Genomic DNA, 57,671 nt, shown 5'->3' on the forward strand with positions numbered 1-57,671 from the left:
GTGAAGGTCTTTTTCTTTTTTACTATTAACATTTCCAGGTAAATCAATAAGAATAACCATCAAAAAATAGGGCTTTCAGCCTTTGGCAAACTTTGCAAATACCTGTGTTCCAGAAAACCATCCGAACAAATTATCAGGGATTACTATAGTCCTGCTTGCTTTCGCTATTCATAAATTACTTTACTTTGTATATAGCTAGAAAATATCTCAACCTTTTTTTAGCTCCTATCCACCTGATCCTGTAAAACGCCAGTGCTATTAATTAAGCACAACTCTAACCTATTCCTTGGATTACCAACCTGATTTCAGGACTGTTATCTATTATACTAACCTACAGCACTCCAAGGAAAATGAAACATGTGGCTATTGATACGGTAACCCTTTACGCGGGACACGGAGGCAGTGGTGGTGGCATCTGGACCTACACCAAACAATTGCTGCTGAATCTGAACCAACACGCTGCGGAGCAAACTTCCATCAAGTTTTACTGTTTTGTCAACGAAGCTTTTGACCTGCTCTTAAATAATATGGAGGTAATAAAGGTAGACTGCGACACCCGCAAGTTGCCTAACAGAATGAAATACCTCCATTTTACACTTCCCAACCTTTGTAAAAAGTGGCGTATTGACCTGCTCCATCGCCTGACCCCGGAAATTCCATTCGCTTCTAAAACACCTGTTGTTTGCACGCTCCACGATTTCATGGCAGAATTTTATGAGCGGACTGGCCGGAATCAGGGTGCTGGTTTTATGGACAGGTTGCGGAATAAATATTTTTTTAAAACCAAAAGCTATGCACTCCAACATAGCAAGGCTGTACTAACCCCAAGCCAAGCCATCAGGAACGAAGCTATATCGCAATTTGCCGGTGAACCAAACAGGGTTTTTGTTACTGAGTTGGCAACGATGCCTGCGAAAGTGAACACGGAACCTGAAAAGATATCCACTAAACCTGTCCAGTTCTTTACCATTGCAGCCTTCCATCCCCACAAAGGACACGAACGGACAATAGCAGTTTTCGAGTCGCTGCGATCGGCAACCCAGATGGATGCTTATTTGAATCTCAGGGGCAATATTCAGGATGCCGATACCTACAACAATATTCAAAAACGAATAGCAGCTTCACCTGAAAGAGATCGAATAAAGATCATTGGTTTTGATCCATCCAGCACCCTGGCTGATATATACAAAAAAGCAGACTTTGTACTGCTATTATCCGAATACGAAGGATTTGGACTGCCTGTTTTGGAGGCACAAGCGTTTGGCATACCAGTGATTTGTTCGGCAATTGAAACCTTTCGGGAAGTTGCAGGCGAAGCAGCATTATTCATCAGCGCGAAGGATCCAGAACTTATTGCAAAAGATATCCATGCTTTGGTAACGGACCATAACAAACAGCAACAACTGGTACAGGATGGTATTGCAAACTGCAGAAAATATAACTGGTTTGAAACAGCTGCTAAAACAATAGCGGTTTACAATTCTTGCTTGAACACCGGGTATGAGTTTTGCAAAACAAAAATTGAGAAAAAATTACCTGTTATAGCAGCAGGAGAAAAAGAGTGACCTACCGTAATGCCCTTTTGCTTCTTCGAATTTTTTTTGGTTATAAGTCATTGGCAAGCTTAAAATGATTTGTCGCTTTCAATCAAAAAAGCAGCGATTGTAGCCTCAGGAAATGCAGGAAAAATCAGCTTTATTTTTTATTGAATTGTTTTCCAATTCCGGTAAATGCTTTACTGGCTTCTTTTTTGATGGAAGAGGAAACAAATTAATTTTTGAACATAAGCGGAAATGCGCAGAAACAATTCAGGACCAGATAAAGCGATTTTCTCCTAAGTAGTTCAGGTCTAGCTTTTTCTCCACTTTCTCAAAAGTAATTTTTATCTTAATAGTAGGAATTATTTCCATGTAAGACTAATTGGATCAACAGACAGATAACAGCTACCCAATATTCTCCAGAAACTCCTCCCCTTTTGCTGCAAGTGCAGATCCAATATTCCTAAGAAATGAACTGGCCGGTCCTGATTCGGGTAAGATGTACCATCATCACCATGACAGATTTGAGCAAAGAAAGCAATCCAACATCCACCGAGATCCCACTCAAACCAATAGTTAATCATAATAACACCCCTTGACTATGTTTTCGTCAAAATTCTCCTTGCCTATTTTTTCAACCATTAAAAATAGAGCGGGGATTATAACCAAAACTTCTTTTCTGCAATCACTGCTGGTCATTACCATAAGCCTCATTGGCAACATGCAAGGCTGGAGCCAGACGCCCGCCTTCGATATGGTAAGATGGAACACTATTGCGGCACAGCCTTTTTCGGTGAACGAAGCACAGGCTAAAGTAGTAAATGGAAGACTTTTTTCCTTTGGCGGCTTCGATAGCCGTAAGTCTACTTTTACGCCAACAAAGCGGGCATATGTATTTGATGCCCGGCTGAATACCTGGACGCCGATCGCTGATCTGCCATTCACACCCAACGGAACTGATTTCGGGGGTGTGACCCATGCAGGCATTACTACCGATGGTACCAATATTTTCATTGCAGGTGGTTATACTTCCAATGCTGCCGGCACCGGCCAGACCTTTGGCACCAACCAGGTATACCGCTATAATGTGGCATCCAACACCTATACACAGCTACCTTCTTTACCGTTTAACCTGGCTGCCGGTCAAATGGAATACGTTGATGGCAAGCTCCATTATATTGGGGGCACCAATGCTGCCCGCACGGAAGACCTCGGAAGCCATTATGTATTGAACCTAGCCAACCAGGAAACGGAGTGGAAGGAATTGGCACCCCTGCCCAACCCCAGGCACCATGGCGGGTCCGCAGTTGTGAATGGCCTGATTTATTACATTGGCGGCCAGCATGAACATGACGCACAATTGGTGGCGCAAAAGGATGTACATCGGTATAACCCTAATACGGATACATGGGAAAAAATGGCCGACCTGCCAGTGCCAGCTGGTGCTACAGGACGGGGCCATATCACATCTTCCGTGGTGGTGGTAAACAATAAAATCATTGTATTGGGCGGTGAAACCGTGCATAATTCTGGAGTAACCAATATGGTCTCCATGTATGACCCGGCTACCAACACCTGGACTAATTTGAATCCAATGCCAGCTGCCCGTTTCTCTGGTGTTGCTGGATTTATTGGCAGGAGCCTGTACTATTCTGGTGGTTCTTTTACCTCCACTACTTACCAGGGCGACCTGGCAGTTGAAAACAATCTCGATACGGTAGCACCGATTGCAGATGCCTACGTTCGTGATGGAACCGCCGCCAACAACAACTATGGGTTGGACACAACGCTATTTGCCAAAACAAATACTTCTACTGCTGCAGGTTATACCCGCAGGTCTTATCTCAAGTTTGCGCCGCTTAACAACCCAAATATTGTAAGGGCCAAGTTGAGGATTTATGGTAAGAACCAGGATAATACCGGGAACACACGTGTCAATGTTAAAGGTATAACCAACGACACCTGGGAGGAAAACAAGATCACCTGGAATAACGCCCCTGTTATTCCATCAAGTACAGAAAATACAGCCGTTATTACCAACACAAGTAATTACTATGAACTTGATGTAACTGAATTTGTAAAACAACGCGCTGCAGGCGGCAATATGATTTCGCTCCTTTTGCTGGATACTGCACGCCAGAATAAAATGCTGGCCTTCCATAGCAGGGAACGTGGCACCAATCCGCCCCAATTATTGATTGAAACTGATGGCAGCATTTCTACTACCAATGGTTCCATATTGTTTCAGCAAGCTTCGCAAGTAGCTGAATTGGAACAGAATAAATCCTCTGCCATTCTGGAATACATTGCCACTACCGATAATAAGCCGGTAAGTGTACAATTGAATGCAGTGGATGACAAGGGCCAGACACCTACCTGGCTTAAGGTAAATGGAAGTGTGCTGAACAACCTCGATTATACAGCAGGTTCGGAAATCTCCTTCGATATCAACACCAACAATCTATCGGTAGGTGCATACAAGGCAACCCTCACCGCCACTGCTACAGGATACCATCCTGGTACCGTAGTTATTTTCCTTAATGTAAGGGCAAGGGCTGGAGAAGATATGGCTACCCTGCTTGTTAACTTCCAGGATTCTGCAACCCGTACACCCCGAGGATGGCTCTCTGACTTTGGACAGGCATATGGCCCAAGAACCCTTGCCAACCAGGGCAGCGGCTTTACTTATGGCTGGATCAAAATGAGTGACAAGACTCCAGTAAGCCTGGTAGGAAATGGCCGGGTACGGAAAAGTCAAGCGGATACCACCCTGGCTACTTTTATGCATATGCAGGCAAACCAGATTACAACCTCTTTCACCGGGGTTAAAATCGAGGGTATATGGGAAGCCAAACTGGCAAACGGCACCTATGATGTTACCGTTTCGGTAGGCGACAATGATTTTACCGACAGCCGCCACAGCATAAGGGTAGAAGGCATTCCTGCAATTACAGAATTTGTTCCGACAGCATCCCAAAAGTTTGCGTCCGCTACCTTAACGGTATCGGTGTCGGATGGAAAAATTACCATGGACGCAAGTGGTGGAAAAAACACGAAAGTGAATTTTATCACCATCAAACCCTCCATGGTTGCAAGGCCTTGGGTTGTGCGGGTGAACCCGGAAAGCGGGGCTTCCTTCATCAGCGAAACATCTTCAATTTCCACCAGCATATTGCGACTGCCCAATGGTGGTATCGATAATAAAACCATTACACCTGATAATGTTTATTTACGGGAACTACCGTCGGGTGCAATCGTACAGGCCAATGTAAATGGTACCGGTGGCGGAGATGCCATTACGCTTGTTCCAACTGTTGCGCTGAAACTCAATACCCAATATGAGTTTACCATAACCAGTAATGTAAAGGACCTTACCGGTGCATCTTTCGTTCCGTACAGCAGCAATTTCACCACTACCAATGTACCGACCGGTGAAATCAGCAATGTGAGCTTTACCCAGGTAAAGATGCCTGAAATAGTAGGCAAACATTCCAGCCTCCAGAAAGGCCCTGATGGTAAACTTTATGCAACCACCATTGATGGCCTGATCAAACGCTTTACCATCAACCCTGATGGCACATTGGGCAACCAGGAAATAATTTATTCCCTGCAGGATCCTGATAGCACAGGTCCTGTTGCACCGCAATCCCGTCTTTTGATTGGATTTACCTTTGATCCTAAAGCCACCGCATCCAACCTTATAGCTTATGTGACGCACAGCAGCTATACGTTTTTGAATGCTCCCAACTGGGATGGCCAGATCAGCCGGCTCAGTGGGCCTAAGCTGGAAAACGTGGAACCTTTGATTAAGGGCTTACCCCGTTCCTCTAAAGATCACCTGACAAACAGTCTTGCGTTTGGCCCCGATGGCGCGCTTTATATTACACAGGGAAGCCTTAGCGCCATGGGCAGGGCTGATAGAACATGGAACGACCGGAATGAGGCTTACTTCTCGGGTGCAGTTCTTCGCTTAGACCTTTCTAAGCTTTCTACCAACCTGCCCCTTGATGTTCGCACCATCCGCGACACAGGTTCATACGACCCCAATGCAGTTGATGCTCCGCTTACCCTTTATGCGTCCGGTCTCCGCAATGCCTACGACTTGGTATGGCATTCAAATGGGGAACTGTATGTACCAACCAATGGATCGGCAGCGGGTGGCAATACGCCTGCATCGGTAGCCGGAACCATTCGCCCCAACGGCGCACCTTACAGCGGGCCGGCTATTCCGGAGCTTACCAATGTGCAACAAAGCCAGAACGATTACCTGTTCCGGGTGAAAAAAGGTGGTTATTATGGCCACCCCAATCCTAAGCGGGGAGAGTATGTATTGAATGGCGGCAATCCTACCAATGGTATCGATGCCGCCCAGGTAGACGATTACCCCGAAGGAACCTTACCCGACGCCAACTACCAGGGTTTTGCATTTGACTTTAGCACCAATAAATCGCCCAATGGTGCCATAGAATATAAAAGCAGCCGATTTAACGGAGCGCTGAAAGGCAAATTGCTGGTGGTTCGGTACAGTCAAAAAGATGACATCATCGCACTGACCCCCGGCACTTCCAACTTTGATATTGTTGGATTTACCGAAGGTGCCAATATTGGCGGCTTTACCGGGTTTATTGATCCGCTGGATATAACAGAAGATACCGTTTCGGGTAATATCTATGTTTCTGAGTATGGCGGCGATGGCACCATTACCCTCTTGCGTGCCGGAACGCTGGATACTGCAGTTCCGCCCGGTCCCGGTGGTGTTATTACCGTAAACCCTGCGCGTATTCTGGATAATGATGTATCCGGCGGCTCAATGGGAACATTGCGCAATGTGACCATCAAAAACACAGGTACTGCCCCCGTAAGGCTTGCAAGCATTGGTGTGGAAGGCACCCATTCAGATCAGTATGTTCTGAATGGTTTGCCGGTGTTTCCTGTTGACATCAAACAGGGCGACTCACTGGTGGTAAAAGTGGCATTCAACCCGACCTCGACAGGATTGAAAACAGGTCAAATCCGCATCCGTACTGTTGACTCGGCCGGGGTGGCTGCCGCAGTAAACCTCCGGTCAATTGGCACTTCGGGATTGGGTGGCACCAATGAGCCTTCGCTCCAAGCCATCCTCGACTTGTACCAAATTCCTATACTTGCCGGTGATGACGCGCCAGCAACCAATGTTATCAACAGTGTGACCTCGCTACAGTCGGCACCCTTGCTGGGTGAAGAAGTAGCTGTTCCCCTGTTTGAAAAAGCAGGCGAAGGCAGTGTTACCATACAGCCGCTGGCAGTATTTGGTCCTACCACCACAAATCCTGTATTAGGAATGGGTTGGTATAAAGAAAATGACAGTACCAGCCGTACAGAGCTGGTTACCGTTTCAAACAGCCCCACCAACAATGGTCAGACAGTAAACCCGGTAATTGCAGGCAGCAGGACCTTTGATCCGGCAAATAACATTTTCGGCTTTTACACCCGTTGGCCAGCCTTTGCCAACCGGCATGTGTATAGCCAGGATGTACTTAATACTTTTTCGGGTGCCATTCCACACCATGTGCGGGTGTACCCTTATAAAGAAAACAAGGAGGTTGTACCTAATAAATACCTGGTGACTTTCGAAGAGCACATTTCCGGATTCGACTTCCAGGACTTTATGTTCATTGTAAGCAATGTGCGCCCGGCAGCCAATGTAAACAGGGGTATTGTTACCCTTGAACCAGAGGCCGATGCTTTCGTACGCAATGGTACCTCTTCCAATATCAACTATGGGAAGGACACCTCTTTGGTAGTAAAGACTTCCACGTCTACCTCTTCCACAGGGTTCAGCAGGAATGCTTATTTGCGTTTCCAACTTGGCAGCGCCAGCACTGTTACCTCGGCCAAGCTCCGCATCTATGGCAGGGTTACGGAAGGCACAACACCAACGGACCTGTCGGTAATGGGTATTGAAGCAGATGGCTGGAGTGAAACTTCCATTACCTGGAACAACGCTCCTACTACGCCCACAGCTCCTATTGGCCGCATCACTGGCGTGAGCCCGGTTGCCAAATACTTCGAAATTGATGTTACCGATTTCGTGAAGGCCGAATGGCAGCAGGATAAAGTCGCCTCCTTCCTGTTGTCCGACCTGGCACTGATTAACCGGACATTTGCTTTCAACAGCAGGGAAAATGCCCAGTTTAAACCTCAACTCATCATCAATACGGCTGCACCATATAATAATGGGTTGTTTGTTGAAAACAGGGACCGTTTCCCAAGCAATGATTTTTATGTCACCAGCCGGGTTCAGGTACCCTGGACGAGGGATACGGCAGCGCCTTTCAGGTATAATGCCAACCATGATACTGCCAGGATCAGGATCCACAATAAAGGGATCGGAACCCTGGTTATCAATAAACTGAACTTTTCCAATCTGACAAATTGGAAGGTACTGAGCTTCGGAGGCAAAACCTTTGACTCCAGTTCTTTGCCCCTTTTGTTGAACCCGGGAAGTTCAACCGACCTGCGTGTTCAATATGTGGCATCCAATGTTTCCACCACGGCACGCTATGCTTTGACTACTGATTACCTGACTATTGAGTCCAATGATGATCAATCGCCCAGCAAACAGCTTACCCTTCGTGGGCTGTGGCAAAAAGAAGCTGAGGATGTACGAGAGCCAAATGTGCAAACCATGATCAATGCTTTTGGCTATACTTCCAAGGTGGGCTTTTCCGGAAAAGATCCTGACCTGGGCGCTCCTTCCAAACCCAAGGGCGATGAAGTTATCTCCTCTTATTATGTTCGGGTGGATACAACAAAGCCCGTTTATGTAAGGCAACTTGGATCTTACCATGGCTGTTGTGATCAGCAGGAAACCATCAGGTGGTACAACAAAGGCGCCTCGAGTACGGTTACCAGCTTGTTCGCCCATATACCGGCAGATGCACAATCGTTGTTGCCCCGGAGAAGTCTGCCCAGCAATCCGGCTGAAGGAAACTTCAGTCCAACAAAGGCTTTTGGGTTCAAAGTTGGCGGAAAAGATTTTACTGATACGCTGCTGAATCCAGGCAGAAAGATTGGAATACGCGTATGGGTGGCTATAGATGCTGATGGCCAGGTGATCCCCAACACCTACCTGGTAGCTAATGACTACCTTGGTACTACGTACACCAATTTCGATTACAATGACAACCTGTATATTGTAAGTAATATTCGCCCCGAAAATGGACCGGCTAATGCCTCGCTTGTGGCAGGTACGCCATCTGCTGTAGATTTTGGCAGCCAAACCACGATGACGCAGGCTACGTTCAAGCTAACCCTTAAAAACACCGGGACTGTTTACAGTTCAGGGGTAAAAGATCCAGCAATAGTCCTGAAAGGGTTTACCATTGTGGGTGAAAACAAAAGTGAGTTTAATGCGGTGAGGCTTTCTAAAACCAGCATTGCTGCTCAGGATACGGCCTCCATTACCGTTAGTTTCAATCCTTCTACCCAAGGGCTGAAAACTGCCGACCTCCTGGTATATTATAACAATACGGCTTCTCCCCTGCGGGTTCCGCTGTATGGCATTGGTACCAATTCCAATATCAAAGCCACTGTTGTAAACCGGATCAAAAGCGGTTCAAGCAGGGCTATGAACGTCAATGGCAAAGTATGGTCTGCCGACACACCCTTTGCTTTTGATAACCTGGAGCCTTATTCCAATGCAAGCCTCAAAGCGGTTCAGGCCACCGATGATGACTCTGTTTACCTGATTGAGCAATCATCCAATGCCGACCGCAAACCTTTCAGGTATGAAATCCCGGTTCCCAATGGCACCTACCATGTAAGATTGCATTTCGCAGAAATTTACTGGGGACTTCCCGGTTCTGGACTGAATGGAGGCCCAGGGTCCAGGGTAATGACCATCGCTGTGGAGGGCAAAAACAGCCTGGTCAACCTCGACGTTGCGGCTGAGGTAGGTTCCGCGGCAGCTTTGGTGAAGCAGGTTTCAGGAGTAAGTGTTGTGGACGGAAAGTTGAGTATCAACTTCAACGCTACTGCCAACAGACCCATGGTTTGTGGTATAGAAGTGTACCGCTTTGATCCTTCAGATGCTCCGCTGACCAATAACCAAACCACCCAAATAGGTTTGTTGCCCGATGGCAACGAGGCACTTCTCTCCTCTGAGCTAATCAGGGTTTATCCAAACCCGGTAAAAAACCAACTGAAGGTGCTCTTGCCTGCGGCCTACGAAGGCAATGTTACCCTGCAGATTGTAGATGTCTCAGGAAATATTCATCCCTTACTTGTAACCCGAGTAATGGCTGGTGGAAGTGTGATCAATACTAGTATTGAACATTTACAACTTAAAAAAGGCTTTTACTTCCTCAAGGCCATACCTGAGGGGAAAGCTCCACAGTTAACCAAACTGGTGGTGGAATAAAAAAGAAAAGAGGCGCGAAATGCGCCTCTTTTCTTTTTCACCCTTTACTCATATTAAATCAACTTTTGAAGTTTATAGTCATGATTTTTAAGCAAGGATTATTTTCTGCTAAAATCTTCCGCTAAAGGATCGATGTTGTGTAAACTACTATTTGTCCACATTAATTGACAATTTGTTAATCTGGCACGTAATTTATAATAAAAGGGTAAATACAAGAATTGCTACAAACACCATCCGTAAATATTTCAATTTCAGGATATTTGTTTAAGCAGCATTCCTTAATATTGCATTTCGTTTGAACTCGTTAGCAAAAATTTAATAATAGCTGCCAAGCTTTAAATAATTTTTTCTAATTTGTTCTCTAAACGAACCCAAAACCATTTCCACTTCCGAATTCCTACGAATTATCATTATTATCCAAGCCTATTCTTCTTTGTTCACAAGAAATAGCAATAATGAAAACTTCGTATTGGTTCTTTTTTCTTATCCTACCCTTTTTTGCGTCATGCAACAGTTTTCGGAAGGCCATCTATTTTGATATTAATCAGGATTTGGAGACTAAGATTCCCAGCTTTGATAACGCAGCAAGAATTCAAAAAAACGATCTGCTCAGTATTAATGTTCGAAGCTTAAGTGCTGAAGCCAGTGAAGTTTACAATGCCCCGGCAGTATTGGCAGGGAGCGGCAGTAATTCTATACCTGGTGGTTACCTGGTAAATGAAGATGGCTCCATCCAATTTCCGGTTTTAGGAAGTATTGTAGTAGCCGGCCAAACCAAGGTACAGGTAGAAAATATGATTCGAAAAAGCCTGACCGACCGTAAACTTTTACTTGATCCGGTAGTCAATGTACGGATCATCAACTTTAGAGTTACCGTTTTAGGAGAAGTAAAGAATCCTACCGTTGTAACCGTTCCAGCTGAAAAAATCAACATTTTGGAGGCTATAGGCTTCGCCAATGATTTAACCCTTTTTGCAGACCGTTCAAACGTTCTGATAATCAGGGAAGACAATGGAGTAAGGAAATTTAAGGTATTGAACCTGAACTCAAGAGAAATCTTTGAATCGCCTTATTTCAATTTGAAGCACAACGATGTTATATATGTACGACCTAATAAAGCAAGAATTTCAAATGACAGTTTTGCACGTCTTTGGTTACCAACTGCTTTTAGTGCTCTTTCATTAACCGTCTTGTTGCTCCGAAACTGGAATTAACCCAACCATAAACCAAAAACCTGATGTCAGCCCCTAAACATACCCAAGAACCCCAGGAAGAGAATATCCTGAGTATATTACAATTTAGGTTTGCTCCTTATTGGCCTTTATTCATCATTCTGGCGATCATAAGCGGTGTAGCTTCTTATTTATATCTGAAGTACACTCCGCCGGTGTACAGTGCCTACTCTACGATGATGATCAAGGACGAGAAAAGAGGCGTTAATGAATCCAAAATGGAGGAATCGCTTGACTTCTACCAATCTAACAAGGTAGTGGAAAACGAAATTGTAGTTTTATCCTCCAAGGGCCTGATGGAAAAGGTGATTTCCAATCTTAACCTTTACACCGAAATCAAAGAGGAAACCCAGTGGGGCCTTCGCTCTGCCTACAATACATCACCCGTAAAGGTGATAGCCCAAAACCCGGCTGATCTTAAACGTACGGAAGAAATTGACCTTTCCGTAAATGCAACTACAAATGTTGTTACCGTAGATGGCAAAAGCTATCCTATGAACAAGTTTGTAACTACGCCATTTGGGGTCCTCAAGTTTACCAAAAATGATAAAGCCAATGCAGCTCCGCAAGGTGCTTTGAAGTTGTTTTTATATAATCCTGAAAGCCTGGCGTCCAGTTATGCAAACAGGGTTTCCATTCCGCCCAATCCTAAGTCTTCCACTGTTCTCACGCTGTATTTCCAGGATGAGTCGGCTTATCGTGCAAAAGATGTGCTCAACGAACTGATGAATGTTTACACCATCAATGGGCTTTCTGAGAAAGACGCACTGGCGGCAAACACTTTAGCTACCATCGAAAAGAGACTGACTTTTGTAGCCAAGGATTTGGACTCAATTGAAAGAACCATCCAACAATACAAATCGCAAAAAGGGATTGTAGATATCAGCGAGCAGGGAAAGGAATTTTTGCGCACGGTAAGTGACAATGAGCGCCAAGCCACTTCCATCAACATGCAAGTGTCCACACTGGATCAGATCGAACGCTATGTTACTTCCAGAAACAACAAAGACGGTGTTGCTCCTGCCACTTTAGGCTTAAATGACCGCGGACTGACAAGCCTGGTTGAACGGCTGGCTGAAGCTGAAGCCAACCAGATTAAACTGCGCCAAACCATGGGCGAAAACAGTCCTCAGGTAGTTGCCACACAAAATGAAATTGACCGGCTGAGACCTGCAATTTTGGACAATGTGCGCAACCAAAAGGCAAGCTTACAAGCCAGCAAAGGCGATTTGGCTCGTACAAATGGTATGTACAACTCCATGCTGAGGTCATTACCTAGCCAGGAGCGTGAATTGCTTGAAATCAGCCGCCAGCAGGTAATTAAAAACAACGTTTACGCATTCCTGTTGCAGAAGCGTGAAGAGACAGCCCTCTCCTCTTCTTCTGCTACACCGGACGGCAAGATCATTGATGTTGCAGCTTCATCCTTCAGCCCGGTTAGCCCCAACAAAACCATTGGTTATTTAGCCGGGTTAATTATAGCTTTTGCCATTGGCATCTTTGTAGTGCTGGCCAAGGAAATCCTTTCCGGAAAGATCCTGTTCCGCCAGGATATTGAAAAATATACCCAGCTTCCTATTGTTGCCGAGATCATCAGTGTAAAAGGAAATGCAGGTATTGTTGTAAACCAGCCTGACAAGGTGTATATATCTGAACAATTCAGGCATTTGCGTGCCGCGATGGGCCTGTATGGCAGGGTCGTTACCCGCAAAAAGTTACTGGTTACCTCCAGCATTCCGGGTGAAGGCAAAAGCTTTATCGCAGATAACCTTGCCATGAGCCTTGCCTTATCAGGTAAGAAGGTAATACTGGTTGATGCAGACATACGGGGCCCGAAAACATCCAGCACTTTCAACTTGTACCAAAAGGCAGGATTGGCTAACTACCTGCATAACGAGGTAAGCCTGGAAGAAGTTATTTATCCTGGCGGCCACGATAACTTAAATGTTCTTGCTGCTGGTTTCACAGATGAAAACCCCACCGAGTTGCTGTTGAATGGCAAGCTGCCAGAGCTTTTCGGCAAACTGGAAAAGCTATACGATTATGTAATCGTGGATACTTCACCTGTAGATCCTGTAACAGACGCCTATGTTCTTTCCGAATTTTGTGACCGCACCTTGTTTGTAGTACGGCATGGTCATACACCAAAAGCCATCGTCAAAATCCTTGACGAAAACAATAAAATTAAAGGCCTGAAAAGCATGGCGATTGTTTTCAACGGCGTTAAAAAACGCGGTTTCCTCAAGAGCAGCTTTGGATATGGATATGGATTTGGGTATGAGTACGTGTATAAAAAAGCAGGCAAAGAAAAAGCCGCGAACAAAACAGTTTGATAAACAGTCAAACTTTAAAAAGGAATTTTTCGACAACAAAAACCCAAACAATTTGGGTTGTCCGACACCAAGACTGAAAACTGATTGCTGTCAACAAATCTAAATTGAGTAGCTATGGCACAATGGTATGCAGTTTACACCAGACCCTGCTGGGAAAAGAAAGTGGCAGAATCATTTCAGAAAAGAAGAATGGAATGTTATTTACCCCTGAACAAAGTTTTGGTTCCCTCCACTTATTCAGAGCGAAGAAAGCCGGTATACCAACCGCTTTTTGAAGCCTGTGTTTTTGTAAAAACTACAGAAGACAAATTGCCTTTAATTAGAAGCTTAGATGGCGTACTTAGCTTTTTTTACTGGCACGGCAAACCCGCTACTATCCGTGATATTGAAATTGAAATGATAAAGCGTTTTACTGCAGAGCACCAAAGTGTAACATTGATCAAGTCGGCAGTAAGTATCGGGGAAATAGTGAGAATCATAAACGTAGATCCTGAGGAAAGCGCTCCCGGAGCCTGGGGTCAGAAGGTCAAGCTAAGTTTGCCCTCTTTGGGTTTTGTTTTAGAAGCAGAAGCAACAGAAACAATACCCGAACCGATCAGTGCCGAGGAACTAAACCTCAGCACAACCTTAGCCTAACAAAATGCATCAAACCGTACGAAATACACCACACCCATAAATGATATACAAACAGGAAAATCTACTTGGATATTTTCGATTTTACTACAGCGTTGTAGGGAGAAGACTTTTAGTGTCAATTTTTCTGAGTATTTGCGTAAGTGTGCTCGATGGACTTGGTCTTTCGATGTTCATGCCCCTGCTCCAATCGGTATCAAATGATGGTAATGCTTCCCAGAAATCCATGGGCCAGCTGCATTACATTACGGACGCTATCAATCGCCTCGGCTTCTCCATAACCTTGGATACCGTATTGGTAACACTCACCATCTTGTTTGCGATTAAAGGCGCCTTCAAACTTTTGGAAATGAAGTACCAGGCAAGCGTGGTGCAATACTTCATGAAAAAAGTTCGGCATCAACTGGTAAAAGGATTGGAAAACCTTTCTTACAGAGGTTTTACTGAACTAGATGCAGGCCTGATCCAAAACAGCTTTATTGCAGAAGTACAAAGGATGTCCGGAGCTGTCCGCAACTTCCTTACATACAGCCAGGCTTTCTTCATGCTCATTACTTATGTAGCATTTGCAATGCTGGCCAACTACCAGTTTGCCATTCTCCTGGCAATTTGCGGTGGCGGCACAAACCTGTTGTATAGCAGTGTATACAAAAAAATGAAGAACGCTTCCTACGAAGTTTCTAAAAGAGGAACAAGCTTCAACTCTTTTATGATCCAGGCGGTTCACCATTTTAAATATCTGAAGGCAACCAACTACATCAAGCCATACTCCCGCAAACTGGACAAGGTAATTGATCAGACAGAAGCGCTGAACAATAAAATCTCCCATTACAATGCGGTTACTACAGGCCTTAGGGAACCAATGGTAGTAATGATGGTAGCCCTTGTTATTTACCTCCAGATCAACCTCATGGGCGGTCAGCTAGGCTCCATTATTCTCAGCCTGATCTTGTTTTACCGCGCATTGAACTACTTGATCCAGATGCAACAAAACTGGCAGAATTTCCTCCAAAGTTCAGGTTCACTGAAAAGCGTTTCGCAGATTGCGGAATTGATGAAGGAAAAGGCAGAAATTGTGGGTACTGAAACGTTTTCAGGAATAAACGAGAAAATATCCCTGGTTGATGTTTGTGTTTCCTATTCCGATCATCGGGTGCTTAACAAAGCAACCATTAACATCCCCAAAAACAACACCGTTGCGTTGGTTGGTGAAAGTGGTTCCGGCAAAACAACCTTAGCTAACATTATCATTGGTTTGATCAAGCCCGATGAAGGCAAAGTTTTGCTGGATGGCAAACCTATATCTGCTTTCAACCTGGATACCTACAGGGGTAAGGTGGGTTATATTTCCCAGGAGCCTGTTATTTTCAACGATGATATTTACAACAACATCACCTTCTGGGATGAGCGTACTCCTGAAAATGAAACCCGGTTCTGGCAGATTGTTGAATTGGCTTCCCTGACTGATTTCATCGACAAACTTCCCGGAAAAGAAAATTCCCGATTGGGTGACAACGGTATTCTCATTTCAGGTGGTCAGAAGCAAAGAATTTCAATCGCCAGAGAGCTGTACAAAAAAGCCGAGCTGCTTATTTTGGATGAAGCCACTTCCGCATTAGACTCTGAAACTGAATTAGCCATTCAGGAGAACATTGAAAAGCTGCATGGTAAATATACCATGGTTGTAATCGCACACCGGCTATCCACTATCCGTAATGTTGACCGGATCTACCTGCTTGAACAGGGATCAATTATCGAATCAGGTGATTTCACCTCGATGGTAAAGCAATCTTCAAAGTTCAAGCGTATGATTGAATTACAGGGACTTTAATTGCCCCGGTAGCTCATTACCCAAGTAAATAAACGTGGATGAAAATGGAACAATCGCAGGACAACATAATGGTTTCGGTAGTGATCCCCTGCTACAACAGTGCAGCCTTTATCAGGAGAGCAATCAATGGTGTGCTGGCACAGGAATACACCAATTGGGAATTGTTGCTGGTAGATAATGGCTCGACAGATAACACCATCGAAATTTTAAATCAATATAAAGCGCAATACCCGGAAAAGATTAAGGTGTTGCAGCAGCCAATCAAAGGAGCCCCTGCAGCCAGAAATATGGGGCTTCATAATGCCAGGGGCCGGTATATTCAATTTCTGGATTCGGATGATGAAATAACTGCTGAGAAAATTGGCGAGCAGGTAAACTTAGTCAAACAGCAACAACCTGCCGTTATCGTTGGCAATGCTTACCAGGTGAAAGAGGTTGATGGCGTACAGACCCAAAAGCGACTCACCTATTATGATACCAATATTTGGGTAGGCCTGATCACGACAAGCCTGGGCCGTACCAGCAGCTGTTTGTTCCAACGCGAAGCCGTTGTAAAAGCAGGTGGTTGGAAAGAAACACAAACTTCCTCACAGGAGTATGAATTGCTTTTCAGAATAATCAAAAGCGGGGGAAAGATCAGTTTCAGCCCCGGATATCATACTACCATATTCCTTCGCATGGAATCGGTACACATGTCGGGCAACCAGGCTAAGGTGCGGCAGGTTACGCTGAATTATATCAACCTGCGTAAAGACATCAGGCGCCATTTGCAAAAAACCGGAAAGTGGGAAGGTGCTACAAGAACACGTTTCAATAGACATCTGTTAGGTTACCTGCTGACCATCCGTGAGAAGATGCCAGATATTTATGCCGAGAATATGGCAGAACTTGAATTGAAGCCTTACCCTGCCTTTTTCGTCCGTCGTTGGCTCAGCCGCACAAAAAGAAAGCTAGTGGGTTAGCAAAGCCCCGCTCCCAGCATTCAGTTTCTGCACTCACTCTCAACCATTATGAAACCTACTACAATCACCAATCTACCTTTTGTTAGCATCATCGTTCCAACTTTCAGGGATTGGGATCGTATGGCCATTTGCCAGCAAGCTCTGGAAAGGCAAACATACCCTGCCGAACTTTTAGAAATCTTCATCGTCAACAACGATCCCAAGGATCAGCCGCCAGCATCCTTTAAGCTTTTACCCAATGCAAGGATCATTGACGTAGCAAAGCCTGGATCATATGCTGCGAGAAACAGAGCCTTGCAGGAAACAAAAGGAAGTATCATAGCCTTTACCGATTCAGACTGTATTCCGCACAATGACTGGGTACAAAATGCGGTTAACTATTTATTGACGCACTCAGACTGCATGCGGGTAGCTGGGCAGATCAAAATATTTTATAAAGGCAAAACACCCACCACTGCTGAGTTATACAACTCGCTTTATGCTTTCCGCCAGGAAATGCATGTAAAAGCAAATGGTGCAAGTGTAACTGCCAACCTGATTACTTACCGTTCGGTTTTCGACACTTATGGTTATTTCGATGAAAACCAGCTCTCTCTAGGCGACCTGCTCTGGGGCCAACAAGTGCACCGTAAGGGCTGTACCATTGCCTACGTACCCAATGTTATAGTAGAACATCCGGCACGCAGCTTTGACGAATTGGTTATTAAAGAAAAACGTGTTGGTGGTGGCCAGGGAGTGCGGGAAAAGGGTCGGACCACATTGAACAAGCAGCTCATTTCAGTTATGAAAACCTTTTTGCCCCGCAAAGGTGATATAGGGTTTATAATCAGGAAGGCCAACGGTTTGAGTACCGTTGAAAAAATGAAAGTACTGCTGCTCCGCCATTACTTATTACACATAAGAATGCGGGAAAACATGAAAGTAGCATTAGGTAAAGAACCAAACCGGGCCTGATAAAAGGCAACTAAACTTGGAGATAAATGGACCGAATTAACACCATACCCATCGAAACAATTAGTTCACGCGAGACTGGATCAACAACCCAGAATGCACACCCTGAAACTACTTCACAACCAGAGTTCCGTAATGTTTATGTGATTGGTGTATTCGACCTGTTTCATAGGGGACACCTGGAACTGCTGAAAAATGCCAAAGCCTTAGGACAACGATTGATTGTTGCTGTTAACGGAGATGAAATGGTGAGCCGTTATAAGCGAAAGCCTTTCTTTAATGAACAGGACCGGCTTGCTATTATAGAAGCCTGCAAGTACGTAGACGATGCTTTTATCATCAAGGATTTTGACAATAAAGCGTACCTGGAACAGTATGGAATTGACGCCATTGTTCATGGCAACGACTGGGAAAGATCAAGTTACCTGAAACAGATCAGGGTAACGGAAGAGTACCTCGCAGAAAACGAGGTATCGCTTGTACTACTCCCCTACACCCAGGGAGTGAGTACTTCGGAACTGATTAATCAAATCAAAAACCTTTGACCTTGTACAATCAAACTGTTCCTTTTCCTGCAATCTTCCAGGTGAATGAAAACATCATTGGCCAGGTTCCCTTGTTCCTTAAGCGGAATGGGTTTGAGTTCAAGAACATACTTGTTGCCTCCGGAGTCGAGCAATCGTTCCGTTATGCAATGACCATATTGGAAGTCCTGGATGGCAACCATTTTATTGTAGGCAGCAACGATAATGCAACCGTTGAAGAATTAAGAGCATATTGCCTGCTCAACAACGTTGATCTGCTTATTGGTGTTGGTGGCGGAACTGTGCTGGATGTTGTAAAAAGAGCCAGCCTTTTAGCCAACGTTGAAAACCTTTTGGTTCCTACCATTATTTCAAATGACGGCATCGTTTCTCCTATTGCTGTTATCAAAGATGAAGCAGGTAAAACAGTAAGCTGCCCAGGCAAAATGCCTTTTGGAATAGTTGTGGATGTCGACATCATTCAAAAGGCGCCAACAAAGTTTTTACAGGCAGCAGCCGGCGACATTTTGTCCAACATTTCTGCTACCAACGACTGGGTGCTATCCGCAGCTACCACTGGCGAAAAAATAAATGACCTGGCTTATATGCTGGCCCGTAGTGCAGCATTTGGCTTGGTACATCATGAAACAAAAGACATACGAAACCGCAACTTCTTGAAACAGGTTGTGTATTGCCAGATCAACTCAGGCTTAGCCATGGCGCTGGCAGGCACCAGCAGGCCATGTAGCGGAAGTGAACACCTGATCAGCCATGCTATTGACTACCACGATCTTTCAACTAATACACTACATGGTTTCCAGGTTGGATCTATCAGCATCTTTTGCTTATACCTGCAAAAAAGACTCGACACCAAGTGTATCAACTATGCCCAGGAACTGAAGATTCCCTTGGCTTTTCACCAGATTGATCCGCAAATTGAGCAGCAGTTAGAGACCATTTTTGAAACCTCTCTAAAAATGCGCCCTGGCAGGTATACCGTACTGGACACCTGCAAAGACATGAAGTTTACCGACATTTATTACGAGTACATTTCATTTTTAGAGCGGTTCAAAATAACGGACAACAGTCTGGAACCAACAGAAAATTACCTGGAGTATAAGATGTATAAAAAGCAACACGCTGCAAAATACCCTTACTCGCAACCGCCCCTTGAAACATAGTTTGTATGACGCTTAAATTGAACAATCAACATATTGGCATAGCCATTACCACCCTTTTGGTTTTGGTAAGCACCAGTCTGTATGCATTTGAGAAGATTACTCCATTCATGGATAACTTCTTGAATCTGGCAATGACCTGCTGCCTGCTATTGATCGTGGCAAGCCGGTCTGGCGTGTTTATGCGCCAGGGTTTACAATTTAAATCATACGCACTCCTGTTTTTGATTGTACCGCTGCCCAGCATGATAGGCGCTGCTCTTTACCATTACCAAACCATTCCAGAATCCCTATATGCCAACAGGAACATTTTATTCTGGCTTACTTATTTTTCATTGCATGCTTTAAGAATTAAGAAAGAGGACCTGGTAAAGATTTTATTGTTTGCTGGCGCAGTGTGGGCATTGCTGACGATCGTTCAACAATTTACATATCCGCACTATTGGTTTTATCTACGCAGTGAAGCTCAGAAAAGCTTTGTTCGGGCCGGTGTATACCGGTATATGATTCCCGGATCAGCATTGGGCATCTTTCTGCTGATGTACCACTTTCATAAGTACGCAATAACCAGCAAAGTAAAGCATGCACTGTGGACTTTTATAGGCCTTGCTGGGATATACTATTATGGCACCAGACAAAATGCAGTGGCAGCATTTGCATGTATGTTCATCGTGGTACTGCTGCTTAAGGGAAACACCCGGTGGCGTAACCTGATAGTGATGGGAGGTATCGTGATGCTGGCGTATGGATTGAAAGAAATCCTGTTTAGTGAATTGATTGAACTAACCAACAGGCAGATCACCACCAATGATGAGGATATTCGGTACGTTTCTGCCCGTTTCTTCCTGTTCGATTACTGGCCACAATCACCTTGGGCCAAATGGCTGGGAAACGGTATGGCCGCGAGTGACACCAACTACCTGAACGAATTGACCATGTATGCCAAGGTAAAAGGTCTTTACCGGTCAGATGTAGGCATCATTGGAGCATTCAATCAGTATGGCATTTTGTACGTTGTCCTTGTGCTCTCCTTTTTGTTAAAAGGAATCCTTATAAAAATCAAAAGCCAGGACAACCGGTATTTAAAAATCTTCTTTTATTACCCGGCCATCCTGCTGATCATTAATGAAGGTTTCACCAGCCCTGAAGGTATTGTTTACATCTGTTGTATCATGTACCTGATGGACAAGTCCATAGCAGAAGAAAAGGAAAGCCAAAAGATGAGGATCAGGCAACATGAAGCGTTCACCAACAATATGATTCCTATGGCCATATAAATTATAATAGTCAACCTAACCAACGAAACAGAAGCCCAATAGTAACCATGCCCCAAGTATTAGTCATCATCATCAATTACAAAGCAGAGGATCTGCTTCCTGGTGTTTTGAAATCACTGCAGGAAGAAGATGGCGCCTTGTCGATTGCCATCCTTGACAATTCCTCAACCGACGCCAGCTGGAACAAGCTAAAAAGTTTAGACGATGACCGGGTACAATTGTTCCGCTCTGCTTCCAATCTTGGTTTTACCGGAGGTATTAACTTTGTGCTCCGTTCCGAATGGGTGGAACAACAAAACTTTCCGTACTTCTTTTTACTCAATCCAGATGCTTACTGCCCTGGAGGGCTGGTTGGAAATTTGGTAAGCTTGCTGCAGCAGCATGCCAATGCAGCTTGTATTTCACCCCGCATTACCCATATGGATGGCCGTCCATGGTATGAGGGTGCAACCATCCAATACAGCAAAGGTAAAGTTGTGATGGACGGCATGGTGAAAAAGCAACATGGCCGCGTTCAGGAAACAGATGTTTTTAACGGCTGTGCGGCATTGTTTGACATGCATAAAGTGGTTAAAGCAGGTTTGTTTAATGAAGCCTTGTTCATGTATTATGATGAGGCCGACTTATCCATTAAGCTTACCCAGTTGGGATATACCATTTTATACGCTCCGCATCTGATTGTAAAGCATGATGTATCCTATACAACACGCAAAATCTCGCACCTGAAAACCTATTATATGACCCGAAATAAATTTCTGGTGTTTAACAACACCATGTCAACGGGTCAAAAACTTTTGTTCCTGGCACATGAGCTGGCCCTTCATGGAAAGCATCTGAGGATCAAGAACATGCTGTTCCACATGAAAGGATACATTGATTTCACTTTAGGCCGTACCGGAGCAATCAATCAACAATCATGATTAATCGAAACGCACATATCGATACATCTAACCGTTCGGGCTTTTTCTTTAGCCCCCGGCCAGACCATCGTGTCCACAACAGCTACATCAACAGCTTCTATTACCACCTTACCCAAAAGGCTGATGTATTAAATCAGCACAACAAAGTAATGGGCCGCTCAACCGAGCTGTTGAAATATGCCTTTAAAGCTAAAGTGCTGGTACTAAACTGGCCGGAAGATATTGTGCATCTGCGTTTCGGCTGGCTGCAGGCCATCTGTTTCAACTTATGTGTTCTTTTGGTAAAAGCAAGAGGTGGTAAAATCATTTGGATTTGCCATAACAGGAAGTCACATGCAAAGGGCAAGCCCCTTCTCAGCAAATGGAACCGGAACTTTTTCAAGCATATTGCCGACAAAATAATTGTACACTCAAAAGATGCAATTGAAGTTTTAAAAGAAGTGCGGTCGAAAGTTGTTTTTGTACCGCATCCAAGATATGAGCGGATCAAAATGGATTCCATTACAAATCCGAATACGCACCAGGCCCTTATATGGGGTAATATCACGCCCTATAAAGGTCTTGAGGCATTCATTAATGATTACAAAAAATCGGAATCGAACTTCCCGGTAAAAATTTTGGGCAAGGGAAATCCAGAGTACGTGGCACAATTGAAAGAAAAAGCGGCAGGCACAAATATTCACATTCAAAACACAAGACTAACAGCACAGGAATTACAGGAAGAGTTCAACAAATGCAGCGTTATCGTTTTGCCTTATAAGAAAACGGATACCTTTTCGTCGGGCGCCCTCATCCACTCATTGAATGCGCATAAAATAATCTTAGGCCCACGGGTTGGCAACTTTATAGACCTGGCAGAAACCGGTGCCTGTATTGCCTACCAAAACAACAAAGAGTTGTTTGAACTGCTTGATCGCATGATCCATGATTCGGCTTTTTACCAGGAACAATTGGAAAATGTAAGAACAAACATGGATCAATACTATAAGCTTAATACCTGGGAAAATATGATCGAGCAAGTGCTGAACTCCATTGAAACAACAAAAGAGTTTGCATTAGTAAAACGACCAATGAATATGGCCTCTTTGAAAAACCAAATCTGAAAACCCAATCCTATGAAACCAACCTGAAAAGCATAGCAAGTACCCTATAACCATACAAATTAGAAACGACCATGAATATGGATAATTCCATTGCACCGGTAGTGTTATTTACCTACAAAAGGTTAGATACCCTAATCCATACAGTGCAATGCCTGCGCAACAACTACCTAGCTTCACAAACTGATTTATTCATTTTTTGTGATGGCAGCAAAAACACTACCGACAATGATAAGGTAAGAGCTGTTCAAAACTTTTGTGATCAGATTGAAGGCTTTAAAAGTGTAACTGTTTTTAAATCCCCTATCAACAAAGGTTTAGCAAACTCCGTTAAACAAGGTGTGAGTGAAATACTCAAAACACATGGACAGGCAATAGTGTTGGAAGACGACCTTGAGACTACCCCCAACTTCCTGGATTATATGAACCAGGCACTGGATGTTTACAAGAATGTACCGCAGGTATTCTCGATTTCCGGTTACACCTTCCCACTTGAAAGAAAAGGACTTAAACAGGATGTCTTTTTCCATCCAAGAGGCTCTTCCTGGGGATGGGCCACATGGGCCGACAGGTGGAACACTGTAAACTGGCAAATCCTGCAAACAGTAAGCATTTCCGATATGATCAAAGCCCGCGACATGGGCTCTGATTGGGTTCCGCTCATTAAAAAAGTAAAAGCCCAAACAAATGATTCCTGGGCCATTCCCTGGATCGTTAACCAATGTTTGCAAGGCTCCTTCACTGTTTATCCTACTTCCTCCAAAATCTCGAACATCGGTTTTGGACCGGAAGCCACGCATACCCAAAAATCCAACCATCGCTTCCTGACAACTTTGGATGAAGGCACCCAAAGAAAGTTCAGGATGGAGCAAAAGGTTACCAGGCATCCTGGCCTGATTCGTCAGTTTAATCATCGTTTGAGCTATTGGTACCGGGCATACTCGTTGCTACACTTTTATAGCACCCAATTGTGGAGCAAAATTGTAAGCAAGCCCGAAACTGTAGTACCTCAATAGGTTACCACCTATTAAAGTAAATAATGTACCTTAAAAGCAAGAACTGTGACAAACAATAAAGAACAGGAAATGGTCAAAGTTTTACATGTAAAACTATTTGACCAAGGGATGAATGAGGCCTTTCAACAACTCAGGTCCATCACCTTGTCGGGAGCAGAACCCCTTAACAAACTGGTAAGCTTCACAGGTGCGCATGGCCTGGTAACGGCCAACCAGGACCCAAAATTTAAGAAGCTGCTCGATAGCTTTCATTGGAACATGCCGGATGGAAAGCCTGGCGTTTGGGTAGGAAAATTAAAAGGCAGGTTGCAGATGCAGCAAATTCCAGGACCCAACTTCTTTGAACTGGTGATCCGCAATACAGCCGCAGATCCACAGATCAAGCATTTTTTCTGTGGCGGCAAAGAAGGGGTGGCAGACGAATTAAAAGCTGTATGCAACAGCACTTACCACAACCCTAATGTTACAGGTACGTTTTGCCCGCCTTTCCGGCAGATGAGCCATGAAGAAATGGTAGCCCTGGGTAAAGCCATTGATGAAAGCGGCGCCAATTTAGTTTGGATCGGGCTGAGCACCCCCAAACAGGAAATGTTTGCAGCGCGGTTAAAACAGTATACAAAAGTGCAGTTTATCCTTTGTGTCGGCGCTGCATTCGACTTTCATACAGGCCGTGTGAAATATGCACCTAACTGGATGCTGCATGCAGGTCTCGGGTGGCTATACAGAACCTTAAAGGAACCAAAGAGATTAGCTGGCCGTTATGCGCAAATCATCCCTTTGTTCTTTTACTACAACATAAAGAGCTTAATCAATTCTCCAACGTCAAAAAATAATAAAACAATACAAGCATGAAGAAAGCTTTAGTATGCGGAGCTGGTGGCTTCATAGGTGGCCACCTTGTAGAACGCCTGAAATCGGAAGGCTACTGGGTTAGAGGTGTAGATCTGAAAGAAAATGAATACCGCAAAACATCTGCAGATGATTTTGTAATTGGTGACCTTACCAATCCGGTAGTTGTTGCCATGGTATTGGACCAGTCTTTCGATGAAGTATACCAACTTGCAGCCGACATGGGTGGAGCGGGTTATATTTTCACGGGTGACAACGATGCAAACGTGATGCACAATTCCGCAACCATCAATTTGAATGTTGCAAACCAGGCTGTAAAAGTTGGCGTGAAGAAGCTGTTTTATTCTTCTTCTGCCTGCATGTACCCTGCTTACAACCAGGAAGATCCTAATAACCCAAAATGCTCTGAAGAATCTGCTTACCCTGCAGCTCCAGATAGCGAATATGGCTGGGAAAAACTGTTCAGCGAAAGATTGTATTTGGCATACAACCGCAATTATGGTTTGAATGTGCGTGTTGCACGTTTTCACAACATCTTTGGTCCTTATGGCACCTACACTGGCGGTAAAGAGAAAGCACCTGCAGCTATGTGCCGTAAGATAGCAGAGGTAGAGCAGGGTGGTACCATCGAAGTATGGGGCGACGGTAAACAAACCCGCTCTTTCCTTTATATCGATGAATGCCTGGAAGCAGTACGCAGGTTGATGGAATCTGATTTTATGGGCCCTGTTAATATTGGCTCTGAAGAAATGGTAAGCATCAACCAACTGGCACAAATGGTTATCGGTATTGCTGGTAAAGACGTAAGCATCAAGAATATTGATGGACCAACTGGAGTTCGTGGCCGCAACTCTGATAATAAACTTATCAGGGAAAAGTTGAACTGGGCACCTTCCGAGCCGCTGATTGAAGGTCTTACCCGCACTTATTCCTGGATTAGCCAGAAAGTGAAAAAGCCTGAAGCGGTATCAGCTGTAAGCTAATCAGACCCATAACCTCACAGAAACCTGTAATATTAAAGAAGGCCGGATTTACCGGCCTTCTTTGTTTTTCCTTCACCCTTTTATAGGGGCAAAGTGGTATGGTTAGCTTAGCTTAATTGAAAATGATACAAGTTACTGTTTGATAAACTTGCTGCTGTATTGGAAGCCCTCTCCTATTACGTTGCATATATACATACCAACAGGAAGATTATAGATACTGAGCGGCACGATAGTCCCATTTGCTGCTACTATAGCCTGCTTCAGTACCATACGGCCACTTGCATCACTGATGGTAACGAATGCCTTCCCACTTTTGATATTGCCTTGCAAACGCACATTGATGTTAGAGGAAGCAGGATTGGGATACAAAGTAATTTGAGCTTGGTCCACCACTTCATTTTCGGGCAACATAGCCTCAATATTGTTATTACCCACTATAGAAGAAGTGCCGGACTTTACAGTTACTGTAACTGCGCTTGAAGTAGCCACTTTTCCTTTATTGTCATAAGCTTTCGCAGTGATGCTGTAAGTTCCTGCCACTACATTGCTCCAGGTGAAGGTATAAGGTGCAACTTTCTCGGTACGGATCAGTTTGGTTCCAGCATAAAAATCAACCTTGACAATCGAGCCATCATTATCAGTAGCACTGGCTGTAACTTTTATTGATCCCGGAGCACTATAGGTTGAAGAACTTACAGGGCTTGTTAGTTTAACCACTGGGGCCAGGTTCGTAGTAGTAGAACTTGTTGTGGATGTAGAAGATGAACTAACTAACATAAGCACCATAGAAGTATACGGCTCCAGGCTAACCGAACCTGAATACTGCCTGTTACGTGCATCTACATAAGTACCAGACAAAGAAAAGGTTTTTGAACTCGTAGTTGCATTTACAAGGTAACGGAATACTTCATCCTTGTTTACTGTACTTGCGTAAGTCTTAACCGACTTCTTCGAATTTCTATCATGGCCGTACAATCCCCGCCATTGGTCAAAAGAATAGTTTTTTGAGTTCTGGGAGGAAGTATACAGGTAAGTAATCCCCTGAATCGTAACGTTCTCATCTAAAGGACGTGAATAGTAATTACTGTCGATGGAACCGAAAGAGGATATGTCATTTACCTTAGTATAAAAGAAAGCAACGGTTTGTTTCGGATCTTTTGAAACAAAAATGTTGTTTTTCATTTTAATATTCCGCAGTTGGGGCATATTGGAATCATCATGGTTCAGCATCATTTGTGCTTTGTTGTCAAAGCAGGTATTATTTTCAATGGTGATGTTTGTATTGTTATGAATATAAATACCAACTTTTCCGCATCTTGTTACTGAATTACCCCGAACATCAACGCCTGACACATGGTTATCCAAATAGATACCCGACACTTGCTGTGTTGAACTCAGATTCGTTCCTTCTTTGGCACCAATACCATCTTCAATTATATTGTTCCAGATTTTCCTGCCCACCTCTGTAGAGCCACTTTTTGCAGTCATGTAAATGCCGCCAGCGTCATCCTTAGTGAGTGCAAAATTTCGGATCAGGTTATTTTTTATTGCTGTGTAATCGCCGGTAAACTGGATACCGCAGTAGCCTGAGCTATCAACAACATTGTACTCAACAGTGTTTCTTGTACCATTCACGCGCATACCGTTACTTGTATTCGAACTGCTTGGCCCCATACCAGCCAAAAGCCCGGAAGCAACGATTTCATTATTTCTGATAAGAGAATTATTAGTCACTCCTATCAAGAAAATACCAATATTGTGCGAAGTCCTTATACTGTTGTTTAACACCTTCAGATTATCCGTAATACTTGCTGCAATACCATCAATTCCAGAATTACGGACTTCGCAATTTTGAACTACTGCATTGTTTGAAGAATAGATACGAATTCCATTTTCATTTCCCCCTTCCATTTGCAAATTGTCGAATACAACATTATCGGCATCATAAACATCAATTGGTTCTTCTTCCATACTTGCCTGGATGTCATAATTAGCAGGTGAATTGCTCCCAAAGAACATCGAAAGTTTCTTGGTAGCATTGTCGTATGCCCACTCTCCTAACTTGTCGAGGGTACGCAAGTGATTTTGAATAAAATATCCATACTTGGCCAAAGGCTTGTAGGTACCAGAAAGTTGGGTAAAGGTCAATTTAGTACCAACGTGGGTATTTACTTTAAAACGGTCCAGGGTCCAATGGGATGTACGAACAATCAGTTCGGCTCCGGTCCAATTGGGACTGGAAGGCAATTCATTGTCGGTGATGGTGCCGGATGCTGCAGCCTCCGCAATCATGTACCCTTTAAGTGGTGCATCTGCATTGGGCCAGCGGCCTAATGCTTTAGGCAACCCGTTCATGGTAACCATGTTGATACACGAAGGAAACTTGCTGTTTACTACTTCATAAATACCATTGCCTTTATTTACCCAATTGGTAAGGTTTACAAATCCGCTGATTATTGGGTTGGCTCCAGAACCATATGCACTATAAGTTATGGGTGCACTTGAAGTGCCAGATGTTGTAACCCTGATTTTACCATAGAAGATATCCCCACGTTTAAACAATACTCTGTCTCCTGGCTTTAATGAAGCCATGATTGAATTGAGCTTGATGATAGATTTCCATGGTGTTGCAGGGTTCCTGGCCTCTGATGCGGTTCGGGCATCATTACCAGCATTAGAAAAATAATAGTCTGCAGCATGTACCGATTGAACAAAAATTACTGCAAACACAACCAAAAGCACTGATCTCATGGGATGGATTTTTGATGGCCTTAGTATAACCTAAGGATTACATAGTAAAGAAAAATAAAATCTGTTCGATAGCACTGATTGTTGGTTTGTTTTTCCAACAGATAGGTAATTCTTACTATTACCTATAAGTGATTTCCTACTGGTCATATTTGATTTTTTAGACTGGTGAAATATTGCGCACTTGAAACAAGAACCAATGCAACTATTTAATGACACATTTAGGCATGCACCATGGTCATATGGCTTGCTTGAATGTTGCAAAGCCATTAATAACAAACACACATAATCCATTAATCACAATAATGAAGAATGGCAACTGGAAAATGGAATAAATATGGGAAAGGGTGAAAGGGATAAACAGGCTTACTTAAAGTTCCATGTTTATAAGAAAACAACAGAACACTTCAACACCGAGAAATATGGTGAGGGCTATTGGATAAAACGTGTAGGATCAGTGCTAACGAAAAGGGTAGTTAGCGTAACTAAACCTGCATATAAAAACTAACAAACACTACTTAATGTTATAAAAGACCTGGCTAAGTTCGATAAACCAACCAGGTCTTTTATTAGGTACTAACATTTATTATTAACTAGCTATTTCAGTACACTATTGCTTCTGAAACTTAGAACTCACCTGGTACATTCCACTTTGAGCGGTTATGATATAATTGCCAGGTGTGAGTCCTGACACATCGAGGCGGATGCTTGAACTCTGAACATTGGTATTCACCAGACGCACCAGGCTACCGGCTGCATTGGTAATCCTGATTTGGGTTTTGCCTTTTATTTGAGGTGCATTTACATTGAAGTTCAATTCGCTGTTTGCAGGATTGGGATAAACTGTTGCACCCTTTCCATCTGCAATGGAATGTTCGTTGGCGCCAGTTGCATTCAGGCTTTCATCGAGCATAAAAGATCCGGTATTAGTTTGCGTAATGGCACTCCTGCCGCGGTCTTCTTCCTTAACATAGAAAGTAATGACTTCCGACTCTGTAAGTTCTCCGCTATTATCATAAGCCTTCAATTGTACCCGATAGGTTCCAGGATCCAGGTTGAACTTACGTGTGCCATAGGGAGCCGCATATTCGATGTCGATCAAACGGCCATTGAGATAGAATTCCACGCGGGCAACTTCTCCATCTTCATCAATGGCACTTGCACTGATCCGTGGAGATGCGGGAGCTTCGAATGTAGATGATTGAGCAGGATAAGTAACATGCACCTGGGGAGCAGTATTCAAGTGGGTTACGGTAAAGTTAACCGGGTCTGATTCTGCAGCATCACCTTTATTGTTATAGGCCTTTGCAACCAACTTGTAAGAACCATTAGGTACTTGTTTCCAGGTGTACTTGTATGGCGCTTCTCTTTCTACATCAATCAAGTTGCCATTGATATAAAACTCTACCCGGTCCACTTTTCCTTTTGTTACACTTGCATCAGCACTCAGCAAAACGTAATTAACCTTGGTGTCCTCTTCACCCTGTTTAGGGCTGGTGATATTAACCTGCACTACAGATTTAATATCCATAGTGAAGCTTACTTCTTCAGAAGTTGCCTCGTTGCCTGCATCATCAAAAACTTTTGCATAAATCTTGTGCGTACCATCAGGCACTTCATCCCAGGTCCACTTATAGGGAGCGTTTTTCTCTACATTATGAAGCTTACCATTTACGTAGAATTCAACACGTTCTATGTTTCCTTCTTCAGCAAGTGCATAAGCACTTACTTCTACCGACGCCTGGTCTTCATAACGTTTACCCTGGGTAGGACTGGTCAGTTTTACGGTCAGCTCTTTAGTACCGGTATCATCGCCTATTTTAATAAGGGCTGCACCTTCAAATGGTTCCAGTGTAATCCGGCCCACGTACTTGTTGCCTTTTGCATCTTCGTAAGTACCGGGCAGCGAAAACTTAGCAGTCGATTTGGAAGTGTTATAAACAAGTTTGAATAATTGATCAGGATCGCTGGTAGAATCGAAAGATCGTTTTGACTTCTTAGAATCACGATCATGATCGAACAATGGCTTCCATTTTTCAAGGTTCATTGTGTTGGAAACAGCACTAGGGGTATAGATCCCTGTGGTCACCTTAATGATGTCTTCATCATTCAATGGACGGAGGTAATAATTATTGTTGATGGTTCCAAATTCACCGATGTCTTTGTGTTTAGAAAAGAAATGGGCAACCATTTGGCCGGGCACTTTGGAGAAGAAAATATTATTCTTCATATCAACATTCCGCACCTTGCGCATATGTACGTCATCATGGTTAAGTTCAACCTGTGTTGTGTTATCAAACACCAGGTTATCATGCACCTTTACGTCAAGCGCATTATGCACATAAATACCAAGCTTTCCGCAACGGGCAACAGTGTTACCAATGATGTCTACGCCGGTAGTGTTGTTGTCTAAATAAACACCCGAAACTTGCTGAACCCGCATACTGTTTGAACCTTCCCTTGCACCAATGCCATCCAGGATGATGTTGTTCAAAATTTTCCGGCCTTTGTAGTGATTACCGGTGTGGTTATCTGAATAGATACCACCGGCATCGTCCTTTATAAAGCCAAAGTACTGAATGAGGTTACGGCTGATGGTGTTATTGTCGCCATCAAACCTGATGCCGCAATAACCACTGCTGTCGATTACATTGTATTCAACGAGGTTGTTTTCACCCCTGAATCGAAGACCAATACCGTTGTTGGGACCGTTCTGACCCATACCCTGCCAAACACCAGACTTGGTGATGCGGTTTTCGGTAACCAGGGCATTATAAATATTATCGAAAAGGATGATACCGGTATTGTTGGTATTCTCAACCAGGCAGTTATTGATCTTCAAACGGGATGCGTGCACCACGTACATACCATTTACACCTGTATTCTTTATTTCGCAGTTCTTGATCGTGGTTCCATCCGAAGAATACACATAAACTGCAGTTTCATTTGCACCCTCAAAAACAAGGTTATCGAAAGTGATGTAATCATGATTGAACAAATACACCAGATTTTTCAATGTATTTGCCTTTACAACATAGCGGTCGGGATCGCTGTTTCCGAAATATACGGTTACTCTTTTTTCATCTTCGTCATAGGCCCACTCACCAAACCGATCATGGGTCCGCACATCATTTTGGATAAAGTAACCAAACTTTGGTCTGGGAGTATAGGTAAGATCACCCCCGAAGTACAAATAGTTGCCAGATTGAGCTCTGATCTTTACCCAGTCCAGCACCCAACGGTGTGTACGCACAACCATCTCGGCTCCTTTCCAGTTAATATCATTGGGAAGCTCATTGTCCATTAAATATTTATCAGTGGCGTCATCATTTTTCAGGTAACCTTTTTCCTCTTCATCAATATTGGGAAAACGGCCCATCTCGTAGGGTTTACTATTGATGGTGAGCATTCTTACGCGGTTAGGAAGGTCACCGTCTTCAAAAGCATAGTTTCCGCGGCCTACAGATTTCCAGTTTTTGATTAGGGTATAACCTGCAATTACAGGTTTCTCGCCGGTACCATAGGCGCCAATTACGATTGGATCGGAAAAGGTTCCGGAACGGTCAACATTGATGGTACCATAAAAAGTATCCCCCCTTTTAAATAAAACAGAATCACCAGGCCTGAGGTTGGAAAAAACGGCATTAAGCTTGTTAATACTTCTCCAGGGAGTAGCCGGGTTGGTGGCCTCGCTAAAACTGTTTTGGTCACTTCCGTTTTCTGAGAAATAATAAGTTGTAGCCTTGGCGGTAGAACTTATTAAAGAAAACAGTAGCAAGATTAAACTAAAAGAAAAAAACGTTGTCTGACGATTCGTTGGCTGGTACAAAGGTTTCATACTTTGGTTTTTGGCGACTGTGAACAAGGTATAAGTACAGGATACAGAAATCTCTTCCGAACAGGACATACCATCGGCTATCAACACAAATTCATCTTCAACAAAAGCAGTTTTGGAAAAAGCCCTTAGGCGGTAATTGCACGGTTATCGGAATGTGTGGCACTGAGCAATAACTATACCAAAAAAATGTGAAATTCTTTACTCAATTAGATACAGCCACTTGTATATTAAATTTTTATCAAACCTGTTATTGATGGGCTTAATACTTTTTCACAATTTCCTTAACAGCACCAAAATACCTTCCGCTGCATATTTTATCAACTTATTTTTGATGTAATATATAAGTGTTTAAAAAACATTTAAAAACGGAAAGTTTTAGTTAAACCAACTGTTTCATATCAATATTATTCATATTATGTAAGGTTGGGCATACTATTTATTTAAATGGGTTGCTACTGTTTTTTTGATGGTTAAATGCCAACAAAAATTTTTAAAAATTGCAAAAAAATTTCAATCGGATGTTTTTGAAAAATGAAAAGCTTGGGCCTGGATATCATTTCAGAGTAGGCCTAGCTCATCAGTATGTTGTATATTCAACTGAAACATATTTTATATCCTTTAATTGAAACTAATTCCTTAGGTTTACGTTCGCAATTTGTCCATTCATTATCCTACCCGAAGACCTTTGCTCCAATACTTCCGCTAAGAAAGCCTCTTCCGGCTTTTATTTTCCACCTTATCCATTACCTAAGAAAGTAGCCATTCCAACTTTGGAAGACCACATGTGCTTCTAATTCACGGCTATTATGAACAAACATTCACTCACGATTATCAGAACGGTACTGGCAACGGTCGATATCGTTACCTTAAATATTGCGTACTCACTGAGTTGGCTGTTTTTTGACCAGAACATCCCAAATGAGTACAATTCCGATTACCTGGAATTCTTCTTTGCATTAAATATTGCATGGGTGTTGCTGGGATCGGTTACTAAAATTTACCGGAAAACAACCCTGCTCTCCTTCGAGTATACCTTGCGCAACACGGCTTTTACCTACCTGGTATGGTTTGCCACACTCAACACTTACCTGCTGTTTTTCCGGGAAACACACCTTTCCAGGCTATTCATTGGATCCACCATCACCCTGTTTGCAGTAGGACTGGTGATCAACCGCTTTGCCTACCTGATCATGAAAAAGACACAGGGCAAATGGTTCAACCAGGAAGGACAGATCCTGATCATTGGCTACAACGATACTTCCAAAAAGCTGATACAGTACCTGGAACAGGATAGCATCAATGCTGAAATTTTGGGTTTTACAGAAAACCCGGAAAGGGTAAACGAGCTATCCCACTACCCTATCATTGGCGATATCAGTTCAACCATCGAGCTTTCCAAACAAAATAATGTAGACCGCATTTACTCCACCATCACTCCAGAACAGGAACCGCTCCTGTATAACCTGATGCGGGAGGCGGAAAATGAATGCATCCGGTTTAAGATCGTTCCGGACCTTTCCATGTTTGTAAAAGGCAGGTTCCACGTGTCCTATTATAATGATATCCCTATTCTGACCATGCGGGGAGAATCGTTGGACCAGTTGAACAACCGAATCAAGAAAAGGATCCTGGACATCGCAGTAAGCCTTACCGCTATTGTGTTCATCTTATCCTGGCTTCTGCCCCTGATTTCCATATTGATTCTGCTGGAATCAAGAGGCCCGATCTTTTTCTCCCAGCTCCGAACAGGGAAGAATGGGAAGATGTTTCGTTGCCTCAAGTTCAGAAGCATGCGGGTGAACAAGGATTCGGATTCCAAACAGGCTACCAAGAACGACTCCCGGGTTACGCGGATCGGCCGTTTCCTGCGCCGTAGCAGCCTGGATGAATTTCCCCAGTTCTTTAATGTATTTGTTGGCGATATGAGTATTGTTGGTCCCCGCCCCCACATGCTGCAGCATACCAACGATTACTCCAAGATAGTTGACCAGTATATGGTGCGTCATTTCCTGAAACCAGGAATTACGGGCTGGGCCCAGGTGAATGGTTACCGCGGAGAAATTACCGAACCCGTTCACATCAGAAACCGGGTGGAGTACGACATATGGTACATGGAAAACTGGAGCCTGATACTGGATTTAAAGATCATCTTTCTTACATTCTATAATATTATCAGAGGAGAGGAAAAAGCCTATTAAGGTGATTCGATTCTTCCCAAGAAAATCCCGGCACATCATGCCGGGATTTTTATTTGCAAGGAAAAAGGATTGCTTCTACCCTGTCGGCAATTATCTTCTATTTGTTATCTTTTAAATATTAGGTTGGTACCCTTTATATACTAGATTATAAGGTTTAAACCATGCTCAGGTCTGCAAGGATACATCGCCCCGGTAGTCAGCGGTTTTACTTCACACCTATATAGCCTTAACGCAAAAATGAAGGGCGCCTGAAAAGGCGCCCCGGATCGTCAACTGATTGTAATTGAAAACTAGCTTCTTTATTCAAAGCCATTTGGCTTCAGCAAATTGTTGGCATTAAGCTGGCGGGAAGGAATCGGGAAAACCGAGCGGTCTTTGGCATCCACCGGCTTGTCCCACCATTCTGCATTGAACTTGTTCCAGCGAACCAGGTCGGTACGACGATGACGCTCACCCAGGAACTCCCGGCCCAGTTCATCCACAAACTCCTGGTCGGTAAGTAGGGAAGGATTGTCTACGTAGCTGTTCGCAGCCCATTTATCTGCAGGGAAGTTGCGTTTGCGTACGGCATCCAACAATTGGGCGGCAGTGGCCTTATCACCTGCACGGTACTTACATTCAGCCAGCGCATAATAGATCTCTGCCAGTCTGATTTCAGGAGCCGAGTTGAACTGGAAGAGGTTATTGCTCATAGAAAGCCAGGGGAACTTCAGCAGGCGCACACCGGAGTTTTCTTCACCCGTTGTTACGTGCGAGCCTTCACTCCAGCGGCCATTAGGCTTCTCGGAAAAACGACCTACCTGGTCCACAAAGCGCAAGGGGCGGCCATTGTACTCTTCAGTGCCGTTTACCACCTTGGTACTGTCAAAACCAAATCCAGCGCTGGCATTGAACATATACTGCTGGCCAATCAGGAAGAACCCTTCATACTCACCCGTACGGGATGTAGTGCGGAAAGGCTGCTTGCGCTTGTCATCGGCAGCATATTTCTCGTAAGGCTTACCCAATTGGTATGGAAGCAGGTTGCCTTCCAGGTCGCGGCTTGGCGTCAGGTGGATACCATTCCAGCCACCCCAGTCATTGTCCAGGGAGTAACGAGCCTGGTAGTGCATCATGGCATTGTAGATCCAGCCAAACTCATAGATGTTCCGGGCATGCGGGAACTCGAAAATATTCTCCGGCGAACGATAGTTGTTGATACCCGAACGGAAAGGCCCGCGGTAATCAGCATCAATACTGAATGAGCCGTATTTGCCATCTACAATTTCCTGGGCAATGGCAGCACATTCGGTGTATTTAGGGGTTCCTGACCACTTCTCAGCATTCAGGTAGAGGCGCACCAGCAGCGAGGCTGCACCGGCCTGTCCCCACCTGCCTACCTTGGCATTGTTGGGCAAATCAGGAAGTGATTCTTTCAGCTCTTTTTCTATATAGGTAAATACCTCCTGGGGTGTGGCTTGCGCCTTAGTCTCCTGGGGATTTTCTATAATAGGTACCTGCCTGAAAAAATCGATCAGGAACAGGTAAAACCAGGCACGCAGGGTGCGGAGTTCTGCCAGGTGCTGCTTCTTGTCCGCTTCTGTTAGACCAAAGCGCACGTAATCCAGACCACCCAGGTCTTGTAAAAACACATTACACTGTGCAATACCCTGGTAAGGTCCTACCCATCCGCCGTTTATATGCCCATCTTCCTGGGTCCAGGTATGGCCATGGAGGCGCACCCAGTCGCCACCATCATAGCCATGTTTTCCTTTTTGTGTCCACACAAACTGGTCGGCAGTGAGTTCCTGCAACAACCAACGGTCGCCATCCCATCCATTCCAATGCGCATGTTCGTAAGGACGCAACACTGCAGCCTGTATGGAATTTTTATCCTGGAAATAATTGCCGGACGGAAGGATATCAAATGCTTCCTCCTCCAGCCTGGTGCAGGAACTGGCCATGATAGCAGCCAGCACTGCAGCATACAAAGGTTTTATCTTGATCATTTGTTTTGCTTTTTTCAAGGTGAAAACCATCAAGGCACATGCAGGTAGGTTTGCACTTTCCATCAGCACGCTCTTATGCACCATGCGATGTGCCTTTGGTTTTCCTGTAATCAATCATTAAAAAGTCACCTGTGCGCCAAACGAGAAATTACGGGTAATGGGATACACATTCAGGTCGCCATAACCGGGAGTCAGGCCAGTTACCCCTACCGTAGTAGGATCAAGACCAGAGTACTTGGTGATGGTAAACACATTGCGCATGGTTCCATAAAAACGCAGGTTGTTCAGCCACTTGGCCTGCACCTTGGGCGACCAGCCTAGGGTAAGGTTATCGAGTTTGAAGTAATCGCCTGGTTCCAGGAAATAGTCCATGATCACCTTACCAGAAGTGATATCACCATTGCGGGTGTAGGCATCCTTCAGCAGGTTCACGTTGGGCTCGGCCTGCAAACCATAATACATCTGGTACAGGTTCAGGATCTGGTAATCGAAGCGGCCGCGGAAATACAGCGAAAGGTCGAAGCGCTTGTAGCCAACGGAGTTGCCCCAGGCCAGTTCGAAGTGTGGTGCACCATGACCAATATAAGCACGGTCGCGGTCGAAGTTGCCTTCAGTAGAAGCCACGATCGCTTCTTTACCCACCTCGCCATTCTTCCAGATCAGGATCTTGCCTTCGTTGTTAACCCCTGCATAACGGTAACCGTAGAAGCTACCCAGTTCCACACCGTCTTCCATACGGTATGCAGGACCAGGGTTGCCGGGTGAAGGCAGCCAGTTCAGTTCCGTATAGTTGCTGCGGAAACGATCATTGGACCAGCTATCCAGCTTTGCTTTAATATAAGAGGTAGTGATATTGGTGCTGTAAGTAAAATCGCGGGTCTTCACGGCATCCCAGTTCAACTGGAGCTCCACACCACGCGATGTAGTTTTACCAACGTTTACTACCATGCGCTCATGCAGGTAAGGACCAACAGGAAGGTATTCAGAGATCAGGTCGCTGCTGATTCGGTTGAACAGGTCAATGCTACCTGTCAGCTTGCTCCGGAACAGGGAGAAATCAATACCAAAGTTGTAGGCAATGGCTTTTTCCCAACGCAGATCGGGGTTGAAGTTGTTGGCAGGACCATACACCTGTATCCACTGACCCGCATCGTTAAGGTAGCGGCCATAACCGGTATAACGGGCCAAGGATGTGTAGCGGGGGAAACCGGAGCGGCCGGTAACACCATAGGACACGCGGAGTTTCAGGTCGTCGATGGCATCAACACTTTTGATGGCATCCAGGTTGGAAACACGCCAGGCAGCCGACAAGGCAGGGAACATACCCCACTTGTTGTTGGCACCAAACTTTGTGTTGCCTTCATAACGCAGGGAACCTTGCAGGAAATAGGTGTCGTCGAAATTGTAATTAAAACGACCCAGGAACGCAATGGTCTTTTCCTTGTTCCGCCAGCTATCCATACCCAGGCGACCGGCTTCCAGGTTCCAGCTACCTGCATCCAGGTTGTTCCACCCAAATGCATCGGAAGGGAAATTCATGTTCTCGGCACTGAAGCCCTGGTTATTGAATTCCTGGTACGAGTAGCCACCCATCACACGGAAATCATGGCGATTGATCTTGGTATTATAATTACCTGTCCACTCCAGGGTATAATCTGTCCATTTTTCACTCGCCAGTCTTGCCCTGCCCCGGCGGTTGCTGTTGATGGATTCTGCAGACAAAACATTATAATATTCCCTACGCAGCATTTCCTGACCCTGGCGGGCAAGTTTCAGCTCGCTGTACAGGTTCTTTCTTAAGTTCAGGCGAATGTTGAAGTCGGCAATAGAATAGTTGCGGTCGGCGCCATTTTCCCTGGTATTTAAATCCTGTACAGGGTTGTAGGTATCAAAACCCTGCAAGGTATTCCAACGTGAAGGGTTGGTAGGATCCATGATGGGAATAGTCGGGTTGAGCTTAACCGCTTGTTGGAATGCACCATAGTTGGTGTATTCTTCATTAGCCGTACGCTGTGACAGGTTGCCCGAAAACTCCAGCAAACCATTCAGGGCCTTTTGCATAAAGTTGGCGCGAAATCCATACTCCCTGCGGGAAGACGCAATATCAATAGCGGTCTTATTCCGGTAGTTGCCCGAGATGCGGAAGATGGTACTCTCGTTACCACCCGAAAGGGTAACAAAATGATTCTGACCAAAGTTGTTCTCGCGGATCAGCGCATCGTACCAGTTGGTGCGGGCGCCACGGTCGGCGTCGCGGCCACGCGAGACAAACTCCTCTGCCGAAAGCATATCAGGCTTGTTGGCAATACGATCGTGCTCAATGAAGCTGTCGTAGGTGATGGAAACCTTACCGGCACGGCCTTTCTTGGTTTGCACCAGGATAACGCCGTTGGCACCACGGGAGCCATAAATGGCTGCAGCAGATGCGTCTTTCAAAACAGTGATAGATTCAATGTCCTGTTGCGCCACGTTGCGCAGGTCGCCACCAGGCATACCGTCAATAACAATCAGCGGACCGTTACCTGCAGAAATGGAAGCGGCACCACGCACCTGTACGTCGGTAGCACGGTTGGGATCGGCAGCAGCAGGGTTGGAAATTACCACACCGGCTACTTTACCTTCGATCAACTGCAAAGGACTGTTTACCGCACCCTGCAAAAAGTCTTTGCTGCGGATGGTAGTAACAGCGCTGGTCAACTCTCGTTTTTGTACCGAACCATAACCTACCACTACTACTTCGTTCATCTGGTTGTTGGCAGAGCGCAGGGCCACATTGACCTGGGTTTGGTTGCCTACGGCAACCTCCCTGTTTTCAAAACCAACAAAAGAAACTACCAGCACAGAGTTGGCGCTGGTAACGGCGAGGGTATAGCGGCCATCGTCATTGGTGGTTGTACCATTATTGGTACCTTTTTCCTGTACGCTCACCCCCGACAGGGCCTTACCATTTTCATCGGTAATGCGGCCTGTGATGGTGATGGCTTCAGGAACTTCAGCTTCAACACCACCAGTTGAAATAACCACCAACTTGTCGTTCAGCTGGCGGTATGTAAGTGGCGTATTGCGCAGGATATTATCCAGCACTTCAGTAAGGGATGCTTCCTGAACAGTGATGCTAACTTTCTGATTGCGGGGCAGCACCTGGTCTTTATACACAAAACGGTAAAAGCCCTGTGCTTCTATGGCTTTGAAGGCCTGCTTCAATTCCACCCGCTCTAAATTGAGGCTGATGGTACCCTGTCCATAGCCCTTGGCAAAGGACTGCAGGGTACAGGCAAACAATAAGAGCAATACAAATTTTGTCATCAATAAGTATTTGATGCATACGCTGGCCCTCCCTCGCGGGTAGCCAGTACCAAATAATTTCATACTTTACAATTGATAAGTGATGATGAAATATCCCGTAACGGGTTTGTTTTGTCGGAACAGAATGGGCGGGGCATGTTGCAGCATGCTCCGCTTTCATTTTGGGTCAGGTGGCAGGCGCTTGTTTCATATGCAGGCAATTTTTATTAAAAAAGCAGTCACTACCCGCACCATAGCGCAGGCAAAGACCAGTTGACAATCTTTAAGTTCTTGCTAATTCTTGTTGCCGGAATCAGGGCGATATCCGCACTTCCTTCCGGTTGATGCTATAATTAAATCCGCCCGAAAGCTGCAGGGCATTCATGACCTCCTCTAATTGTTCGCCTTCAAATACTGCCGTATAGGTAGTTTGTTTTAGTTCTTCGTTGGTGATAAAAACAGTGACATCGTACCAACGCTCCAGTCGCTGCGCAATCGTCACCAGGCTTTCATTGTCAAATGCAAGCTTGTTGGAAACCCAGCTGGTTTCGTAAAGGGTGCTATCGCGTTCCAGCGGATGCACTTTGGATATACTAATCATTGGCTGGGGCAATGCGGTTGCAGCACCGCCGGCAGCTTCTTTTAGATCGGGTTTATTTTGTACTACCAGCTTTTCGCTTGGCTTAAGAACAATTTTCTTATCCGGGTTGTGCAGCACCTGCACTTCCACCGAACCATGTATCAGGGCCGTTTCCGTAGTAGCTTCATCAGGGTAGGCCCTAAGGTTGAAAGCAGTACCCAAAACCTTTAGATCTACCGTTTGGGTATGTATAATAAAAGGTTTGGTCTTGTCTTTAGCCACTTCGAAATATGCCTCTCCTATCAGTTTTACTTCCCGCAGGGTAGTATTAAATGCATCATCATACACCAGCCGGCTACCCGAATTAAGCCACACAACTGTGCCATCGGGCAGTTCTACTTTCGACTTGGAGCCAGGGCGGGTACTTACTACGTTTTGTTGGGGCGCCTTGCGGGCAGGCCGAAGTTGGAAAAACATACCGACAGCCAGCATCAGCGAAGCTGCTACCCCGCCTATCCACCACCATGTACGCAGGCTACGTACGGGTGTTTCCAACTCTTCGGGGTCGGCCACCTCATACTGCAGCACAGGTTCCGAAAGGTGCGTACTCAGGCGCTGCAAGTGCTTACTAAAAGCATCTTCAGCCTGAACCTTATTCGGCTTGGGCTTTTGCAACCAAAGCTCCTTCATCATTTCAGCCTGGAACACTGCTTCCGGGAAGGCCTTCAGCAGGCCATTCAACTCGGAGAGCTCTTCCTGTGATGCCTCGCCGGCAAGCTGCAGGCTCACAAGGGTCCATAAACGATCAGGAGCGGTGTTCATGCTATCAGAATAAGGACAGCGTTTGTTGGAGAATGTACCAAGGAGTACCTAAAAAAATTTAAGAATGGGAAAAGCGGGCCGAATCGGCAATTCTTTTTCCCAATGTGGCAGGCAGGGCTGCTGCTAATTTCTTGGTGGCAATAGCTACCTGGTTGCGGACGGTAAGCACCGAAACATCCATGATGGCCGCCACATCCTTATACTTGAGCCCATCTTCGCGCACCAGCTGGAAAATGGCCCGGCACTGCGGGGGCAAATCGCGGATGGCAGCCTGTACCTTTTGGTACATTTCAGCTGATATTGCCAGTTCCTCAGGCGATGCGGAAGCAACAAAAAGATCCTCCATGCCATCGAGGGATACCACCTGGTGCTTGTAGTGGCGCGTAATATAATTGATGGAAAAATTGCGGGTAATGGTGTAGAGGTACACTTTTAAGGCAACCACCTTTTTCAGGTCGCTGCGTATTTGCCAGAGCTTGATGAAAACGTCGGAAACGATTTCTTCTGCAGCTTCCCTGGATTTGACGAAAGAAAAAGAAAATCGGTAAAGCCTGTCAAAAAGTAAATGATACAACTCTTGATAGGCGCGCATATCTTCCAAAATTGCTATGCGGTGCTGCAGGTCGGCAATACGGTCAAGCTCGTTCATGGCAAGGTTTGGCAACAAGGGTTCGGGGCTAAGGTAGGCTTTTACATGTGAACAAAAGAAATTATATGCAATATGAATTGCAATAATTTGTGCACAAGGGCACCGCTGGCAGCAATGCTCTTTTGCTTTAAATAATCAGGTAAAAGTTTACTGGGCTAAATAACCGCCATCGACAGGAAAGTAACTCCCGGTGACAAAAGATGCCTTGTCCGAACTTAACCACAATACCAGTTCTGCTACTTCTTCCGGCTTGCCCATTCTACCTATGGGATGCAGGGCAGTAAGCACCTCGGTGGTGGCTTCATCCAGCACCTCCAGCAATGGTGTTTTGATATAAGCCGGCCCCACCGCATTAACCCGGATGCCTTGCTGCGCATACTCCAGTGCTGCTGCTTTTGTGAGCCCTACCACGCCGTGTTTTGCCGCCACATATGCCGGCGACATACGGGTGCCAACCGCTCCCAGGATTGAAGCCATATTGATAATTACCCCACCCGATTGCAGCATGGCCGGCAGTTGGTACCGCATACCATAGAACACACCGGAAAGGTTGGTGTCGATTACTTTTTGCCAGCCCTCAATGGGGTATTCGCCTGAGGGCGCCAGGGGGCCGCCAATGCCGGCATTGTTGCAAGCAATATGCAAGGCGCCAAATTGCGCCAGTGTTGCTTCAACAAGGGCTTTGTTGTCCTCGGGACTTGCTGTGTCACAACGAATAAATACAGCTAGCCCACCTTCCTGTTCAATTTGTGCCACCGTTTCCTTCCCTCCCTTTTCATTTACGTCAGACACTACCACTTTTGCTCCGTGCCGGGCATACAACTGTGCCACTGCCCGCCCTATTCCCGAACCTGCTCCGGTTACAAGAGCGACCTTATCCTGTAAAAACTTTTCCATACCTGGTTTTTAGAAGTTTTAATCTGATACAATGTAATCATGTGCACAACTTGCTCACCATTATTTGCATTAGGGGAAAGCCTGAAAAAGGATAGGTTTTACTGCTGAAATGCAGGAAATAAGAAGAAAAAACGGGCTCGTGCACAACAACAGGTTGGCACACTTTGTGGCACTTGTGCTGTAACCAAATTTGTGAAATATGAAAATTATAGGAACGAAGATGCACGGGTATTTGGACTACATCATGGGCGTACTGCTGATTGCAGCTCCATGGCTATTTGACTTTGCAGCAGGCGGCGCCGAAACATGGGTGCCGGTGATACTGGGTGCAGGCACCATCCTGTATAGCCTGTTTACCGATTACGAGCTGGGCATGAGCCGGCAGTTGAGTATGCGCACCCACCTGGGCCTTGATCTTGCCGGTGGTGCCCTGCTGGCTGTTTCCCCCTGGTTGTTTGGCTTTGCCGACTACGTGTATATGCCGCACCTCATCCTGGGTATCCTGGAAGTAGGTGCCTCATTAATGACCAAAACACACCCTTCAAACGAAAGAGCACATCACCAACATGGCGCACATGCCATGCATTAAGCAGGTTTCTTCTTTACGGTAAACCAATATAGTAGTAGCCTCACGGAAGTGGGGCTACACTTATTTAGGGGAGTGAAGGATTTTATGAATGTAGAAGGGGGTATGGACCATGGACGATGGACCATGGACCATGGACAACGCTTTAGGTTAGGGCCGTTTTGTGTTTTCAGGCACTTCTATTGAATTTCAGGCTTGAAGCTTTACTCCTGCCCTGCTGCAGTTTGTAAACCTGCATGATCAGAAAGTAAAAGCTCCTTACCCGAGGTTTGAATAAGGCCGGCATCAGAAAGTTCTGCCAGCATCCGGAACACGGTTTCGTAGGTAGCGCCAACATAAGCGGCCAGGTCCTGGCGGCTGATGGTAATATTCAAATACCCGTCTGCTGTAGTACCAAATTTTTGTTCCAGGAAAAGCAAGGCAGCAGCTACCCTGCTTTTAACGGTAAGCCTTGCCATATTGCGCATACGCTGTTCCGACTCGCGGAGTTCATCGGCAAAGAACTGCATCAACAGCAACAGCAGTTCGGGATTGGTTTTGAGGGTAGCGTAGAAAAAATCTAGGGGTATAAAACAAATGGTACAGGGTTCAAGTGCCGTGGCGGAAACCGGATAGTGCAAATCGGCACCAAGTCCGCGGTGGCCTACAATGGCACCCGGGCCTGCAAACCGGAGAATCAATTCTTTATCCTCCGTCCAGCGCTGGTGCACTTTTACCTTACCGTTGACAAGGAAAAATACACCTTCCACTTGCGCGCCTTCGGTAAACAACTGTTCCCCTTTTGCCACACTGTAGGTCTGCCGCCGCAACTCCAGCAAAGGCCGCCAGGCCTCTATTACATTACGGCATAAAAAACAACTGTGTAGATCACATCCCTGCTTTAGTTTTTTCATCCTTTCTTGCTTGGAGCAGCAAAGTAGGTAATCTGAAACAGGGTCCCAAAATCAAACGCGCTGTTGCAGGATTGCTTGCTGCGCTTCAGCCGCCACCAGCGTGGGATGCAGGCGCACCACTTCACCGATCATGATGATAGCAGGATTGGATAAGCCGGCATGTTCCGCACGAAAAACAATATCCTTTACCGTACCGATCACCATTTTTTCGTTGGTACAGGTACCATTTTGAATAATGGCAACCGGTGTATCGCCTTTTCCATTGGCTTTGAAAATATCGGTTATTCGTTCCAGTTTGCTCATCGCCATTAGCATGATCACCGTGGCCGATGATTTTGCGGCCAGTTCTATATCGGCCGACAGCTCGCCCGACTGCGTAGTACCGGTGGTTACCCAAAAACTTTCGTTGATGCCCCTGCAGGTAAGCGGCAGCATCTGCGAAGCGGGTACCGCAAGTGCGCTTGAAATACCGGGCACCACATCCACTGCAATGCCATGCGCCCTTGCTACTTCGATCTCTTCCTGCGCCCTGCCAAATACAAAAGGATCTCCTCCCTTTAGGCGCACCACATGGCCATGGCGGGTAGCCATCTCAATGATCAAGATGTTGATCTCGCTTTGCGAAAGCGCATGGCAGCCATAGCGCTTGCCCACAAATTGCAGGATGGTGCCTGGCCGGGCATGTTTCAGCAAAGCCTCGTTGGCCAGTGCATCATATAATATAACATCGGCCGATCCTAATATTTTAATTGCTTTTAATGTAATCAAATCCGGGTCGCCAGGACCGGCCCCAACCAGTGTTAAACGGGAATTTGCCTGCATATTCAAATTATTTTATGCTATATGTATATTTTATTTCCACCAACATGCTTAAAGTTAAACCAAATAATATTATTTTTATGACAGAGATCACATAAAAGAGCAAGTTTAATGACGTAAAAACTTTAACCACTCTGATATGTATTTTATTTTTATATAACGATCGCTTGCCATTGCACTTTTACTGACCTAAAAGTTTCAAGATGAAAATTGTAATCATCGGCAATGGCATGGTAGGATACAAGCTTTGCGAAAAGCTGCTCGCCAAACCAATTGCTGCTCCCTTGCACATCACCGTTTTTGGTGAAGAGGTACGTCCCGCCTATGACCGGGTACACCTCAGCGCATTTTTTGACGGCAAAACCGCCGATGACTTGAGCCTGGCTCCGGCATCCTGGTACGCCGACAATGGCATTGCACTGCACCTGAGCGACCCTGTGCTTAGTATCGACCGTGCCGCCAAAACCGTTTCTTCCCATGCCGGTCACACCATCCCGTACGACTACCTGGTGCTGGCTACCGGCTCTGCCGCTTTTGTACCGCCCATTCCCGGTGTAGAGAAAGAAGGCGTGTTTATTTACCGCACCATCGAGGACCTGGAACTTATGCAGGCCCATGCCCGCAAGGCAAAGAAGGGTGCTGTGATTGGTGGCGGCCTCCTTGGGCTTGAAGCGGCCAAGGCCTTGCTCGACCTTGGATTAGGAACAACCCATGTAGTGGAATTTGCCCCCCGCCTGATGCCCCGCCAGATTGATGAAGCAGGCTCCCGCATGCTACAGGGCAAGCTGGAAGAACTGGGCATACAAATACATACATCCAAAAACACAGCGGCTATTGTTGGTGAAGACACCATCACCGGTATGGACTTTACCGATGGCAGCCACCTGGAAGTGGATATGCTGGTGATTTCCGCAGGCATCAAACCCCGCGACGAGCTGGCCCGCCACTGCGGACTGGAAGTAGGCCCAAGGGGCGGCATCGTTGTCAACAACAGCCTCCAAACCTCCGACCCTTCTATTTTTGCCATTGGCGAATGCGCCCTCCACGAAGGCATGATCTACGGGCTGGTAGCACCCGGCTACGAAATGGCCGATGTGGTTGCCACCCACCTCTCCGGTGCCGCCAAATCCTTCACCGGTTTCGACATGAGCACCAAGCTCAAACTCATAGGCGTGGATGTTGCCTCCTTTGGCGACCCGTTTATTGGTCCTAATGAAGCCCGCACCATTGTACTGGAAGATACCAGCAAGGGTATCTATAAAAGAATCAACATCAGCAACGACGGCAAAAAGCTGCTGGGTGGCATCCTGGTTGGGGATGCGGAAGCATATAATATGTTGCTGCAAACCGCCAAGAACGGCCTGGCATTGCCGCCCAACCCCGAAGACCTGATACTCGGTGCACGCGGCGGCAGCGAAGAGGCCGGTGCCGGTGTGGCCGCACTGCCCGAAGACGCACTGATCTGCAGTTGCGAAGGCATTACCAAGGGCCAGATCTGCAGCTCCGTAACAGACGGCGGTTGCGAAAGCGTGGATGCCATTAAGAAATGCACCAAGGCCGGTACCGGCTGCGGCGGCTGCGTACCCATGATCAAGGACCTGATGGTACACACCATGAAGAGCCAGGGCAAGTATGTACGCAATGTCATCTGCGAACATTTTGAATTTAGCCGCCAGGAGTTACTGAACCTGGTAAAAGTGAAAAACCTCACCACCTACAACGAGGTGCTCGACACCCTGGGCAAAGGCGATGGTTGCGAAATATGCAAACCGCTCGTCGCCTCTATCCTGGCTTCTTTGTGGAACGAGGTGATCCTGAAAAAAGGAAATGACACGGCTCAGGACTCTAACGACCGCTTTCTTGCCAATATCCAGAAAGGCGGCACCTACTCCGTAGTACCCCGCATTCCCGGCGGTGAGATCACACCTGAGAAACTCATTGTGATCGGGCAGGTAGCACAGAAATACAACCTCTACACCAAAATAACCGGCGGCCAGCGCATCGATATGTTCGGCGCCCACCTCAACGACCTCCCCGCTATCTGGGAAGAACTGATTGCCGCCGGTTTTGAAAGCGGCCATGCCTACGGCAAATCTTTGCGCACGGTAAAAAGCTGCGTGGGTTCTACCTGGTGCCGCTTTGGCCTCCACGACAGCGTAAGCTTTGCCATCCGCATTGAAGAACGCTACCGCGGCCTGCGGGCACCCCACAAGTTGAAATCTGCCGTTTCGGGTTGCATCCGCGAATGTGCCGAGGCACAATCCAAGGACTTTGGCATCATTGCCACTGAAAAAGGATGGAACTTGTATGTATGCGGTAATGGCGGCTCCAAACCCCAGCACGCACTCCTGCTTGCTGCTGATATCGACAGCGAAACCTGCATCCGCTATATCGACCGCTTCCTGATGTTGTACATCAAAACCGCTGACCCCCTCACTCGTACAGCCACCTGGCTCAACAAGCTGGAAGGTGGCATCGACTACCTCCGCAACGTGGTGGTTAATGACAGCCTCGGCCTGGCAGAACAGTTTGAACAGGAAATGCAGGAACTGGTAGATGCCTACGAATGCGAATGGAAAGCCGTAGTGGAAAGTCCCGAACTCCGCAAGCGCTTCTCGCACTTTGTCAACGCCCCCGAGGAGAAAGATCCCACCGTACAATTCGAATCCATGCGCGACCAGAAGAAGGCCGCCGACTGGAAGTAGGTTTTTAGATTATTGATTATTGATTACTGATTATTAATTATTGGAGCTGCCGTGCACACGAAGTCTTTTCTGATTGTGCAGGGCACCCAATAATCAATAATAAATAATCAATAATGTCAACCCATAGCAATATTCATCAATCAAAACCCACCCCATGAGTGCAACACTTACCGAAAGCTACACCTGGTTTGCTGCCTGCAGCACCACCGATGTACCCGAGAATGGCGGCGTTTGTGTAAAGTATAAAAACGACCAGATCGCCCTGTTCAATTTTACCCGCCGGGGCGAATGGTATGCTACGCAAAATATGTGTCCCCACCGCATGCAAATGGCCATCAGCCGCGGCATGATCGGTTCTATTGAAGGCGAACCCAAAGTGGCCTGCCCCTTTCACAAGAAAAACTTTTCGCTTGTGGATGGCCGTTGCCTGAGCGATGACAGCTGCGGCGACCTGAAAACATACCCCGTAAAAGTGGAAGGCGGGAGGGTATTCATCGGCATTCCCGGCGCGGAAGAAGATACGTGGGCTTGAAGATTAAGAATGGAACCACGAAGGCACTAAGCAACAAAGGATCACAAAGGAATTTAAATAGCCGCATATAAGCTTTGACCGCAAGTAAACGACCCTCTTTGTGCACCTTTTTCCCTTCGGGTCTTTGTGGTTCAACAAAAAATAAAAAGGCCCGACCAGGCTGCCACCTGACGGACCCGAGGATTTAAATACTTGCATCATTTAAACCAACCCAAAAGTACATGAAAAGAAAATGGATTTCATTCGGACTCTTTGGACTTTGCTGGACGGCCGGCACCCCACTACAGGCACAATTAAGCATTGGCGCACAGGTGCGCACCCGCACCGAGCTGCGCGGCGGGCAAGGCGCTCCCCTGCCCAAAGGTGCTACGCCTGCTTTCTTTACCTCGCAACGCAGCCGCCTTTCGATGGGCTTCAACAGCTACCGCCTAAAGTTGGGACTCACCGCACAGGACGTACGCGTATGGGGACAAGACGCATCTACCATCAACCGCACCACCACCGCCGACAACAATGCGCTGATGCTCCACGAAGCCTGGGCCGAGATTGCCTTATTGGACACTACGGTGAAGGCCCAAACACTCAACCTGAAACTGGGCCGCCAGGAATGGGTGTATGACGATTCCCGTTTGCTCGGCAACCTCGACTGGCTGCAACAGGCCCGCAGGCACGACGGCGCCCTGCTGAAATACGACAAGGCAACCCTGAGTGTGCATGCCGGACTAGCTTTTAACCAAAACAAAGAAGGCGCAACAGGCACCAATTACAACAACACCCCTCCCGGCAACTACACCGCTACCACCAATGGCGGAAGCATGTACAAAAGCCTCCAGTTTTTGTATGCCGCAAAAAAATACAAGGCAGGCAGCACCTCCTTTCTTTTCCTCGCCGATCAGTTCAACAAGTACCACATGAACACTGCCAATGGTGCTACTACCAAGGTGTTCGACAAAGGCACTGTAAGCCGCTTTACAACGGGTTTGTACACCAATACCAATATTGGCAAGACCAACCTTTCCGCTTCGGCTTATTACCAATTTGGCAAGAACAATACACTACAACAAACAAGTGCCTACCTGTTGAGTGTTGCGGCCATGAAAACGGTGAGCAAAAAATTGGCTGCAGGTGCAGGCGTCGATTACACCTCAGGCGGTACCAAGGGCAGCACCAGCAAAGCCTTCGACCCGTTGTATGGCACCCCGCACAAGTTCTGGGGACTGATGGATTACTTCTATGTGGCCAACCCTTTTGGCAAAGGCGGATTGGTAGACTATTACCTTAAATCAAAATACAAGGCATCCGAAAAGCTTGGCCTCACTGCCGACCTACACCAGTTCAACAGCGCAACTGCCATTGCCATTGACGGGAAGAACAGCAGCAACCGGAGCTTTGGCCAGGAACTCGACCTGGTAGCCAACTACACCATCACCAAACAAATCGGCATCGAAGCAGGCTATGCCCATTTCTTTTCCACTTCCCTGCTCACCGCTCCCGCGGTAAAGAACATTGCCAATGCCAGAAGCAATGCAAACTGGGCCTATGTAATGGTAAACATCAAACCCGAATTCTTATTTAAACAATGAGGAGCCACCGCGACAGGGTGACACAGCGTTTCACCGCTTTAATACTGTGCAACTCCCTGCCTTAAGTGCCTCCGTGGGTCCAACCCCAAACCAACGATTGCCTGCCACCATGCTTAAACACACAAACACTTGCATCATGAACACTCCAACTGCCACTCCCCTCTCCAAGCTCAATGTATTCAGCCTTAAAGGCGTGCAAATGCGCACTTTTCACATCACCTGGCTTTCTTTCTTTGTTTGCTTCTTTGGCTGGTTCGGCCTTGCGCCCCTGATGCCTTCCATCCGCGAAGACCTGGCGCTTACGAAGGCGCAGGTAGGTAACCTCATTATCATCTCCGTTTCTTCCACCATTATCGCCCGCCTCATCATCGGCCGCCTGTGCGACACTTGGGGTCCCCGCAAAACTTATGTACGACTGTTGCTTGTTGGTAGCCTGCCCGTATTCCTCGTGGGACTGGCGCAGGATTATACCACCTTCCTCCTGTTCCGTGCAGCCATTGGCCTGATCGGTGCATCTTTCGTAATCACCCAGTTTCATACCTCCACCATGTTCGCCCCCAATATTAAGGGCACAGCCAATGCTGTTGCAGGCGGCTGGGGCAACCTGGGTGGCGGTATCACCAATATGGTGATGCCCCTGATCTTTGCCGCCATCGTGGGGGCAGGTTTTACCAAGGGTGAAGCATGGCGCTATGCCATGATCCTGCCCGGGGTGATGATGCTGGTAGCAGCCTTCCTCTACCATCGCTATACCAAAGACACACCTGCAGGCAACTACAGCGAAATAGGTTACACCAAGAAAGCAGCAGGCAAAACTGATTTTACCATACTGAAAGACGCCCGTGTTTGGGCCCTGATGCTGGCTTATGCCATGTGCTTTGGCATGGAGATCACCTTCGATAACGTAGCCGCCCTGCACTTTGTAGACAGTTTTGGTTTGTCGCAGTCTTCTGCTGGTTTCTGGGCGGGCGTGTTTGGCTTCATGAACATTTTTGCCCGCGCACTGGGCGGTATTGTTTCCGATAAAACAGGCCGCCGCTACGGCATGCGTGGCAAGGCTGTACTGCTGGCAGCCATGCTCCTGCTGGAAGGTATAGGAATCGTATTGTTTGCCCAAGCCGGCAATTTTACACTGGCCATTATCTCTATGCTCTCCTTTGCACTGTTCCTGAAAATGGCCAATGGCGCCACCTATGGTATTGTGCCTTTTGTAAATGAGAAGAATGTTGGTCTGGTAAGCGGCATCGTTGGTGCCGGCGGCAACCTGGGCGGGATGCTCTTTGGCTTCCTGTTCAAATCGCAAAGCATCACCTATGTGCAGGCTTTTGGTTATATCGGTATAATGGTAATGGTATCGGCAGTGCTGGTATTAGTTACCCGTTTTTCTGTAAAAACCAAAACCGCCTCGGTACAGGAGCCTTTGGCTGAAATGGCAGCAGCCTGATGATGGTATGCTGCGGCAAAACTCAGAAACTTGTCCTGCCGCAGGCATCTTCAATAAACCAATGCTCGCAATCATAATTACCATCCGCAGTTTTCCTTACCAAGAGCAAACCCAACCCGGAACTTATGACTGATGAAAATAAAACTTACCACTCCGGCCTAAGTTCCCCCTCCAGGGGGACAGGGGGTGTTATGGAGTTTAAAACCACCTGTTGCTACTGCGGAGTAGGCTGTGGTATTGTGGTGCAAAAAGACCGGAACGGGAAACTGCAGGTGTCGGGCGATAAAGACCACCCGGTAAACAGGGGCATGCTGTGCAGCAAGGGCATGAACCTGCACTACACTGTTATGGACCAGGGCGACCGCCTTCTGTACCCGGAAATGCGGTACAACAAAATGGGCCAGCGTCAAAGGGTTTCGTGGGATAGTGCACTGGAACGTACCGCAGCTGTTTTCAAAACTTTGATTAATAAATATGGCCCTGACTCGGTAGCTTTTTACGCGTCGGGGCAGTGCCTGACAGAAGAATACTATGTGCTCAACAAGCTGGTAAAAGGTTTTATCGGCACCAATAATATCGATACCAATTCGAGGTTGTGCATGAGCAGCGCCGTTGCCGCTTACAAAATGAGCCTCGGTGAAGACAGCGTACCGGTTTGCTACGATGACATTGAACTGGCCGACTGCCTCTTTGTGACCGGCGCCAACCCTGCCTGGTGCCATCCCATCATTTGGCGCCGGGTGGAAGCCGCAAAAGCTGCCAACCCCGGCATGAAGATCATTGTTGCCGATCCGCGCAAAACACAAACTGCTGCCGCTGCCGACTTGTTCTTACAGATCCGTCCAGGTACTGATATCACCCTGAATCATGCCATCGGCCGGGTACTGATTGAAACCGGCGACATCGATTTTGATTTTATCAAAAACCATACGGAAGGCTTTGATGCCTACAGCGCCAAGGTAATGGAGCGCACCGTGGAAGAAGCCGCTGCTATTTGCGATGTACCTGCCGAAGATATCCGCACTGCTGCCGCACTCATCGGCAATGCCAAAGGCTTTCTCACCATGTGGACCATGGGCCTTAACCAAAGCGTGATTGGTGTAAATAAGAACCTGAGCCTCATCAACCTTAATCTCATCACCGGGCATATTGGCAAACCCGGAAGCGGGCCCTTTTCGCTTACCGGCCAGCCCAATGCAATGGGTGGCCGCGAAGTGGGCGGACTGGCCAACCTCCTACCCGCACACCGCAACCTTGCCAACGAAGCAGACCGCAAGTATGTACAGGGTTTTTGGGGTGGTGTGGAAATAGGCTCCAAACCGGGCTACTCGGCTACCGAGATGTTCCAGGCACTCCATGACGGCCGGCTTAAAGCCATCTGGATCCTGTGCACCAATCCCCTGCTCAGCCTGCCCGATGTACGCTTTGCAGAAGAAGCTTTGAGCCGGGCCAAATTCGTGGTGGTACAGGAGATCAGCAACAAACCTGAAACCCTCCGCTATGCCGACGTGGTACTTCCGGCTGCGGCATGGGCCGAAAAGGAAGGCACCATGACCAATGCGGAACGCCGTATAGCCTACCTCAACAAAATTGTGGATGCACCCGGCGAGGCACTTCCTGATGCAGCAATCCTTTGCCGCTTTGCGCGCAAGATGGGCTACCCAGGTTTTGACTATGTCAACCCTTCAGAAATTTACGCCGAACACTGCCGCCTTACCGAAGGCACCAGTATCGACATCAGCGGGCTGAATTATGAAAAACTACAGGCCCAACGCAGCGTACAATGGCCTTTTCCAAAAGAAGAAACTGGCGCCGGCACCCAGCGCCTGTTTACCGATAAACAGTTTTATACGCCTACCAAAAAGGCCATTATTCATCCCGTTGCCGACCAAAACAATTCGGAAGCACTCAGCCCCGAACTGCCCCTGGTTTTAACCACCGGCCGCATTCGCGACCAGTGGCATACCATGAGTAAAACAGGCAAGGTTTCCAAGCTCAAACAGCATATTGCGCAGGCATTTTTGGAAATCCATCCCGCAGATGCCGCCAAGCGGGGTATCGGTGAAGACCAGCTCGTTGTGATCAGCAACGGCCGTGGCGAAGTACGGGTGAAAGCCAAGTTAACCGACAGCATCAAAAAAGGCGTGGTATTCCTACCCATGCACTGGGGCAAGATACTGGGTAACGACGCCAACCGGGCCAATAATGTAACTAGCGCCCTCATTGATCCCATTTCAAAAGAACCCGATTTTAAATATGCAGCGGTGCAGGTAAGCCCCTACCGCAAGCCGGCTCAAAAGATCATCATCATTGGCGCGGGTGCCGGTGCTTTTAATTTTGTAAAAACTTACCGCGAGCTGAACACAGAAGACGAGATTGAAATCTTTAGTAAAGAGAACACGCCTTTTTACAACCGCGTAATGCTTCCCGATTATATCAGCGGCACCCAGCAATGGCACCAGCTGGTAAAGATGAAGGATGAAGAAGAAAGCAAGTACAACATCACCCTCCACCGGGGCGTGAGCATTACCGAGATTGACCGGCAGGCAAAAACGGTAACAGACAGCAAGGGCATAGTGCATACCTATGATGTATTGCTCCTCGCTACCGGCAGCCGCCCTACGGTGTTGCCCAACCTCCCAAAGATGGAAGGCATTTTTACCATGCGCAGCCGTACCGATGCGGACAGCTTTATCAGGCATGTACGCCCCGAAAACGGAAAAGTTGCCATCGTTGGCGGAGGCTTGCTGGGAATAGAACTGGCGGCTTCGCTCCGCGAAATAGGCGTTGAAGTTATGGTCATTTCCCGCATTTCCCGGTTGATGGACCGTCAACTGGATAACCTGGGTTCCCAATTGCTGAAAGAAGAACTGGAAGACAAAGGCATAGATATCCGTTTCAACGATGAAGTGGACCGCTTTCTGGGAGGCAGCACGCTGGAAGGCGTACGTCTTAAAAGCGGTATCGATATTCCCTGCCAGGCAATCGTGATGGCTATTGGCACCACGCCCAATATTGAACTAGCCCGCAGTTGCGGACTGGATACCAAACGCGGTGTGATCGTTAACGACTACCTCCAAACCAGCGACCCAAATATTTACGCGGTTGGTGAAATTGCTGAATTTAAAGGCGCATTGTATGGCATTACGGCAGCCGCTGAACAACAGGCTTCCATTGCTGCCCGCCACCTCAATGGCGACATTGCTTATGTGTACGAAGGATCGCTCCTGATGAACATCCTGAAGATGCACGGCACTGAACTATGCTCACTTGGTATTGCTGATATCCCCAACAACGACCCCGCCTACGAAGAGGTGGTATTTATCGATAAGGCAAAACGGTATTACAAAAAATGCATCATCCACAACGACCGGCTGGTGGGCGCCATACTCATTGGCGACAAATCGGAGTTCCTGGAGTTCCGCGATTTGATTCAAAATAAAATTGAGCTCTCTGAGAAAAGGCTGGAGCTGTTGCGCTCAGGCAAAAAAGCGGAACCTGTTATCGGTAAGCTGGTATGCTCCTGCGGTGGCGTGGGTGAAGGCAACCTGGAACAAAAGATCAGGGAAGGATGCACCACCCTTCCTGCCCTATGCCAGGCAGCCGGCGCCGGCATGGGTTGCGGCAGTTGCAAACCCGAAGTAAAAGCCATTTTGGACAAAGCACTGGCCGCAATGGAAACAGCGCAATTACCAACCATACCGCAGCAGGCACAAAGGGCATAAATCAAAAATCGACACGGCCATCTCCAAAACAATTGACATGACCAAAACCACTACCTACCAGATCAATTTTACAGGAGGCATTGTATCACCCGGAAGGCTTAAGGAAGTTTTAGGGGTAGCTACCAAAACCCTGATCAAAACAGTGCGTTTTGGCCTGCGCCAGCAATTGCTGTTGGATGTTCCTGTGAATGCCGCGGATGCTTTTGTAAAGTCTTGTAACGAAAAGCAAATCACCTGTGCTCCTCAAAAAGAGGCGGCACCCAACATGCTTTCCTCCTACCCTGCGGCGAGCATCTTCAATAGCGATACCTGGATGCGGGAAGGTGTGTACAAAGACATTTTCAACCAGTTTAATTATACGCCTAAAGTCAAAATTAACATCTGCGACAGCACCCAGAATCTGGTTCCTTTTTTCACTGGTCATATCAACTGGATCACCGCATCTGCCAACCATTTCTGGCACCTCTTCATTCGTTTCCCCAAAACCCAAACCCTCTATTGCTGGCCCGAGCAGGTGTACACCAACGATATTGCGGTACTATCCAAAAGAATAGAATCCGTATTGCTCCACAACCTGGATGCATTTGCGCAGTCACCTACTACTGCGGGCAGTGCTTTATTTGCTGCCGTAAAAGAAATGGGATCTTATTCGGCAAAGTTTGCCGATACACCCTTATCGCTTCAACGCTTTTCTTTGCCTTATTACGAAGGATTCAACAAGGGAGAGTCGGGCTTGTGGCTGGGCCTGTACCGCAGGGATGAAGAATTCCCGGTTGCCTTTTTGCAGGAACTATGCGCCATTTGTACCGATGCAAAAATTGGCCAGTTGTACACCACACCATGGAAAAGCCTGATCATAAAAGGCATACCCAAGGAGGACATGGTGAAATTCGACTGGGTGTTGGGCAAGTACCGGATCAATGTACGCCATGCCGCCAACGAACTGGCCTGGCAGGTGGAAGACGGTGACGACAGTGGCCTGCTGATCAAACGGCACCTGATCAGGCATTTCGACAAGGAAGATGTGCGCACTTTCGGGTTGAGTTTTGGCGTGCAAAGCCGCCCAACTTCCAGCATGTTTGGTTCCATCATCATTCGCAAGCAGCAGAACAAAAATCCGCACAAATTAAAATCGCTGGAGCGCTTCGACCTGCTCCATACCCGCGACTTCAATCCTAACGCCTCCGATCTCGTGCTGTTCCGAGAAGGACTGGAAAAGGAGTATCTGGGCACCTACCTGGTATCGCTGTGCAAAATGTTTTACGAGCAGCAGGAAGCCAAACTGGATATTGCCGCCCATCCGAAGGCAGTAGCTCCAACTCCCGTTGCTACCTCCCGCATCCTGCACCAGTGCAAACATTGCTTGACCATTTACGATGAACAGGAAGGCGATAGCACACAAGGTATTGAGGCAGGCACTTCTTTTTACAACCTCCCCACTAGCTACGTATGTCCTACATGTGACAGTGGAATAGAAGATTTCAAAACGGTGGAAAGCAGCAGCTTACAACTGGCTTAGGTCTTCTGGTGTATTGAAGTTCAGGAAGGCAGGATCATCTCCCACCGGGATGATTTTTGTTTTTAAATACGACAGCACATGGTGCATGCTGAAGCGTTGGAGCAATCCTTGTAGTACCAGTTGCAATACATGATGTAAACCATCGGCCCGATACCAAGCACACAGGGGTTCTACTTGATCATCATGTTTGAAAAGTATGGCTTGTGCATCATTTTCCTTTGATGCATCGATGATTTGCTGTAAGAAATAAGGTTTCATCTCCTGCATATCCACAGCCAGCACCAGCAGGTCTTCGGCTGGCATTGCCAAATTAACGGAGAGTATACCTTTTAACGGCCCGCCTACTTGTAAGGACGGGTCATCGCAAATAAGCGTAGCGCCTGGCAGCACTTGTTGGTAATCCAATATATTATGACCTGCCACTGATACAACATAAGATAGCCCGCAATCCTTCATCAGGGCTGCAGTATGCATAACCCAATGTTTCCCGTTGCGCAATAGCAATCCCTTGTCGCTACCCATTCGGGAACTGGCACCACCACAAAGAATTACTCCAGTCATAAAGAATTTTAAAATTCTATTTGAAACAGAATGATGCTCTTTTAAAGACAGAGCCCGTAGGGCTCTAATTTTAATAGCCGCCGGTGCAACCGGCGGATGCAACGAAATAACGACCACAGTGAGCTCAACCCCGTAGGGGTTGAACCTTTCGTTTTTGTTGTTCAACCCCTACGGGGTTAGCCGTTTCAATTCAAGGCGGACTACTGTTACCGCCGGTTACACCGGCGGCTATTCAGATTAAAGCCCTACGGGCTTTGATGGCACTGCATCGCCAAACCATCACACAAATATTTTATTACAACAGCATATTTAAACTGGATGAAAAAACCAGGAGCGCATGCTGATTTTACTGCCTTATAATCGACTAAGCTCACCCTGCCTTATGGAGCTTGATACTTGCAGCATGCAGCTTGAATCTTGTAGCTTAAAATCTGCAACCTCCCCCGTCAATCAATCCTCCGTATGCCTTAACCCTTCCGCCACTTTAAAAATGTGCGTGATATAGGGAAACACTGCATCCATGGTTTCCTCTGCACCGCGGGTACTGCCCGGCAGGGTAAGCACCAGGGTG

General features: G+C 46.4%; 35 protein-coding genes (1 of these 35 running past the window's edge). 24 read left to right on the forward strand and 11 right to left on the reverse strand.

Annotated elements, in window-relative coordinates; translation table 11 throughout:
* Window positions 1-359: 359 nt before the first annotated feature.
* From BUE76_RS15370 to BUE76_RS15470, 16 genes are all read left to right on the forward strand, one after another.
* Window positions 360-1,565 carry a glycosyltransferase family 4 protein gene (locus tag BUE76_RS15370; protein ID WP_158069981.1) on the forward strand — a complete coding sequence of 402 codons (1,206 nt, stop codon included), beginning with the start codon at window positions 360-362 and terminating at the stop codon, window positions 1,563-1,565.
* A 694-nt stretch (window positions 1,566-2,259) separates the two neighbouring features.
* On the forward strand, window positions 2,260-9,939 hold the full coding sequence (locus BUE76_RS24235) for a CBM96 family carbohydrate-binding protein (RefSeq protein ID WP_158069982.1): 7,680 nt from the start codon (window positions 2,260-2,262) through the stop codon (window positions 9,937-9,939).
* Window positions 9,940-10,394: 455 nt separating this feature from the next.
* A complete protein-coding gene (locus tag BUE76_RS15405) occupies window positions 10,395-11,153 on the forward strand; it encodes a polysaccharide biosynthesis/export family protein (protein ID WP_073041432.1) in 759 nt (252 codons plus the stop codon).
* A gap of 23 nt (window positions 11,154-11,176) precedes the next feature.
* Window positions 11,177-13,504: a GumC family protein gene (locus BUE76_RS15410; RefSeq protein ID WP_073041434.1), complete on the forward strand. Its 2,328-nt coding sequence runs from the start codon at window positions 11,177-11,179 to the stop codon at window positions 13,502-13,504.
* Between the two features lie 114 nt (window positions 13,505-13,618).
* Window positions 13,619-14,140, forward strand: coding sequence for a transcription termination/antitermination NusG family protein (locus BUE76_RS15415; RefSeq protein ID WP_073041436.1), 522 nt, complete (start codon window positions 13,619-13,621; stop codon window positions 14,138-14,140).
* A 40-nt stretch (window positions 14,141-14,180) separates the two neighbouring features.
* On the forward strand, window positions 14,181-15,968 hold the full coding sequence (locus BUE76_RS15420; RefSeq protein WP_073041438.1) for an ABC transporter ATP-binding protein: 1,788 nt from the start codon (window positions 14,181-14,183) through the stop codon (window positions 15,966-15,968).
* A gap of 38 nt (window positions 15,969-16,006) precedes the next feature.
* A complete protein-coding gene (locus BUE76_RS15425; protein WP_073041440.1) occupies window positions 16,007-16,930 on the forward strand; it encodes a glycosyltransferase family 2 protein in 924 nt (307 codons plus the stop codon).
* A gap of 48 nt (window positions 16,931-16,978) precedes the next feature.
* Window positions 16,979-17,884: a glycosyltransferase gene (locus BUE76_RS15430; protein WP_073041442.1), complete on the forward strand. Its 906-nt coding sequence runs from the start codon at window positions 16,979-16,981 to the stop codon at window positions 17,882-17,884.
* 26 nt (window positions 17,885-17,910) lie between these two features.
* Window positions 17,911-18,426 carry an adenylyltransferase/cytidyltransferase family protein gene (locus BUE76_RS15435; RefSeq protein WP_083596417.1) on the forward strand — a complete coding sequence of 172 codons (516 nt, stop codon included), beginning with the start codon at window positions 17,911-17,913 and terminating at the stop codon, window positions 18,424-18,426.
* 2 nt (window positions 18,427-18,428) lie between these two features.
* A complete protein-coding gene (locus BUE76_RS15440) occupies window positions 18,429-19,586 on the forward strand; it encodes an iron-containing alcohol dehydrogenase family protein (RefSeq protein ID WP_073041446.1) in 1,158 nt (385 codons plus the stop codon).
* Window positions 19,587-20,227: 641 nt separating this feature from the next.
* Entirely contained in the window at window positions 20,228-20,860 is a 633-nt protein-coding gene (locus BUE76_RS24240; protein WP_143157241.1) for a hypothetical protein, read from the forward strand.
* A 47-nt stretch (window positions 20,861-20,907) separates the two neighbouring features.
* Window positions 20,908-21,780, forward strand: a complete 873-nt coding sequence (locus BUE76_RS15450; protein WP_073041450.1) for a glycosyltransferase family 2 protein — start codon at window positions 20,908-20,910, stop codon at window positions 21,778-21,780.
* 170 nt (window positions 21,781-21,950) lie between these two features.
* Complete coding sequence (locus BUE76_RS15455; RefSeq protein WP_143157242.1) at window positions 21,951-22,883, forward strand: glycosyltransferase; 933 nt, start codon at window positions 21,951-21,953, stop codon at window positions 22,881-22,883.
* Window positions 22,884-22,960: 77 nt separating this feature from the next.
* A complete protein-coding gene (locus tag BUE76_RS15460) occupies window positions 22,961-23,896 on the forward strand; it encodes a glycosyltransferase (protein ID WP_073041454.1) in 936 nt (311 codons plus the stop codon).
* A 108-nt stretch (window positions 23,897-24,004) separates the two neighbouring features.
* On the forward strand, window positions 24,005-24,748 hold the full coding sequence (locus tag BUE76_RS15465; protein WP_262485769.1) for a WecB/TagA/CpsF family glycosyltransferase: 744 nt from the start codon (window positions 24,005-24,007) through the stop codon (window positions 24,746-24,748).
* Window positions 24,745-25,728 carry an NAD-dependent epimerase/dehydratase family protein gene (locus BUE76_RS15470; protein ID WP_073041457.1) on the forward strand — a complete coding sequence of 328 codons (984 nt, stop codon included), beginning with the start codon at window positions 24,745-24,747 and terminating at the stop codon, window positions 25,726-25,728. Before BUE76_RS15465 ends, BUE76_RS15470 begins: the two co-directional genes overlap by 4 nt.
* A gap of 132 nt (window positions 25,729-25,860) precedes the next feature.
* Here BUE76_RS15470 and BUE76_RS15475 read toward each other — a convergent pair whose 3' ends face one another.
* Both BUE76_RS15475 and BUE76_RS15480 read right to left on the reverse strand, forming a co-directional pair.
* Window positions 25,861-28,479, reverse strand: coding sequence for a right-handed parallel beta-helix repeat-containing protein (locus BUE76_RS15475; RefSeq protein WP_073041459.1), 2,619 nt, complete (start codon window positions 28,477-28,479; stop codon window positions 25,861-25,863).
* Window positions 28,480-29,086: 607 nt separating this feature from the next.
* A complete protein-coding gene (locus tag BUE76_RS15480; RefSeq protein ID WP_158069983.1) occupies window positions 29,087-32,254 on the reverse strand; it encodes an Ig-like domain-containing protein in 3,168 nt (1,055 codons plus the stop codon).
* An 866-nt stretch (window positions 32,255-33,120) separates the two neighbouring features.
* Here BUE76_RS15480 and BUE76_RS15485 point away from each other — a divergent pair.
* Entirely contained in the window at window positions 33,121-34,512 is a 1,392-nt protein-coding gene (locus BUE76_RS15485; protein WP_073041463.1) for an undecaprenyl-phosphate glucose phosphotransferase, read from the forward strand.
* 299 nt (window positions 34,513-34,811) lie between these two features.
* On the opposite strand, the gene BUE76_RS15490 is transcribed toward BUE76_RS15485, so the two are convergent.
* The 5 genes from BUE76_RS15490 to BUE76_RS15510 form a co-directional block, all read right to left on the reverse strand.
* Window positions 34,812-36,500, reverse strand: coding sequence for a RagB/SusD family nutrient uptake outer membrane protein (locus BUE76_RS15490; RefSeq protein WP_073041596.1), 1,689 nt, complete (start codon window positions 36,498-36,500; stop codon window positions 34,812-34,814).
* Between the two features lie 117 nt (window positions 36,501-36,617).
* Complete coding sequence (locus BUE76_RS15495) at window positions 36,618-39,806, reverse strand: SusC/RagA family TonB-linked outer membrane protein (RefSeq protein ID WP_158069984.1); 3,189 nt, start codon at window positions 39,804-39,806, stop codon at window positions 36,618-36,620.
* 292 nt (window positions 39,807-40,098) lie between these two features.
* Window positions 40,099-41,187: a FecR family protein gene (locus BUE76_RS15500; RefSeq protein WP_073041464.1), complete on the reverse strand. Its 1,089-nt coding sequence runs from the start codon at window positions 41,185-41,187 to the stop codon at window positions 40,099-40,101.
* A gap of 58 nt (window positions 41,188-41,245) precedes the next feature.
* Window positions 41,246-41,836, reverse strand: coding sequence for an RNA polymerase sigma-70 factor (locus BUE76_RS15505; RefSeq protein WP_073041466.1), 591 nt, complete (start codon window positions 41,834-41,836; stop codon window positions 41,246-41,248).
* A 147-nt stretch (window positions 41,837-41,983) separates the two neighbouring features.
* Window positions 41,984-42,733 carry an SDR family NAD(P)-dependent oxidoreductase gene (locus BUE76_RS15510; RefSeq protein WP_073041468.1) on the reverse strand — a complete coding sequence of 250 codons (750 nt, stop codon included), beginning with the start codon at window positions 42,731-42,733 and terminating at the stop codon, window positions 41,984-41,986.
* Between the two features lie 199 nt (window positions 42,734-42,932).
* Between BUE76_RS15510 and BUE76_RS15515 the strand changes: the two genes are divergently transcribed.
* Complete coding sequence (locus BUE76_RS15515; RefSeq protein WP_073041470.1) at window positions 42,933-43,322, forward strand: SPW repeat domain-containing protein; 390 nt, start codon at window positions 42,933-42,935, stop codon at window positions 43,320-43,322.
* Between the two features lie 200 nt (window positions 43,323-43,522).
* On the opposite strand, the gene BUE76_RS15520 is transcribed toward BUE76_RS15515, so the two are convergent.
* Together BUE76_RS15520 and cobA are read right to left on the reverse strand one after the other, a co-directional pair.
* Complete coding sequence (locus BUE76_RS15520) at window positions 43,523-44,212, reverse strand: Crp/Fnr family transcriptional regulator (protein WP_073041472.1); 690 nt, start codon at window positions 44,210-44,212, stop codon at window positions 43,523-43,525.
* Window positions 44,213-44,263: 51 nt separating this feature from the next.
* A complete protein-coding gene (gene cobA, locus BUE76_RS15525; RefSeq protein ID WP_073041474.1) occupies window positions 44,264-45,034 on the reverse strand; it encodes a uroporphyrinogen-III C-methyltransferase in 771 nt (256 codons plus the stop codon).
* A 200-nt stretch (window positions 45,035-45,234) separates the two neighbouring features.
* Here cobA and nirB point away from each other — a divergent pair, with 200 nt between their 5' ends.
* From nirB to BUE76_RS15555, 6 genes are all read left to right on the forward strand, one after another.
* On the forward strand, window positions 45,235-47,736 hold the full coding sequence (gene nirB, locus BUE76_RS15530; RefSeq protein ID WP_073041476.1) for a nitrite reductase large subunit NirB: 2,502 nt from the start codon (window positions 45,235-45,237) through the stop codon (window positions 47,734-47,736).
* Between the two features lie 154 nt (window positions 47,737-47,890).
* The gene (gene nirD, locus BUE76_RS15535; RefSeq protein ID WP_073041477.1) at window positions 47,891-48,268 is read left to right on the forward strand and encodes a nitrite reductase small subunit NirD; all 378 of its coding nucleotides are present in this window, start codon (window positions 47,891-47,893) and stop codon (window positions 48,266-48,268) included.
* 221 nt (window positions 48,269-48,489) lie between these two features.
* Window positions 48,490-49,851 carry an alginate export family protein gene (locus BUE76_RS15540; protein ID WP_073041479.1) on the forward strand — a complete coding sequence of 454 codons (1,362 nt, stop codon included), beginning with the start codon at window positions 48,490-48,492 and terminating at the stop codon, window positions 49,849-49,851.
* 136 nt (window positions 49,852-49,987) lie between these two features.
* Complete coding sequence (locus tag BUE76_RS15545) at window positions 49,988-51,295, forward strand: NarK family nitrate/nitrite MFS transporter (RefSeq protein ID WP_073041481.1); 1,308 nt, start codon at window positions 49,988-49,990, stop codon at window positions 51,293-51,295.
* A gap of 125 nt (window positions 51,296-51,420) precedes the next feature.
* Complete coding sequence (locus tag BUE76_RS15550) at window positions 51,421-55,020, forward strand: nitrate reductase (protein ID WP_083596422.1); 3,600 nt, start codon at window positions 51,421-51,423, stop codon at window positions 55,018-55,020.
* 37 nt (window positions 55,021-55,057) lie between these two features.
* The gene (locus BUE76_RS15555; RefSeq protein ID WP_073041483.1) at window positions 55,058-56,539 is read left to right on the forward strand and encodes a rubredoxin; all 1,482 of its coding nucleotides are present in this window, start codon (window positions 55,058-55,060) and stop codon (window positions 56,537-56,539) included.
* Here BUE76_RS15555 and mobA read toward each other — a convergent pair.
* Complete coding sequence (gene mobA, locus BUE76_RS15560; RefSeq protein ID WP_073041485.1) at window positions 56,525-57,265, reverse strand: molybdenum cofactor guanylyltransferase; 741 nt, start codon at window positions 57,263-57,265, stop codon at window positions 56,525-56,527. The two genes, BUE76_RS15555 and mobA, sit on opposite strands and share 15 nt — an antisense overlap.
* 285 nt (window positions 57,266-57,550) lie before the next feature.
* Window positions 57,551-57,671 carry the 3' portion of a bifunctional molybdenum cofactor biosynthesis protein MoaC/MoaB gene (gene moaCB, locus BUE76_RS15565; RefSeq protein ID WP_073041487.1) on the reverse strand. The gene runs 794 nt beyond the window's last position, so 121 of the gene's 915 nt are visible here — the last part of the coding sequence; its start codon lies off the right edge, out of view; the stop codon is at window positions 57,551-57,553.

Origin of the sequence: Cnuella takakiae (assembly GCF_001953305.1) — a bacterium.
GTDB classification, from domain to species: domain Bacteria; phylum Bacteroidota; class Bacteroidia; order Chitinophagales; family Chitinophagaceae; genus Flavisolibacter; species Flavisolibacter takakiae.

Bases quoted from the DNA above. Each gene is read 5' to 3' on its own strand.
- BUE76_RS15510 (WP_073041468.1), bottom strand. From the start codon at position 42,733: ATGGAAAAGTTTTTACAGGATAAGGTCGCTCTTGTAACCGGAGCAGGT.
- BUE76_RS15520 (WP_073041472.1), bottom strand. From the start codon at position 44,212: ATGAAAAAACTAAAGCAGGGATGTGATCTACACAGTTGTTTTTTATGC.
- BUE76_RS15430 (WP_073041442.1), top strand. From the start codon at position 16,979: ATGAAACCTACTACAATCACCAATCTACCTTTTGTTAGCATCATCGTT.
- BUE76_RS15460 (WP_073041454.1), top strand. From the start codon at position 22,961: ATGGATAATTCCATTGCACCGGTAGTGTTATTTACCTACAAAAGGTTA.
- BUE76_RS15420 (WP_073041438.1), top strand. From the start codon at position 14,181: ATGATATACAAACAGGAAAATCTACTTGGATATTTTCGATTTTACTAC.
- BUE76_RS15515 (WP_073041470.1), top strand. From the start codon at position 42,933: ATGAAAATTATAGGAACGAAGATGCACGGGTATTTGGACTACATCATG.
- BUE76_RS15555 (WP_073041483.1), top strand. From the start codon at position 55,058: ATGACCAAAACCACTACCTACCAGATCAATTTTACAGGAGGCATTGTA.
- BUE76_RS15425 (WP_073041440.1), top strand. From the start codon at position 16,007: ATGAAAATGGAACAATCGCAGGACAACATAATGGTTTCGGTAGTGATC.
- BUE76_RS15450 (WP_073041450.1), top strand. From the start codon at position 20,908: ATGCCCCAAGTATTAGTCATCATCATCAATTACAAAGCAGAGGATCTG.
- BUE76_RS15505 (WP_073041466.1), bottom strand. From the start codon at position 41,836: ATGAACGAGCTTGACCGTATTGCCGACCTGCAGCACCGCATAGCAATT.
- BUE76_RS15405 (WP_073041432.1), top strand. From the start codon at position 10,395: ATGAAAACTTCGTATTGGTTCTTTTTTCTTATCCTACCCTTTTTTGCG.
- cobA (WP_073041474.1), bottom strand. From the start codon at position 45,034: ATGCAGGCAAATTCCCGTTTAACACTGGTTGGGGCCGGTCCTGGCGAC.
- BUE76_RS15485 (WP_073041463.1), top strand. From the start codon at position 33,121: ATGAACAAACATTCACTCACGATTATCAGAACGGTACTGGCAACGGTC.
- BUE76_RS15495 (WP_158069984.1), bottom strand. From the start codon at position 39,806: ATGACAAAATTTGTATTGCTCTTATTGTTTGCCTGTACCCTGCAGTCC.
- nirD (WP_073041477.1), top strand. From the start codon at position 47,891: ATGAGTGCAACACTTACCGAAAGCTACACCTGGTTTGCTGCCTGCAGC.
- BUE76_RS15550 (WP_083596422.1), top strand. From the start codon at position 51,421: ATGACTGATGAAAATAAAACTTACCACTCCGGCCTAAGTTCCCCCTCC.
- BUE76_RS15500 (WP_073041464.1), bottom strand. From the start codon at position 41,187: ATGAACACCGCTCCTGATCGTTTATGGACCCTTGTGAGCCTGCAGCTT.
- BUE76_RS15410 (WP_073041434.1), top strand. From the start codon at position 11,177: ATGTCAGCCCCTAAACATACCCAAGAACCCCAGGAAGAGAATATCCTG.
- BUE76_RS15470 (WP_073041457.1), top strand. From the start codon at position 24,745: ATGAAGAAAGCTTTAGTATGCGGAGCTGGTGGCTTCATAGGTGGCCAC.
- BUE76_RS15475 (WP_073041459.1), bottom strand. From the start codon at position 28,479: ATGAGATCAGTGCTTTTGGTTGTGTTTGCAGTAATTTTTGTTCAATCG.
- BUE76_RS15415 (WP_073041436.1), top strand. From the start codon at position 13,619: ATGGCACAATGGTATGCAGTTTACACCAGACCCTGCTGGGAAAAGAAA.
- BUE76_RS24235 (WP_158069982.1), top strand. From the start codon at position 2,260: ATGCAAGGCTGGAGCCAGACGCCCGCCTTCGATATGGTAAGATGGAAC.
- BUE76_RS15435 (WP_083596417.1), top strand. From the start codon at position 17,911: ATGGACCGAATTAACACCATACCCATCGAAACAATTAGTTCACGCGAG.
- BUE76_RS15540 (WP_073041479.1), top strand. From the start codon at position 48,490: ATGAAAAGAAAATGGATTTCATTCGGACTCTTTGGACTTTGCTGGACG.
- nirB (WP_073041476.1), top strand. From the start codon at position 45,235: ATGAAAATTGTAATCATCGGCAATGGCATGGTAGGATACAAGCTTTGC.
- BUE76_RS15465 (WP_262485769.1), top strand. From the start codon at position 24,005: ATGAATGAGGCCTTTCAACAACTCAGGTCCATCACCTTGTCGGGAGCA.
- BUE76_RS15545 (WP_073041481.1), top strand. From the start codon at position 49,988: ATGAACACTCCAACTGCCACTCCCCTCTCCAAGCTCAATGTATTCAGC.
- BUE76_RS15490 (WP_073041596.1), bottom strand. From the start codon at position 36,500: ATGATCAAGATAAAACCTTTGTATGCTGCAGTGCTGGCTGCTATCATG.